The organism is Aerococcus sp. BD502 (assembly GCF_057919555.1).
Genome location: NZ_CP147972.1, coordinates 346,030 through 403,700, shown reverse-complemented (window position 1 = coordinate 403,700; position 57,671 = coordinate 346,030). Strand labels below are relative to the sequence as shown.

48 protein-coding genes (2 of these 48 only partly in view) are annotated in these 57,671 nt (G+C 48.0%); 45 read left to right on the top strand and 3 right to left on the bottom strand.

Annotated elements, in window-relative coordinates; translation table 11 throughout:
* The 9 genes from groL to nadE form a co-directional block, all read left to right on the top strand.
* On the top strand, positions 1–973 hold the 3' portion of the coding sequence (gene groL / locus WF803_RS01945) for a chaperonin GroEL (protein WP_489611451.1). The gene continues 656 nt to the left of window position 1, outside the view; 973 of the gene's 1,629 nt are visible here — the last part of the coding sequence; its start codon lies off the left edge, out of view; its stop codon occupies positions 971–973.
* A 219-nt stretch (positions 974–1,192) separates the two neighbouring features.
* Positions 1,193–2,872: a Na/Pi cotransporter family protein gene (locus tag WF803_RS01940; RefSeq protein WP_489611450.1), complete on the top strand. Its 1,680-nt coding sequence runs from the start codon at positions 1,193–1,195 to the stop codon at positions 2,870–2,872.
* 116 nt (positions 2,873–2,988) lie between these two features.
* A complete protein-coding gene (locus tag WF803_RS01935; RefSeq protein WP_489611449.1) occupies positions 2,989–3,543 on the top strand; it encodes an NADPH-dependent FMN reductase in 555 nt (184 codons plus the stop codon).
* Positions 3,544–3,582: 39 nt separating this feature from the next.
* Positions 3,583–4,992, top strand: a complete 1,410-nt coding sequence (locus tag WF803_RS01930) for an aldehyde dehydrogenase family protein (protein WP_489611448.1) — start codon at positions 3,583–3,585, stop codon at positions 4,990–4,992.
* A gap of 127 nt (positions 4,993–5,119) precedes the next feature.
* On the top strand, positions 5,120–6,238 hold the full coding sequence (locus WF803_RS01925) for a cell division site-positioning protein MapZ family protein (RefSeq protein WP_489611447.1): 1,119 nt from the start codon (positions 5,120–5,122) through the stop codon (positions 6,236–6,238).
* 107 nt (positions 6,239–6,345) lie between these two features.
* On the top strand, positions 6,346–7,740 hold the full coding sequence (locus tag WF803_RS01920) for a sugar transferase (protein ID WP_489611446.1): 1,395 nt from the start codon (positions 6,346–6,348) through the stop codon (positions 7,738–7,740).
* 147 nt (positions 7,741–7,887) lie between these two features.
* On the top strand, positions 7,888–8,661 hold the full coding sequence (locus WF803_RS01915) for a formate/nitrite transporter family protein (RefSeq protein ID WP_489611445.1): 774 nt from the start codon (positions 7,888–7,890) through the stop codon (positions 8,659–8,661).
* Positions 8,662–8,693: 32 nt separating this feature from the next.
* Positions 8,694–10,199: a nicotinate phosphoribosyltransferase gene (locus WF803_RS01910; RefSeq protein ID WP_489611444.1), complete on the top strand. Its 1,506-nt coding sequence runs from the start codon at positions 8,694–8,696 to the stop codon at positions 10,197–10,199.
* Positions 10,183–11,016: an NAD(+) synthase gene (gene nadE, locus WF803_RS01905; protein ID WP_489611443.1), complete on the top strand. Its 834-nt coding sequence runs from the start codon at positions 10,183–10,185 to the stop codon at positions 11,014–11,016. The genes WF803_RS01910 and nadE overlap by 17 nt, the downstream gene beginning before the upstream one ends.
* A gap of 25 nt (positions 11,017–11,041) precedes the next feature.
* Here nadE and WF803_RS01900 read toward each other — a convergent pair whose 3' ends face one another.
* A complete protein-coding gene (locus tag WF803_RS01900) occupies positions 11,042–11,677 on the bottom strand; it encodes a YigZ family protein (protein ID WP_489611442.1) in 636 nt (211 codons plus the stop codon).
* 91 nt (positions 11,678–11,768) lie between these two features.
* On the opposite strand from WF803_RS01900, the gene WF803_RS01895 reads away from it, so the two are divergent.
* The 22 genes from WF803_RS01895 to trxB all read left to right on the top strand — a co-directional run bounded on the left by WF803_RS01895 (position 11,769) and on the right by trxB (position 39,246).
* Positions 11,769–13,133, top strand: coding sequence for an ATP-dependent helicase ComFA (locus WF803_RS01895; protein WP_489611441.1), 1,365 nt, complete (start codon positions 11,769–11,771; stop codon positions 13,131–13,133).
* A 182-nt stretch (positions 13,134–13,315) separates the two neighbouring features.
* Positions 13,316–13,816, top strand: a complete 501-nt coding sequence (locus tag WF803_RS01890) for a ComF family protein (protein WP_489611440.1) — start codon at positions 13,316–13,318, stop codon at positions 13,814–13,816.
* A gap of 109 nt (positions 13,817–13,925) precedes the next feature.
* The gene (gene hpf / locus WF803_RS01885; RefSeq protein ID WP_489611439.1) at positions 13,926–14,498 is read left to right on the top strand and encodes a ribosome hibernation-promoting factor, HPF/YfiA family; all 573 of its coding nucleotides are present in this window, start codon (positions 13,926–13,928) and stop codon (positions 14,496–14,498) included.
* A gap of 188 nt (positions 14,499–14,686) precedes the next feature.
* Positions 14,687–17,065, top strand: coding sequence for a preprotein translocase subunit SecA (secA, locus tag WF803_RS01880; RefSeq protein WP_489611438.1), 2,379 nt, complete (start codon positions 14,687–14,689; stop codon positions 17,063–17,065).
* Between the two features lie 218 nt (positions 17,066–17,283).
* Positions 17,284–18,391, top strand: a protein-coding gene (prfB, locus tag WF803_RS01875; RefSeq protein WP_489611437.1) for a peptide chain release factor 2 whose coding sequence is annotated in 2 segments (ribosomal slippage) — positions 17,284–17,355 and positions 17,357–18,391 — 1,107 coding nt in all. Because the reading frame shifts where the segments join, the coding sequence is not laid out codon by codon here.
* Between the two features lie 13 nt (positions 18,392–18,404).
* A complete protein-coding gene (locus tag WF803_RS01870; protein ID WP_489611436.1) occupies positions 18,405–19,142 on the top strand; it encodes a response regulator transcription factor in 738 nt (245 codons plus the stop codon).
* Entirely contained in the window at positions 19,139–20,923 is a 1,785-nt protein-coding gene (locus WF803_RS01865; protein WP_489611435.1) for a sensor histidine kinase, read from the top strand. Before WF803_RS01870 ends, WF803_RS01865 begins: the two co-directional genes overlap by 4 nt.
* A gap of 212 nt (positions 20,924–21,135) precedes the next feature.
* Entirely contained in the window at positions 21,136–22,068 is a 933-nt protein-coding gene (locus WF803_RS01860; protein WP_489611434.1) for a substrate-binding domain-containing protein, read from the top strand.
* A 56-nt stretch (positions 22,069–22,124) separates the two neighbouring features.
* Entirely contained in the window at positions 22,125–23,000 is an 876-nt protein-coding gene (gene pstC, locus WF803_RS01855; RefSeq protein ID WP_489611433.1) for a phosphate ABC transporter permease subunit PstC, read from the top strand.
* Positions 22,997–23,818, top strand: a complete 822-nt coding sequence (gene pstA, locus WF803_RS01850; RefSeq protein WP_489611432.1) for a phosphate ABC transporter permease PstA — start codon at positions 22,997–22,999, stop codon at positions 23,816–23,818. Before pstC ends, pstA begins: the two co-directional genes overlap by 4 nt.
* On the top strand, positions 23,819–24,610 hold the full coding sequence (gene pstB, locus WF803_RS01845) for a phosphate ABC transporter ATP-binding protein PstB (RefSeq protein ID WP_489611431.1): 792 nt from the start codon (positions 23,819–23,821) through the stop codon (positions 24,608–24,610).
* A gap of 237 nt (positions 24,611–24,847) precedes the next feature.
* Positions 24,848–27,670 carry an excinuclease ABC subunit UvrA gene (uvrA, locus tag WF803_RS01840; protein ID WP_489611430.1) on the top strand — a complete coding sequence of 941 codons (2,823 nt, stop codon included), beginning with the start codon at positions 24,848–24,850 and terminating at the stop codon, positions 27,668–27,670.
* Between the two features lie 10 nt (positions 27,671–27,680).
* Positions 27,681–28,832, top strand: coding sequence for an exonuclease SbcCD subunit D (locus WF803_RS01835; RefSeq protein WP_489611429.1), 1,152 nt, complete (start codon positions 27,681–27,683; stop codon positions 28,830–28,832).
* Entirely contained in the window at positions 28,832–31,885 is a 3,054-nt protein-coding gene (locus tag WF803_RS01830; RefSeq protein WP_489611428.1) for an AAA family ATPase, read from the top strand. The genes WF803_RS01835 and WF803_RS01830 overlap by 1 nt, the downstream gene beginning before the upstream one ends.
* 77 nt (positions 31,886–31,962) lie before the next feature.
* Positions 31,963–33,657 carry a DUF4097 family beta strand repeat-containing protein gene (locus tag WF803_RS01825; RefSeq protein WP_489611427.1) on the top strand — a complete coding sequence of 565 codons (1,695 nt, stop codon included), beginning with the start codon at positions 31,963–31,965 and terminating at the stop codon, positions 33,655–33,657.
* 16 nt (positions 33,658–33,673) lie between these two features.
* Entirely contained in the window at positions 33,674–33,970 is a 297-nt protein-coding gene (locus WF803_RS01820; RefSeq protein WP_489611426.1) for a PspC domain-containing protein, read from the top strand.
* Complete coding sequence (locus tag WF803_RS01815; RefSeq protein WP_489611425.1) at positions 33,955–34,347, top strand: phage holin family protein; 393 nt, start codon at positions 33,955–33,957, stop codon at positions 34,345–34,347. Before WF803_RS01820 ends, WF803_RS01815 begins: the two co-directional genes overlap by 16 nt.
* 487 nt (positions 34,348–34,834) lie before the next feature.
* Positions 34,835–35,446: a hypothetical protein gene (locus WF803_RS01810; RefSeq protein ID WP_489611424.1), complete on the top strand. Its 612-nt coding sequence runs from the start codon at positions 34,835–34,837 to the stop codon at positions 35,444–35,446.
* A 20-nt stretch (positions 35,447–35,466) separates the two neighbouring features.
* On the top strand, positions 35,467–36,399 hold the full coding sequence (hprK, locus tag WF803_RS01805) for an HPr(Ser) kinase/phosphatase (RefSeq protein ID WP_489611423.1): 933 nt from the start codon (positions 35,467–35,469) through the stop codon (positions 36,397–36,399).
* Positions 36,399–37,244 carry a prolipoprotein diacylglyceryl transferase gene (gene lgt / locus WF803_RS01800; RefSeq protein WP_489611422.1) on the top strand — a complete coding sequence of 282 codons (846 nt, stop codon included), beginning with the start codon at positions 36,399–36,401 and terminating at the stop codon, positions 37,242–37,244. Before hprK ends, lgt begins: the two co-directional genes overlap by 1 nt.
* Before the next feature lie 5 nt (positions 37,245–37,249).
* Entirely contained in the window at positions 37,250–38,311 is a 1,062-nt protein-coding gene (locus tag WF803_RS01795; RefSeq protein ID WP_489611421.1) for an NAD(P)H-dependent glycerol-3-phosphate dehydrogenase, read from the top strand.
* 11 nt (positions 38,312–38,322) lie between these two features.
* Complete coding sequence (gene trxB, locus WF803_RS01790) at positions 38,323–39,246, top strand: thioredoxin-disulfide reductase (RefSeq protein WP_489611420.1); 924 nt, start codon at positions 38,323–38,325, stop codon at positions 39,244–39,246.
* Positions 39,247–39,285: 39 nt separating this feature from the next.
* Here the strand turns inward: trxB and WF803_RS01785 are convergent, their stop codons facing one another.
* Positions 39,286–40,404: a hypothetical protein gene (locus WF803_RS01785; protein WP_489611419.1), complete on the bottom strand. Its 1,119-nt coding sequence runs from the start codon at positions 40,402–40,404 to the stop codon at positions 39,286–39,288.
* A gap of 236 nt (positions 40,405–40,640) precedes the next feature.
* Between WF803_RS01785 and WF803_RS01780 the strand changes: the two genes are divergently transcribed.
* The 6 genes from WF803_RS01780 (at position 40,641) to whiA (ending at position 46,921) form a co-directional block, all read left to right on the top strand.
* A complete protein-coding gene (locus WF803_RS01780) occupies positions 40,641–41,036 on the top strand; it encodes a UPF0236 family transposase-like protein (protein WP_489611942.1) in 396 nt (131 codons plus the stop codon).
* An 11-nt stretch (positions 41,037–41,047) separates the two neighbouring features.
* A complete protein-coding gene (locus WF803_RS01775) occupies positions 41,048–41,956 on the top strand; it encodes an ISLre2 family transposase (RefSeq protein ID WP_489611418.1) in 909 nt (302 codons plus the stop codon).
* Between the two features lie 380 nt (positions 41,957–42,336).
* Positions 42,337–44,052 (top strand): phospho-sugar mutase, encoded by a 1,716-nt coding sequence (locus WF803_RS01770; RefSeq protein WP_489611417.1) that lies wholly within the window; start codon positions 42,337–42,339, stop codon positions 44,050–44,052.
* A gap of 16 nt (positions 44,053–44,068) precedes the next feature.
* Positions 44,069–44,959, top strand: a complete 891-nt coding sequence (gene rapZ, locus WF803_RS01765; protein ID WP_489611416.1) for an RNase adapter RapZ — start codon at positions 44,069–44,071, stop codon at positions 44,957–44,959.
* Positions 44,956–45,963 (top strand): gluconeogenesis factor YvcK family protein, encoded by a 1,008-nt coding sequence (locus WF803_RS01760; protein ID WP_489611415.1) that lies wholly within the window; start codon positions 44,956–44,958, stop codon positions 45,961–45,963. The genes rapZ and WF803_RS01760 overlap by 4 nt, the downstream gene beginning before the upstream one ends.
* A 10-nt stretch (positions 45,964–45,973) precedes the next feature.
* Complete coding sequence (gene whiA / locus WF803_RS01755) at positions 45,974–46,921, top strand: DNA-binding protein WhiA (protein WP_489611414.1); 948 nt, start codon at positions 45,974–45,976, stop codon at positions 46,919–46,921.
* A 42-nt stretch (positions 46,922–46,963) separates the two neighbouring features.
* Here the strand turns inward: whiA and WF803_RS01750 are convergent, their stop codons facing one another.
* Positions 46,964–47,320 carry a single-stranded DNA-binding protein gene (locus WF803_RS01750; protein WP_489611413.1) on the bottom strand — a complete coding sequence of 119 codons (357 nt, stop codon included), beginning with the start codon at positions 47,318–47,320 and terminating at the stop codon, positions 46,964–46,966.
* Between the two features lie 171 nt (positions 47,321–47,491).
* On the opposite strand from WF803_RS01750, the gene WF803_RS01745 reads away from it, so the two are divergent.
* The 8 genes from WF803_RS01745 to ligA all read left to right on the top strand — a co-directional run.
* Positions 47,492–48,217, top strand: a complete 726-nt coding sequence (locus tag WF803_RS01745; RefSeq protein WP_489611412.1) for a response regulator transcription factor — start codon at positions 47,492–47,494, stop codon at positions 48,215–48,217.
* Positions 48,218–48,220: 3 nt separating this feature from the next.
* Entirely contained in the window at positions 48,221–49,651 is a 1,431-nt protein-coding gene (locus WF803_RS01740; RefSeq protein ID WP_489611411.1) for an ATP-binding protein, read from the top strand.
* Positions 49,648–50,823 carry a class I SAM-dependent rRNA methyltransferase gene (locus WF803_RS01735; RefSeq protein WP_489611410.1) on the top strand — a complete coding sequence of 392 codons (1,176 nt, stop codon included), beginning with the start codon at positions 49,648–49,650 and terminating at the stop codon, positions 50,821–50,823. Before WF803_RS01740 ends, WF803_RS01735 begins: the two co-directional genes overlap by 4 nt.
* 23 nt (positions 50,824–50,846) lie before the next feature.
* Positions 50,847–53,654, top strand: coding sequence for an ABC transporter permease (locus WF803_RS01730; RefSeq protein WP_489611409.1), 2,808 nt, complete (start codon positions 50,847–50,849; stop codon positions 53,652–53,654).
* 66 nt (positions 53,655–53,720) lie between these two features.
* Positions 53,721–54,338: a glycoside hydrolase family 73 protein gene (locus WF803_RS01725; protein WP_489611408.1), complete on the top strand. Its 618-nt coding sequence runs from the start codon at positions 53,721–53,723 to the stop codon at positions 54,336–54,338.
* 44 nt (positions 54,339–54,382) lie between these two features.
* Positions 54,383–55,093: a GntR family transcriptional regulator gene (locus tag WF803_RS01720; RefSeq protein WP_489611407.1), complete on the top strand. Its 711-nt coding sequence runs from the start codon at positions 54,383–54,385 to the stop codon at positions 55,091–55,093.
* 124 nt (positions 55,094–55,217) lie between these two features.
* On the top strand, positions 55,218–57,656 hold the full coding sequence (locus WF803_RS01715) for a UvrD-helicase domain-containing protein (RefSeq protein ID WP_489611406.1): 2,439 nt from the start codon (positions 55,218–55,220) through the stop codon (positions 57,654–57,656).
* Positions 57,657–57,669: 13 nt separating this feature from the next.
* A protein-coding gene (gene ligA / locus WF803_RS01710) for an NAD-dependent DNA ligase LigA (RefSeq protein WP_489611405.1) crosses the window boundary here: on the top strand, positions 57,670–57,671 show a 2-nt sliver of it. It continues 2,005 nt past the right edge of the window; a 2-nt sliver of its 2,007-nt coding sequence is all that appears in the window; only part of the start codon is in view: it crosses the right edge, with 2 bases visible at positions 57,670–57,671; its stop codon lies beyond the right edge, outside the window.

Here is a 57,671-nt window from a genome sequence, read left to right as displayed (position 1 = left end):
GCTCACTGACCGCAAGATTACCAATATCCAAGATATTCTTCCATTGCTTGAACAACTTGTTCAACAAGGTAAGAGCCTCCTCATTGTAGCAGATGATGTTGAAGGGGAAGCTTTGCCAACCTTAGTCCTCAATAAATTACGTGGAACCATGAATGTTGTTGCCGTGAAGGCTCCTGGCTTTGGTGACCGTCGTAAGGAACAATTAGAAGACCTCGCCATCCTCACCGGCGGCCAAGTGATCACGGAAGATCTCGGCTTGGAATTGAAGGATGCGACCCTTAACCACCTCGGTCAAGCTGGCCGTGTTGTTGTCACTAAGGATCATACGACCGTTGTTTCTGGTGCAGGCAGCAAGGAACAATTGGAACAACGTATTGCCCTGATCAAAAAACAAATCGAAGACTCGACGTCTGATTATGACCGTGAAAAATTACAAGAACGCCTCGCTAAATTAGCGGGTGGGGTAGCCGTCGTTAAAGTCGGTGCTGCCACCGAATCCGAACAAAAAGAACGTAAGCTACGCATTGAAGACGCCCTTAACGCCACCCGTGCCGCCGTTGAAGAAGGCATTGTCGCTGGTGGGGGAACAGCTTACATGAACGTTCAAAGCGATGTGGTTAAATTACTCGACACGCTTGAAGGTGATGAAGCGACCGGTGCTCGCATTGTGGCCCGTGCGCTTGAAGAACCGGTTCGTCAAATTGTGGAAAACGCTGGCGAAGAAGGTTCTGTGATTGTTGAACGTATTCACAGCAAAGATCTCGGTGTCGGCTTAGATGCTGCGAAGAATGAATGGGTGAACATGATCGACGCGGGTATTGTTGACCCTACCAAAGTTTCGCGTTCAGCCTTGCAAAATGCTGGCTCCGTGGCAGGTCTTATCCTCAGCACAGAAGCTGTTGTCGCTGATCGTCCTGAAGAAAAAGATACACCAGAAATGCCTGCCGGTAATCCAGGAATGGGAATGTACTAAAATTAGCCCTTCCTAACGCCTAGTGCTTCGGCACTAGGCTTTTTTTGTGGGTAAAAAATGACGCGCAAAAGGAAGGGATGAGGGCGGGCAAGTAAAGGTCTTCAATTTAATTGATTCTTTCTTGATCGCTTAAAGTTTTTTAAATTTTACTTGCCAAGGAAAAATAAATAAGATACATTGAATGCAGTGCTTATTGACAGTAGATAGGAGTGTCGGTAAATGAATTTGGCGAGTTTTCTCGGTTTGCTGGGAGGTTTAGCTCTCTTCTTATATGGCATGCAGATGATGACGAATGGCTTGGAGATGGCCGCTGGTGATCGCCTGCGCGACATTCTAGAGCGCCTGACAGCAAATCGCTTTGTCGGTGTTCTCGTGGGAGCTTTAGTGACTGCCTTGGTCCAGTCTTCCAGTGCGACTACCTTAATGATTGTTGGCTTTGTTAATGCGGGTATTATGCAGCTGAAAAATGCTGTGTGGCTGATCATGGGAGCCAACATCGGGACGACCATTACTGGGCAGTTAGTCGCTTTGGATGTGACCACACTAGCCCCTATTCTGGCCTTTGTCGGGGTGGCCTTGATTTTCTTCATCAAAGATAAAAAGATCAATGCCTTTGGGACCATTTTTGCGGGTCTTGGGGTCTTATTTATTGGGATGAATATGATGTCTGATGCTATGGCGCCCTTGCGTTCCAACCCTAATTTTGTCAATATTTTAACTTATTTTGAAAATCCCTTCTTGGGGATCCTTGTGGGTGCTGGCTTTACCGCTATTATTCAGTCTTCTTCTGCCTCTGTAGGGATTCTTCAAGCCATGGCCCTGAGCGGAGTGCTGGGCTTACCGCAAGCGATCTTTATTTTATTCGGACAAAACATTGGGACCTGTATCACCTCTGTCATTGGCGCGATTGGCTCAGACACGAACGGCAAACGTGCGGCGGTCATCCACGTGATCTTCAATATTATCGGGGCGGCCTTATTTGTTTTGATTACCTTAACCACACCTTTTACTTCGGTGATGATGAAATTGACGCCCAATAATCCGGCTGCTCAAATTGCTAACGTGCACACCATTTTCAATGTGGTGACGACCCTTGTCCTCTTGCCCTTTGGCTATCATTTGGTGAGTTGGGCCAAGCATTTAGTCCCCGAAAAGCCGCAACCTGCTGTGCCTAGTGTGGTGGAATTCTTAAATTTTGACCTGTTAGACCAAGATTTCCACTTCGGGAGTAACGCCTTGGCGATGACGCAATTGTTCCGCGAAGTGCAACACATGTTGGAACTGGTGACTTTGAACCTGCATGAAACTTTTCAGATTGTGATCGCTTTTGATGAAGAAGTTTTTATGGCCATCCATGACCGGGAAAAATCAATCGACCAACTGAACCGGGCCATTATCTCTTTCACGTCACAAATGATGGCCAATGAATTACCGCAATCGGGCTTATACTCGAGTGGCCTCTTCCTAAAAATTGCCACCGACTTGGAGCGGATTGGGGACCATGCCATTAACTTGTGCGACTTGGCCGAAGAGTTGCATGACCAAAACCGCAGTTTCTCTGAATTTGCTGAGCAGGAATTGCGGGAGATGGACCGCTTGTGCCAGGAAACCTTGGGGCTCTTACACATTGATGATTTGGATCACTTCTCGCATATTATGGAAGCTGTGCACGAATTGGAGAATGAAATTGATGAGGAATACGCCGCTTTTGAACGCAAGCAAATTGACCGCCTCAGCAGTGGCAAATGTACCATTGAGAATAGCATTAAATACTCCAAGATTCTCACAGACTTCGAGCGTATCGGCGACCATTGCTTAAATATTGCGAAGAACTTTAACGTGATGAAGCACTCTGTCAATACCTTACGCACCCATGAAAAATTACAGACCGAAGCCTAAAATTTGGCCTAGCTGCGTGCTAGGCTTTTTTGTTTACCAGCGTATTGTTTGATATTACGGTTTTGAAGTATTAAAATGGAAAATGAGAGATATAAAGTAAAAAAGGAGAGATAATGATGGTCAAATATGGTGTTGTTTTAGGTTCTATTCGGAAAAATTCCTTTACCGAAGCCATTGCTAAGGGCTTAGTCAAAGGCTTGCCGGCAGATGCTGAGGTCACTTTTATTGATACCAGCCACTTGCCCGTCTACAACCAAGACTATGATGAGGAAGGCGAGCCGGAATCTTATGCGCCCTTTAGAGCCCAAGTGGCTGAGCAAGATGCCATTCTTTTTGTCACACCTGAGCACAACCGGAGCGTGCCGGCTAGCTTAAAGAATGCCATCGATATTGCTTCCCGTCCCTATGGTGAAAATAAATGGGCCGGTAAGCCCGCCTTAGTGGCTTCCCAATCCACCGCGGGGATTTCTGGTGCGATTGCTAATCATACCTTGCGCCAATCCCTGGTTTTCTTAGACATGCCGGTGATGCAACAACCGGAACTCTACATCGGCCACAGTGATGATTTAGTCACGGATGGGGAAATTAGTAATGCGGACACGGCGAAATTCTTGAAGAGTGCTGGCGAGGCTTTTGTGGCCTTTGCCGATAAATTTATCGACAAAGCTTAAAACTGAAGTAAATAAAGCATTTTAAGAGGAGGCTGGCACATGAAAACTTATCAAAACTTGCTTAGAGGAGAATGGCGTGACAGTCACAGTGGCCGCACCATGGAAGTCGTTAATCTGACCACTGAAGAAGTTCTCGCCCAAGTCCCTCAAAGTGATGAGGAAGATGTCAATGCTGCTGTGGCGAGTGCGAAGGAAGCTTTCCCAGCCTGGCAGGCCCTCAGTGTGGCAGAGCGTATCGCCTACTTGGAGAAAATTTTAGACCAAGTGGAAGCGAGTGAAGACCGACTCGTGGAGACGATTGTGACCGAAATGGGGGCAGGTGTAAAATATACGCGGGAAAACCAAGTGCAACGCTCCCTCAAAGAAGCCCGGGCTGTCTTGGCGGTCGCACGGGACTTTCCTTTTGAGGAGGAAGAGGACGGCACTTTAATCGTTAAGGAAGCTTATGGTGTCGTGGCTTGCATTACACCTTGGAATTATCCGCTCAACCAAATTCAACGGAAAATTATTCCGGCCCTCGTTGCTGGCAATACGGTGGTGGTGAAACCAGCTTCCGATACGCCCTTAACAGCTCTGGTATTAGCGGAAATTTTTGCCGCCAGTGACTTACCGGCCGGCGTATTTAACCTGATCATGGGGAGTGGGAGCGAGGCTGGGCAAAAGCTTGCCGAGCATGAGGATGTGGCGGTCATTTCCTTCACCGGTTCGACCACCGTGGGCCAAGGTTTATATGCGGCGGCTAGTCCCCAAATTAAAAAATTAATTTTAGAGCTGGGCGGGAAATCCGTGCTCTTGGCCTTGCCTGGCGCTGACCAAGAGCAAGCAATTGAAAAATCTTTCCTCACGCTCTTAAATAATCAAGGGCAAACTTGCTCGGCCTTAAGTCGGCTCTTAATTCCCGCCGCCGAAAAAGACGCCTATGAAGCAGCCTTAAAGGAATTTTACGCAGAAAATGTGGTGCTTGGCGATCCCCACGAGGAGGAAACGCTGGTTGGCCCGATGGTTTCTGCCAAGCAAAAAGAAACCGTCCTTAACTATATTGAAAAGGGCAAGGCCGAAGGGGCGAAGGTTCTCATTGGAGACGAGTCGGTGGCCGGTCCTGGCTATTTCGTGCAACCCACCATCTTTACTGAAGTAACGAACGATATGACGATTGCCCAGGAGGAAATTTTTGGCCCGGTCTTAGTTGTGATTACGTATGAAGACCTGGCAGAAGCGATCGATATCGCCAATGACTCACCTTACGGCTTATCAGGTGCCGTCGTGGGACCTGATGAAGGCGAAGCCGTTAGGGTGGCTCGAAAGCTTCGAACCGGCAATGTGATTGTTAATGACGGTCAAATTGCTCCTGAAGCTCCTTTTGGGGGTTACAAGCAATCGGGCTTAGGACGTGAAAAAGGCCGCTTTGGCTTGGAAGATTACCTCGAAGTGAAGGCCATTTTCCATTAGGTCAAGAGGAAAAAAGAGAAGGATGGGCGCTGCCCATCCTTTTTTATGGGAAGAAAACTTGCAAGGCGGGGGCGGGATCGGTAAAATATGGGGAGAACAGTAAATTGGGTAAACGCAGGAGGAAAAGATGAAAAAGAAATGGGTTATTCGCACCATCGTCATGGCCCTCACCCTGCTTGTTGTCGTGGGCGTGGGCGTTTTAGCCACGAGCCAGGAAAGTAAGCTGGGCCAAGTCTTAAAATTAGGCAATGTGGATGAAGCTAAGGCGGCGGTTGAAAAATTGTACTTTGACCAAGAACATGTTTTTTTAGCTGAGGATATTACTGCTGAAAAAATTACCGACGCAGAAAAGAAATTGAATAATATTCGGACCGATGACGAAACGATGAAGCGATTAGCTGGCCAAGTGGCTGATGTGAAGGAACGTTTTGCGGTCTTAACGGATATTAATGGCTTATTTGATGAGCAATATAGTGGTGCGCCGCTGGTGGGCCAGACCTTGCAAAAATGGAATGTGATCAAGAAAGAAACAACGAAAGAGCAAGTCGCCGATGCGGGGAAACGCTACGGCAAGTTAATGACGGAACGCCGCGATGGCTTTTACTTAACGCTCCAAGATTTACTGGAAGACGCCCAAGAGCAAGTGGCCATTATCAGTGACTTTAAGGCTGAATTGCAGGACTTAGAGGACACGATTACCACGCCCGAAGCTCTGGCCGAACAGATTGCCAATTATGAAGCCCAGGCGGAGGAATTAGAGAATCCTTTCGTGAAGAATCTTTATTTAAACATCCTCAGTGACTTCGAAGAGCAAATGACGAAGAAATTGAGCGATGAAGGCCTCGAAGCAGCCAAGGAAAGTGGCGCTGATGAGGAAGAGCTGAAACGCCTAGAAGCTGAAGCTAAGCAAGCTGAGCTTGACGCCCAACGCCGTCGTGAAGAGCGGGAAGAAGCAGCACAACAGCAACTGCCTAAACCAGCACCGGCCCCGCAACCGAGCCGGCCACGGCCTAACAGACCTCAGACACAGCCAAAACCTGAATCGAAACCGAAACCGGAACCCAAACCAGAGCCGAAGCCCAATGAAAGCAGCAAGCCGAGCGAGTCTTCCAAGCCTTCGGAAGAAAAGCCCAGCCATCCTGCGGAGCCAAAACCCGAACCCCCTAAGGACCCGGTGCAACCCAGTCAGCCTGAGCGTCCCAGTGAAGGAGAATCGCAACCGGGCCCCAAGGAACCGGAGGATTAAGGAAATTCTAAATAAAAAGCCAGGCCGAAGCCTGGTTCCTATGGTATGATAAGAGTGCACATCGAGCTTTGCTTGATGTCACTCTTTTGTAGTTTAAGGAGGCAATTATGGAACGCAACGGTGAATGGACCAATTGGTATCGCATCATAATTTGCGCCACCGAAGTTCTAATTTACTTTATTTCATATTTAATTTCATTTTTTATTCGCTATGGCCGCTATGTGCCCATTCGGAATTTTAGTGCCTTTCAATCGGCGATTCCTTGGGTGCTGATTATTTTTGTGGTCTTTAACTTGCTGTTTGGTATTTATGTGCTCTACAACAAAAGCAAGGGGGATATTTTCTTTATCACCCTGATTATCCATGGGCTTTTAGCCTTGGTGACCATGTTTTTAAGCTTTGCCGGCCGCTGGCTCGCCTTTCCGCGTTCGGTAATTTTGATCAATTGCTTTGTCAGTGTGATTTTTGTTTACCTCTTCCGCGTGCTGGTTTTTAGCATGTACCGGCGTTATGCCAGTGACAAGCGAGTCCTTATTTTAGGCAAAGAAGCGGAAGTTTTCCCGGCTATTTTGAATTTCAAATCAAGCAAAAGTACCCGGCATATCGTCACTCATGTGGTTTTATCGGATTATTTCGAAAATGTTCGCCAGCGTTTGGATGAATTTGATATTGTCTATTTTGCTTCCCAAGTGGCTGAGGAGGAAAAAATTGCCATCTATTCCCTGCTTATGGAGGAGCATAAGAAGCTTTTTGTCAATTCAAAATTTGAAAATCTGGTCATGGTGAACCCCAATATTATGAATTTTGAGGATGAATCTATTATTGAGACCTCGGACTTTAAAATTCCCGCCGACCAGGCTTTAATCAAGCGCGTTTTGGATATTTTAGTCTCAGCCTTCTTAATTATTATTTCCTCTCCCTTGATGCTTATGACGGCGATTTTGGTGAAGTTGAGTTCGCCTGGTCCCATTCTCTACCGGCAGGTCCGGCTCACCATGGATAATCAAGAGTTTAAAATATTAAAATTCAGGACCATGACTGCCACTGCCGAAGCGGACACCGGCCCCGTGATTGCCACGAAAAATGACCAGCGGATTACAGGGGTAGGGAAATACTTGCGGGCCTTGCGGTTGGATGAATTGCCCCAGCTCTTCAATATTATCAAAGGGGACATGTCGCTCGTCGGCCCCCGTCCGGAACGGCCTTTTTTCGTCAACCAATTCCAAAAGCAAAATCCTCACTACTACCTCCGCCATAATGTGCGGGCGGGCTTGACCGGCTATGCCCAAGTTTACGGGAAGTATGCGACAGATTTTAATAGTAAGTTAAACTTCGACCTTATTTACATTAAAACTTATTCGCTAATCTTAGATTTTAAAATTCTCCTGCAAACTATTAAAATTCTTTTTGATAAAGTGTCCAGCAGTGGTGTGGATGAGGCCAACACTCACCGTGTAACCCGCGAGGATATTCGTCGGATGAATATTGAATTAGTAGAATAAGTTTTAGGCAGTGGTTCGCCACTGCTTTTTTGTTTTAGCGAAAGAGAAATAACTTGTAGGGACTTCCTGTGGGCAAAGGGCTTTCTTTTCCACGTCACTTAAGCTATCCTTAGTATGATAAGAAATACGAAGAAAAGGGGATATGTGATGTACAGTCCAGAGGAAATAGCAGAAATTACGGTGGCGACCAGTGAGAAAAAACTGCAAAAATCACTGTTAGAACGCCTGATTTTAGGTTTTATTGGTGGGGCCATGGTGTCCTTGGGTTACTTAGCTTATGTGCGTGTAACAGCGGGCATGGCACCAGAAGTCGGGGGCTTGGCGACCTTTTTAGGCGCTTCCGTTTTCCCGATTGGCCTGATTGTTATTTTACTGGCCGGCGGTGAATTGATTACTGGGAATATGATGGTCGTGAGCTTCGGCTTTTTAGCCAAGAAGGCGAGCCTGGGTGATTTGCTCAAAAATTGGCTAGTTATCACCTTGGCCAATCTGGTGGGGGCTCTTTTTGTCGCTTACTTCTTTGGCCATGTGGTGGGTTTAACAGGCAGTGGCATTTACCTCGAGCAAACCGTTAATGTCGCTCAGGGAAAAATTGCCGCGTCCGCTGGGCAGGCCTTTATTTCCGGCATGGGCTGTAACTGGTTTGTTGGCTTAGCCCTCTGGCTAACCTACGGGGCCAAGGAGGCCGCTGGTAAATTCCTCGGAGCCTGGTTCCCCATTATGGCCTTCGTTGCCATCGGCTTCCAGCACAGTGTGGCGAATATGTTCATCATTCCAGCAGCCATTTTTGAAGGGCAAGTCACTTGGTTGGAATTCCTACAAAATGTCATCCCCGTTTACTTGGGGAACATTGTGGGAGCTTGTGTTTTCATTTCCCTTTTCTATTACTTAGCTTACTACCGGAAAAACACCAATAAATAGCGCGATCGCTTTGTATCCAATAGGAGGATAGCATGTTAGCACCTGATGATTCTTTAGCCTTACATACGGATTTGTATGAAATTAACATGATGAAAACTTATTTTGAGGCCGGCGATGCTGATAAGCACGTGGTTTTTGAATTATACTTCCGTAAATTACCCTTTGAGAATGGCTATGCTATTTTTGCCGGGCTGGAGCGGATTATTGACTATATCAAAGCCCTGCATTTTACCGCCAGTGACCTCAACTATTTAAAGGAAGAAGTGGGCTACCCCGAAGACTTCCTGAATTATTTAAAAAATTATCGCTTCCAAGGGAGCATTCGTTCCATGGTGGAAGGGGAAGTGTGCTTTGCTAATGAGCCTCTGCTGCAAGTTGAGGGGCGCTTGGTGGACTGCCAACTGGTGGAGACGGCCCTATTAAATATTGTCAACTACCAAACCTTGATCGCTACTAAGGCAGCGCGTATTCGTAGTGTCAGTGGGAAGGATGGTTTAGCGGAATTTGGTTCTAGGCGGGCCCATGAAATGGATGCAGCAGTTTGGGGAGCTCGCGCCGCTTATATTGGCGGCTTTAATTCCACGGCCAATGTGCGTGCCGGTAAATTACTGGGCGTGCCGATTTCGGGGACCCATGCTCATTCTTTGGTGCAAACTTACCAGGATGATTACGAAGCCTTCTGCCATTATGCAAACACCCATCATGACTGTGTTTTTCTTGTCGACACCTATGACGTTTTAAAATCAGGAGTGCCCAATGCCATTCGTGTGGCTGATGAATATGGGGATAAAATCAACTTTGTTGGTGTGCGCATCGATAGCGGGGACTTGACCTACTTGTCGAAGCGGGTGCGCAAAATGCTGGATGCAGCTGGTTATCCCGAAGCGAAGATTGTGGCCTCCAATGACTTGGATGAAAAAACTATTCTTAACTTGAAGATGCAAGGCGCTAAAATTGACTCTTGGGGTGTGGGAACGAAATTGATCACGTCCTTTGACCAGGCCGCTTTGGGTGCTGTTTATAAATTGTGTGCAATTGAAGATGAGAGTGGGCAATTGATGCCGACGATGAAGTTATCCAGTTCACCCGAGAAAATTACCACGCCAGGCAAGAAACAAGTTTGGCGCATTACGCGCTGTAAGGACGGGAAATCGGAAGGGGACTACATCACCCTCGATGATGAGCGGCCGGATAAATTAGATGAATTATTCATGTTTCATCCGACCTATACCTACATTAATAAAACGGTACGTAATTTTGAGGCTCGCCCCTTACTAAAACCTATTTTCGATTACGGCCAGTGCGTTTATGAAACGCCCACGGTAGATGAGGTGCGGGCTTATGCGCGTTTTGGCTTGGAGGTTTTGTGGAATGAGTACACAAGGATACTTAATCCGGAACACTATCCCGTGGACCTCTCCACTGACCTTTATCGTTTGAAGATGACGAGCATTGAGAAAATTCGTAAGCGTGTCGGCCAATTGCCCGTGGATCATTTTTCCTTGTTTGAAGAATTAGAGGATGACCAGCATGGTTAAGCAAAGAGATATCCAAAAGGCCTTAGATGTAAAAAAACGCATTAATCCGGCCCAGGAAATTGCAGAGCGCGTGGCTTTTATTAAGGCCTACTTGATAGCCCATCCAGGAATAAAAACTTTAGTTTTGGGCATTAGTGGTGGCCAGGATTCAACCTTAAACGGACGACTGGCTCAGCTGGCTATTGAAAGTCTGCGCCAGGAAAGCGGGGATGAGGCTTATCGCTTTATTGCCCTGCGCCTTCCCTATGGCAAGCAGGCGGACGAAGAGGATGCGGCCTTAGCGGTCGAATTTATTCAACCGGACGAGTGCTTGACGGTCAATATTAAGCCTGCTGTAGCCGAGACGGTTGCCAGTATGGAAGCAGCCGGCGTCTCGATTTCGGACTTTAATCGGGGTAATATCAAGGCGCGCGAACGTATGCTGGTCCAATATGCGGTGGCTCAAGCGCGTGCTGGCTTTGTCTTGGGCAGTGACCATGCGGCTGAAGCGGTAACCGGTTTTTATACGAAATTTGGCGACGGTGCCAGTGATTTAGTACCCTTATGGGGCTTAAATAAGCAGCAAGGCTTGGCTTTACTGCGTCATTTAGGTGCGCCCCAGGCCTTACTTTTGAAGGTGCCTACGGCGGATTTAGAAGATGATAAGCCCCTAGAAGCTGATGAGGACGCCTTGGGAATTTCCTACCAGGCGATAGACCGTTACTTAGAAGGTGGAGCTGTTCACCCTAAGGAAGCCGAAAAAATTGAACATCTTTATGATACCTCCATGCACAAGCGCCAGCGTCCCGTGACGCCTTATGATACGTGGTGGCAATAAGAAAACGCAGGTTTTACCCTGCGTTTTATGCTTTGAGGGGGATATCCACGTAGACTTGGGCTTTTTCTGTGATCTGCCCTTGGCCACTGGTTAGATTGGTCAAGCGCTCCTTAACTGCTGCTAATTGCTTGATCGGAACACCGATGTCATAGGTCACATTTTCCAGGTAAGTGGTGTCTAAGACTTCATAGGGTGATTCCTGGAGCCAGTACTCGATGGGGCCGGTGAGTTCATAGGGAATGGTCAGGGCGAGTTCTTGCTGGACTTGGCGAATAACGAGGCCGACGGTTTGAATCGTTTCACTCGTGCATTGGCTGTAGGACCGAATCAAGCCGCCTGCCCCTAGTTTGATGCCGCCAAAATAGCGGGTGACGACCACGACTATATTTTTTAAATTTTCCTGCTTCAACACTTCGAGCATGGGCACGCCTGCCGTGCCTTGGGGTTCGCCGTCATCAAAGGCGCGCTGGACTTGGTTGTGGTCGCCAATTTGGTAGGCGGCACAATTATGAGTCGCTTTGGCGTGCTCTTTTTTAATTGCTTGGATAAAATCCTGGGCCTCTTCTTCCGTATGGGCCCGGGCAACGTGGCCGATAAAATCAGACTTTTTGATTGTGAGCTGGTAGGAGCCTGCTTGCTTAATTGTTTTGTAATCTTCCATCTTGTCACCTCGTCCTTATTTTACGGGAGGCTTTTGCTTTTGCAAAGTGAAAGCCCAGCATTTTCGGGTAAAGCCAAGTAGGAGGTGCCTTATGGAGCGATGTTTTGGTCGTTTACTATTAAAACGAGAATGTGAAGTTTTAGAACAATGGTCAAGGGCAGAAATAGAGGCCTTAGGGGGCGAAGTTTATCCAGCGATTGAGCGGCTAAAAGCAAGCTACCGCTGTGGCCGTTGTGGTAACCAGAAGCCCGAGTTATTCCAGGTGAATGCTTGCCAATGCGCGGGGAAGCCTTGTGTGTATTGCTTAAACTGCTTAGGCTTTGGCAAGGTACGTTCTTGCGATGAATTGTATTATTTTCCGGCCCGTGGCGTTTTTCCAAAGTCGTCGACTTCCCTCTTGCAGTTGTCCATGACACTTTCGCCCGCCCAGGAGCGCCTTAGTGAAAATTTGGTTACTTGCCTAAAGCAGGGTCAAGACCATTTGCTGTGGGCGGTGACAGGGGCGGGCAAAACCGAAATGTTATTCAAAGCTTTAGATGTAGCTCTCTCCCAGGGGCTGATGGTAGGTTTAGCTGCACCCCGGGTGGATGTCATCAATGAGTTAAAGCCCCGCTTACAGGACGCTTTTCCCACAGTCAAAAGCCAGTGCCTCTATGCCGGCAGCCCCGATGAATACCAGTGGCTCCCCCTCACCCTGTGCTCTACCCATCAGCTGCTCCGTTTTAAAGAAGCTTTTGATTTACTGATTATTGATGAGGTGGATGCCTTTCCCTTTGCCGGTGAGGCGACCTTTCAATGGGCTGCCAAGCGGGCGGTCAAGTCTACGGGGGTGCGCTTTTACTTAACCGCGACACCGGGCAAGGAGGAGCAAAGACAAATGCGAGCGGGTGAGCTGTCAGCTTCCATCTTGCCGGCCCGCTACCATCGCCAGCCCCTGCCTGTCCCTAAGCATTGCTACGTGGGACCTTGGCGACAGGAACTAGAATGCGGCCTGGTGCCTGGGCGCTTGCGGCAGCAGATGGCCCAATGGCTGCAAAAAGGCTACCGTTTCCTCGTCTTTCTTCCCCATATTGCCTTAATGCTTCAATTAGAGAAAAACTTGCGGAAGCTTTGGCCCAAGGCGCGTTTTACTAGTGTTTCCTCTAAGGACCCTAAACGGCTGGCCAAGGTCGAAGCTATGCGGGCGGAAACCTATGATTTTCTGTTAACGACTACTATTTTGGAGCGCGGGGTGACTTTCCCTAATATTCATGTGCTTGTTTTGGGCAGTGAAGATCCGATATTTACGGCTTCAGCCTTAATGCAAATTAGTGGTCGGGTAGGGCGGAAACCTTGGGCGGCAACCGGGGAAATTTTATTCCTGCATTATGGAAAAACGCGGGCCAGCCAGCAAGCCATTCAGCAGATTAAAAGCTTAAACCAAAAAGCCCGTAAGGAAGGTCTTCTCGATGAGTGAGCTTTGCTTACTTTGTGGCGAAAGTTTTGAAGCGCCTTTTAACTTGGCAGAACTTTGGTCATGGCGACCCTTAGCGAAGGCCTTGCTGTGCCCGACCTGCCGGGCTGGTTTCCTCAGGCTCACGCCGCCTTATTGCCCAAACTGTGGACGTACCATGAGTGAGGGAGCCTAGCGGCCCCTGTTTGGATTGCCAGCGCTGGGCTGGGCAGGGCTTTCGGCCCCAGCACGAAGCTTTTTTCCATTACAATGAAGGGTTTAAGACCTGGTTACTCCTCTACAAGGCCCGCGGTGATATCCGCTTAGGGCCCGTCATGGCCCCTCGCTTACAAGCTTGGCGGGCTAAATACCCCAAGGCCTTATGGCTACCGCTCCCTTCTAGCGCGGGAAGTTTTGCTCGTCGGGGCTTTCAGCAAACCGTGCTGTTGCTTAAGCAAGCTAGCCTGCCTTACCAAGAGGCCTTCCACTTGCTTGACCGCCAAGCCAAGCAAGCCGGCCGCAAGCGTTCTGAACGCCTGCATGATCATAGGCCTTTAGCATTAAGAGCAGATTTTAAGCTGCCCAAAGAGACGGAATTACTCTTATTTGATGATGTCTATACCACCGGCACCACCATGTACCGGGCTTATCAGGCCTTAGCCGAGGCAGGCTACCAGCAGGTGCACAGTTTGAGTCTCGCCCGCTAGCAGGATGAGCGTATGACTTGCTATAGAAAGCGTTTTTCCTTATACTAAGTATAAGTAAAGCTCACCAAGCTTTACACCAGATTCCCTGGTTTAGAAAGGATGAGTATTTATGTTTACTTATAGTGTCCATGGGAAAAATTTTGAGGTAACGCCTGCCATTCGCCAATATGCGGAGGATAAAATCTCAAAGATTGAAAAATACTTCCATGATGCACCGAATACGACAGTATACGTGAATGCCAGAACTTACCCTAATGGTGAAGCGAAGGCGGAAGTGACCATCCCCATGCCCCGCTTGACCCTCCGTGCCGAAGAAACCACCCAGGATCTCTACGGCAGTATTGATTTGGTGGTGGATAAATTAGAACGGCAAGTGCATAAGCACAAAACGAAATTAAACCGTAAAGCTCGGGAAAAAGGCCTGCCCGAATTTATTAAGGAACAAATGGACCAAGCTGATACGGAAGACGATGAGGACAATGATATTGAAATTGTACGGGAGAAAACCTTTGCCGTGAAGCCCATGTCCCCTGAAGAGGCTGTTTTACAAATGGAAATGCTAAACCATGACTTCTTCCTGTTTATTAATGCTAAGACTGACTCAGCCGCCCTGGTTTACCAACGGCGTAATGGAAAATACGGGCTGATCGATATTGAACGGGAAGTTCTCGATCACGCTTAAAAAAGTGATGCTCATGATTTCACAAAAGCCTCTTTCGGGAGGCTTTTTTCTATGTTATGCTAGGAAATGGACAATGGTCAACATTTGTCAATATTAAATAAATTTAGATTTTATTATTCCAGAAAAACATGCTAGAATGAGTGAGATAGACTAGCGAAAAATCTAGTTCAGCGAAAAGGAGAAAGTGCATGGCAAACTTTTTACGACGGTTATTTGATAATGATCGTAAGGAATTAAAGAAATTTAGAAAACAAGCAAAAAAAGTCGAAAAACTTGGCGATAAGTATGCCGAGTATAGCGATGAGCAGTTGCGCGAAAAAACGGCAGCCTTTCGTGAGCGACTGGCTGCTGGGGAAACGTTAGAGGATATTTTGGTGGAAGCTTTTGCGACCGTGCGGGAAGGCGCCCGGCGCGTTTTAGGCTTATATCCTTTCCCAGTTCAGATTATGGGGGGCTTGGCCCTGCATTACGGGAACATTGCGGAGATGAAAACAGGGGAAGGGAAGACCCTAACTGAAACGATGCCTGTCTACCTCAATGCCTTATCTGGTAAAGGGGTCCACGTGGTGACGGTTAACGAGTACCTGGCCAAACGGGACTCCATCGATATGGGGGAACTCTTCCGCTTCCTTGGCTTAACAGTAGGTTTAAATACGAACGATATGGACGCTGATGCCAAGCGTCAAGCCTATAATTGTGATGTGACATATTCTACGAACAACGAGTTAGGCTTCGACTACCTGCGTGATAACATGGTGGTCTACAAGGAACAAATGGTGCAAAGGCCGCTTCACTATGCGATCGTCGACGAGGTTGACTCGATTTTAATTGATGAAGCGAGAACGCCTTTGATTATTTCAGGCCAAGCCGAAGAATCGACAGCTCTCTACCAACGGGCGGATTACTTTGTGAAAAGCTTGACCGAAGACGAAGACTATACCATTGATGTCACCTCCAAAACTATCGCCTTGACAGAAGAAGGGATGGAGAAAGCTGAAGAGGTTTTCCACCTAGATAACTTATATGACGTGGAAAATGGCCGGCTCATCCACCACATCGATATTGCCTTGCGGGCCAATTACATCATGCTTCGCGATATTGATTATGTGGTTCAAGATGGGGAAGTTAAAATCGTCGACGGTTTTACGGGTCGGATTATGGAAGGCCGCCGTTACTCTGATGGCTTGCACCAAGGGATTGAAGCTAAGGAAAATGTCGAGATTCAAAATGAGTCCAAAACTATGGCGACAATTACCTTCCAAAACTATTTCCGCATGTACGATAAATTAGCTGGTATGACGGGGACGGCTAAGACGGAAGAGGAAGAATTCCGGGAAATTTACAACATGAATGTTATTCAGATTCCAACGAACCGCCCGGTGATTCGTATTGATGCGCCGGATATTATTTACCCGAATTTGAAGTCTAAATTTGAGGCGGTCGCTGATGATATCGAAGAGCGTTACTATAACGGCCAGCCGGTTCTGGTCGGGACGGTAGCGGTGGAAACGTCAGAATTAATTTCCCGCCTCCTGCAAAAACGAAACATTCCCCACAGCATTCTTAACGCCAAAAACCATGCCAAGGAGGCTGATATTGTCGCTCAAGCTGGCCAGCAGGGTTCGGTCACGATTGCGACCAACATGGCTGGTCGGGGGACAGATATTAAGTTAGGCCCAGCGGTTAAGGAGGCTGGTGGCTTAGCTGTTATCGGGACAGAACGCCATGAATCCCGCCGTATCGACGACCAGTTGCGTGGTCGTTCCGGCCGCCAAGGGGATCCCGGCTACTCGCGTTTCTATTTATCTTTAGAGGATGATTTGATGCGTCGCTTTGGTTCTGACCGCGTGAAAGCTTTATGGGAGAGCCTTAATATGGATGATGAAGGCGAGGACATGGCTATTGAAAGCCGGATGCTCTCTAAGCAGGTCGAATCGGCGCAAAAACGCGTCGAAGGGAATAACTACGACACCCGGAAGAACGTCTTGGAGTATGACGAAGTGATGCGCGAGCAACGGGAAATTATCTACGCCCAACGCCAACAAATTATCGAAGAGACCGAAAACCTTGATGATATTGTTTGGCGGATGGTCGAACGAACCATTAAGCGCCAGGTTGAAACCTATACCCTTGGTGAAAAACCACAATGGAATTTAGAGGCTATTCTTGAATTTGCTCAAACAGCCCTCTTGCATGAAGAAGCTATTCATATGGGCGACTTAGAAGGTAAAACGCCAAAGGAAATGATTAGCTTGCTGACGGATCTTGCAGCTGAACGTTTTCAAGATAAATTGGAAATGATCAATAATCCGGACATGTTGCTAGAATTTGAGAAGGTCATTATTCTAAGGGCTGTGGATACGCGCTGGACTGACCATATTGACGCCATGGATCAATTGCGTCAAGGGGTGGGGCTAAGAGCCTATGCACAAAATAATCCGCTGGTTGAATATCAAACAGAAGGCTACGACCGTTTCAATGAGATGGTGGCCGGGATTGAATATGATACCACCATTCTCTTCATGAATTCCCAAATTAGGCAAAACCTTGAGCGCCAGCAAGTATAGTAGTGTATGATGGAACCAGGAACCTCAGGGGGCCTGGTTTTCTTTTTCTTTAAAGCGAGCAAAAGGAATTTTTTAAGCCTAGGAGAATGTGAACGCCCTTTAAAATGGCTTGCCTAGCGGCTTCACGATATCCTGGCTTTACTCTGAGCTTTTCCTTGACAGGCGTTGTCTGCCTGTTTAAATTTATTTATAATAAGAGTAGAAAGGGTGTGAGATTGATGGAACACCATGAAATCAAACAACAACTCACGGAAAACCGTCAGCAAATCGAAAGCTTTAGGGGGTCTCTTTGACCTGGAGAAATTAGAGGCTGATATTGCCAGTAACGAAGAGGCAATGCTGGCTCCTGATTTTTGGTCAGACCACGAACGCGCCGAACGTTTGGTGCGTTTAAATAAACAGCTGAAAGATAAATGTCAGACCCTTTACGACTTAACCGAAGAATTAGAGAATTTAGAAGCCTTGGCGGAATTAGTGGAGGAAGAGCCGGCAGAGAAGGACTTGGCGGAGGAATTGGACCAACGCCTTAAGAAACTTGCTGAGCGCCTGCAGCACTATGAAACGCAAATGCTTTTAAGCGATGAGTATGATGAGATGGATGCCTTCTTAGAAATTCATCCTGGCGCCGGGGGTACGGAGTCCCAAGACTGGGCCAGCATGCTCCTTCGTATGTATGAGCGCTTTTGTGCCCGACATGGTTTCAAGGTCGAGTTTATTGACTACCAAGCGGGTGAAGAAGCCGGCCTTAAAACCGTCTCCCTTAAGGTCAAAGGGCCAGATGCTTATGGTTTATTGAAATCTGAGCAGGGAATTCATCGCTTGGTCCGCCTGTCGCCTTTCGATACGAATAACCGCCGCCACACGTCCTTTGCCTCAGTGGAGGTTATGCCGGCGATTGACCAGCAGGAAAATATTGAAATTAATGAAGATGATATTCAGATGGATGTCTTTCGAGCCAGTGGGGCAGGTGGCCAGCACGTCAATAAAACGAATTCTGCCGTCCGCCTCACTCACATACCGACGGGCACGGTGGCCGCTTCCCAGAGCCAGCGCTCGCAAATTCATAACCGTGAAACGGCCATGCAAATTTTAAAAGCGAAATTAGCGCAATTGCTGCGCGAAAAAAATGCCCAGGAACTCGAAGAAATCCGCGGGGAGAAATCAGAAATCGCCTGGGGCTCACAAATTCGTTCTTATGTCTTTCACCCCTATCATTTGGTCAAGGACCACCGCACTAACTATGAAATTGCGGATGTTGACCGCGTGATGGATGGAGAAATCGATGATTTTATTGACGCATACTTAAAAGACCAACTCGATGATTAAAGGAGAGGTAGTAGTGGAGAAAGTCTTGGTTGTTGACGATGAGGCTCATATTCGCCGTTTGTTGGAAATTAATCTAAGTCAGGAAGGCTATACCGTGGTGGGGGCTGCTGATGGTGAAGAAGGCTACCAGCTCGCTCTTCAAGAAGATTTTGCCTTTATTATTTTGGATTTGATGCTCCCTAAAATTTCTGGCATGGATGTGTGCCGGAAACTGCGGCAGGCTAAAATTAAGACGCCGATTTTAATGTTAACGGCGAAAGATAATCAAATTGAAAAAATTATTGGCCTGGAATTAGGGGCCGATGACTACATGACCAAGCCTTTCAGCGTGCGCGAGTTATTGGCACGCATGCGGGCGATCAGCCGGCGCTTAGGGCAAATGGAAGAAGAGCAGCATGCGCAAGCTGAAGTCCCCACCCATAAAACCTCTGAGGTTGAAAGCCCTAAATTGCAAGTGGGCGAGATTACCCTGGATCTCGAAGCTTTTAGCGTGCGGGTACGGGGCCAGGAAGTCACGATGACGCCTAAGGAGTTTGCCCTATTGGCTTATATGATGAAACGGCCCAACCGGACGCTCTCCCGCGAGCAATTGCTCGAGCAGGTATGGGATTTTGCCTATGCGGGGGAAACGCGTTTAGTGGATGTTCATATCAGCCATTTACGGGAAAAAATTGAAGAAGATGCCAAGCACCCGGCCTATATTCAAACGGTGCGGGGCTTTGGCTATAAATTGACGGAGCCCGAACGATGAAGAAATTAATCCGCCGCCTTACCATCGTCTTTAGCCTGCTTTTTGTTTTTTTGGCTTTATTTTTAACCAACCAAAACTCTCAACGCTTGGCGGACGAGACGATTAATAATCAGCAAGAAGAATTAGCCGCTAAAGCCGAGCGCCTGTCCCATGAATTTGGGGTGGCCAGTAAGGCGGTAACCGACGGGCGCTTGACGCCCAAGCAAGAGACCGTTTTGGACTGGTCCCTCTCCCAGCAGGAGCGTGGGCTTTTACTGGGAGCCCAGGGCGAGCATCTCTGGCGCTTTGGGCAAAATAAGGAAGATTTCCAGAATAACCAAGCGACACTCTTGCAGCAGGCGGAAAAGCAGGCCCCTGTTTTTGCCGTGCAAAATGTTGACGGCGGCCATCGAGATGTCCTACAGGCCTTAGTGCCCTTAAAGGCAGCGGACGGACAGACTAGGGCTTTTATTTTACTGGAGCGCGATTCCTGGCAGCCCGTGAGTGTCTGGCAAGCTTTAAATCGCCAACTCATCTTGAGCTTCCTAGGTGTTTTAGTGCTTGTGGGCCTAGTTTACTATTGGGGCCAGCGGGGCTATCATAAGCACCTAGTGACCTTGCACCAGCACCTTGCTAACTTGCAGGCGGGTGAAGATATGAAGCCAGAATTTTCCAACACCTGGCCAGAATTGACGGAATTAGATGTTCATATCCACCAATTATCGGGACAATTACGAATTCAGAGGCAGATTGCTGATGCTGAAGGCCAGCGTTTACATGTCATGCTTAATCACTTGGTGGAAGGGGTAATGCTAGTTAATAGTGAGCGGCAAATTGAATTGAGTAATCAGGCGCTCTTAAATATTCTGGGCTTGGATATTTTGACCTATCGCGTTAATGTTGAGGCCTTAAAGCAGCCCCACCTGGCAAGCTTAATTGACCAATGCCTGCAAAATCAAGAAAGCCACCAGGAAGAGTGGCATTTGGACTTGGGTGAGCCTAAAATTATACAAGTCCAGATTGAATATTTGCCAGCCCGCCTCCTGGCCGATCGTTTGCAAGGGCAAGCTCTGGTCTTACTTTACGACGTGACGGCGATCCAACATTTGGAGAAGGTGCGTCAGGATTTCGTAGCCAATGCGTCCCATGAATTAAAAACACCCATTACCGTCATCCAAGGCTTTGCGGATACCCTCCGCGATGGAGGCTACCAGGAAGCGGAATTAACTCAGGAAATTTCGGGTATTATCAGTTCCGAATCTCATCGCTTAACTCATCTTCTGGAAGACATTCTTTCGCTGTCCCAGTTGGATAGCAAAAGCATCACATTGAAACAAGAAGAGATCCGGGTGCGGCCGGTTTGCGAATGGGTATTAAGCCAATACCAAAAAGCTGCGGAGGAGAAAGCGATCAATTTAGTTTTTGCTTTACCGGAAACCGATGATTTCGTTATTCGGGCCGTGCCAGGCCGTTTGGAGCAAATTTTGAGCAATCTAGTTTCTAACGCTTTGAAATATACCCCTAGAGGGGGAAAGGTGACGTTAGGCTATACTGTGCTTCCCGCACAGCACACCCTCCATTTGCAAGTGAAGGATACTGGGGTGGGCATTCCGAGTGAGGATTTGCCGCGTATTTTTGAGCGTTTTTATCGAGTCAGTAAGGATCGCAGTACGGATAGTGGGGGGACAGGCCTAGGTCTCGCTATTGTTAAAAATATTGTCCAGCAGATGGACGGGCGTTTGGATGTCGATAGTCGTTTTGGACACGGAAGTACTTTCCATGTTTACCTTCCCTTTAAATAAATAGGCACCTAGCCGTGTAAAGTTGGGTTAGTGATACCGCTAACCCTGATAAATCAAGCACGAGCTAGGTGCTTTTTACATTCCCTTTACATTGCTTTAACAATAAGGGGAAACTTTACAATCTTTCAGGCTTTAAATTAATAGTCTTTGCCTATGATATGGGTAGCACCAGGAAAGAGTGCCAATATGGCAAGATGGAAAGGATGAGTCTGATGCAAATCAATTGGAAAAAAATCGCACTTATTTTAGGAGCAAGCTTTAGCTTAGCCGCCTGCGGCAGTCAAGGTGGGGGCCAATCGGCCAGTTCTGGAGAGGCCGCTAAGCCTGAAGAACCTAAGCAAGAAGAAAGCCAAGCTAGCGGTGATAAAGCCGGCGCCGATGAATTAATCCAAGTTATCAGCCGGGAAGAGGGTTCCGGGACTCGGGACGCCTTCACCGAAATTACTAAAGTCAAAGACGGCGACACCGATAGCACGGTTGATACGGCTGATATCCAAAACAGTACGGATGCGGTCATGACCACTGTTGCTGGGGACCCACAAGCCGTTGGTTATATTTCTTTGGGTTCCTTAAACGATACGGTTAAGGCCGTTAAAGTTGATGGCGTTGAAGCGACAGAAGAAAACATTACCAATGACAGCTACAAATTAGCTCGTCCCTTCAATATTGTTCACAAGGGCGATTTAGAGGGAGCGGTAGCCGACTTCCGTGATTTCATCTTCTCCAAAGAAGGCCAAGACATTGTTGCCAAAGAAGGCTATGTCGCTGTTGACCAAGACGCCAAGCCATTTGAAGGGGACAAGGAAGCTTCCGGGCAAATTCAAATTGCTGGTTCGACTTCGGTTGGGCCTTTGATGGAAAAACTGAAGGAAGCATACGAAGAAGTGAACCCTGAAGTGCAAATTACCATTACCGAAAACGGCTCGGGTGCTGGGGTGCAAGCCGCCATTGATGGCACAGCCGACTTGGGCATGGCCTCCCGCGAACTCAAAGACGATGAAAAAGAATTAACTGGCGAAGCCATTGCCCGGGACGGTATTGCAGTTATTGTTAACAAGGATAATGATAAGGAAGAAATTTCCTTAGACGATCTCAAAGCCATCTTTACCGGTGAAAAAACCTCTTGGGGCGAGCTTGGTGAATAAGCTTCCTCAAAACGGAATAGAAAGTTCTCGGGTCGTTAGTAAAAGGTGAGGGAAACATGACCAATGAGTATTTAGAAAAAGGCATGAAAGGAGTTTTCTTCTTTTGTGCCGCTGTATCAGTGATTGCATTAGGGGCCATTTGCTACTTCATTTTCTCACGGAGCTGGCCTTTCCTACAAGAGTATGGGCTAGGCTCCTTCCTATTCGGTACAAAGTGGGCTGCCACTAATGGAGTTTTCGGGCTCGCACCGATGCTAGTGGGGAGCTTTTATGTCACCTTGCTTGCCCTACTTCTCGGTGCCCCTACAGGAATTTTTACTGCCGTCTTTCTCGTGTTTTACTGTCCAAAACGACTCTATACCTTTCTTAAACCTGCCATCAATTTGATGGCAGGCATTCCTTCGATTATCTACGGTTACTTTGGTTTAGTCGTTTTAGTGCCACTTATTCGCGATTTTGGTCGGCAAACCTTACGGATTCCTACGAGTGGGATGAGTGTGCTAACGGCAAGTTTAGTCTTAGGAATGATGATACTCCCGACGATTGTTACCATGTCAGAGTCAGCTTTAAGGGCAGTGCCAAAACCCTATTATGAAGGAGCTGTTGCCTTGGGAGCGACCCATGATGAAGCCGCTTATCGCATTGTGCTACCCGCTGCCCATTCGGGCGTGTTTTCTTCAATTATTCTCGGCCTAGGCCGGGCAGTTGGGGAGACGATGGCTGTGATTATGGTCGCGGGGAATGCCGCTATTTTCCCAAAAAATCTGCTTAGTGGGACCCGGACATTAACGTCTAACATTATGCTTGAGATGGCTTATGCGGCTGGCAAACACCGCGATGCCTTGATTGCAACGGGAGCAACCTTATTCGTGATCATTCTTGTTTTAAATGCGGTCTTAGTTTTTGTTAAGGGACGAGGTGAGCGGGTATGAGTCGTTCCAAAATTCTCCGTTTCTGTACTTATATCTTTGCCAGCATTAGCTTTGCCTTCTTAGCTTGGCTGGTGCTCTACATTTTATTCTATGGAACACCTTACCTTTCCTGGAAGTTGTTCGAGCTGCCTTATTCGAGTCAAAATGTGTCCATGATGCCTGCCATCATCACGACTGTCGAATTGGTGGCCTTGACCTTACTCATTGCTGTTCCTTTGGGCGTGTTCGCAGGCTTCTACCTGGTTGAATACGCGGGCAAGAATAATCGCTGGGTGAAAATTTTCCGCCTGGCGACATCAACTTTAGCTGGGGTGCCGTCGATTGTTTTTGGCTTATTTGGGATGCTGGCCTTTGTCATTACGGCCCATATGCAATATTCCTTATTGGCAGGTGTTTTGACCTTAACGATTATGATTTTGCCCTTGATTATTCGAAATACTGAAGAAGCTCTAATTGCGGTGGATCCGCGCTTGCGACAGGCAAGTTTTGGCTTAGGAGCTGGAAAATTACGAACGATTTTCCGCGTAATCCTGCCCGTGGCTATGCCCGGTATTCTTTCCGGTATTATTCTAGGGATTGGACGAATTGTCGGGGAGACTGCAGCACTAATGTATACCTTAGGGACAGCCCCCTCAATACCTAAGCACGTACTCAGTCAAGGACGGTCTTTGGCCTTGCACATGTACATTCTATCCACTGAAGGCTTACACCGTAATGAAGCGATGGCCACTGGCGTCATCTTACTGATTGTGATTTTAATCGTCAATGCAGTATCGTCATGGTTAGCCAACAAAATGCGCACAATAGGAGGAAATTAAATGTTAGCCCAAGAAGTTGTCATGGAAGCTGAAGATGTTTCACTATATTATGGAGATTTCCAAGCTCTAGAACATATTGATATGAAAATTTTCAAAAATAAAATTACCGCCCTCATTGGCCCCTCCGGTTCAGGGAAATCGACCTTCTTAAAAACATTAAACCGGATGAATGACTTGGTCGAAGACTGCCGCATCACAGGGAAAATTTACTTCCAAGATCGGGATACCTACGATAATGAGCAAACCGATATCAATAAATTACGCCGGGAAGTGGGCATGGTCTTCCAACAGCCCAATCCTTTCCCCATGAGCATTTATGACAATATTGCTTTTGGACCGCGTACCCATGGCCATCCTAGTAAGGATGAATTAACGGAATTAGTAGAAACCTCGCTTAAAAAAGTAGGTATTTGGGACGAAGTGAAGGATAAATTAAAATCCAATGCGATTGCCCTCTCTGGCGGCCAGCAGCAAAGGGTCTGTATTGCCCGCGCATTAGCGGTGAAACCTGATGTGCTCCTCATGGACGAGCCTACTTCAGCCCTAGACCCTATTTCGACGGCTAAAATTGAAACACTGGTTCGTGAATTAGCTGAAAATTATACGATTGTTATCGTGACCCATAATATGCAGCAAGCGGCTCGCTTATCCGACTACACGGCTTTTTTCTATGCGGATCCTGCAAAAAAGACGGGCAGTTCAGAAGTTATTGAATTTGATCATACGAAAACACTCTTCACCAATCCCCATCTCAATCAGACCAAAGCCTATATCGAAGGGCAATTCGGTTAAAACTTTCGGTCCCCAAACTCCCCACCGCAAAAAACGGTGGGGTTTTTTATTGGCTTTCTTTTAGCAGCTGGAGCAGACTTTGGTATAATGGAACAGAAGTTCGTTAGGAAGCGAGCCGTTGAAAAGCTAGTGGCTGGGCAAGTTCTTAGGCACTTGCTTTGTTAGCACGCTACTTTTAAGTTATGATAAACATCTTAATCGATAGAAAAAATTGAAATTAGAATGGGGAGTGGCAGTATGCTCCGAGAAATCAAAGTGCATGGGGCACGTTCTCATAATTTAAAAAATATTGATGTAACAATTCCAAGAGACGAATTTGTGGTGATTACCGGCCTGTCCGGCTCGGGGAAGAGTTCCTTGGCCTTTGACACCTTGTATGCGGAAGGCCAGCGGCGTTATATGGAAAGCTTGTCCGCTTTCGCCCGGCAGTTTTTAGGCAATACCAAAAAGGCCGATGTGGATAGTATTGAAGGCTTGAGCCCGGCCATTTCTATTGATCAAAAGACGACAAATCGAAACCCACGCTCGACCGTTGGCACGATTACGGAAATTAACGACTATCTCCGCCTGCTCTATGCCCGGGTCGGGACACCGATTTGCCCGAATGATGGCACCAAAATTCAAAGCCAGTCGATTGACCAAATGCTCGACCGCTTGGAAGCCTTGCCGGAGCGGACGAAATGCCAACTTCTTGCTCCGGTCGTTTACGGCAAAAAAGGCCAGCACAAGCGCATGCTCCAAAGCATTCAAAAGCAAGGCTTTGTACGGGTGATCATTGATGGGGAGATGTACGATATTGATGATCTGCCTGAATTAGAAAAAAATAAAAAGCATGATATTAATATTGTCGTGGACCGCTTGGTGATTAAGCCGGGCATTCGGGCACGCATGGCTGATTCCTTGGAGACGGCCCTAAAATTGACGGATGGCTATGCCCTCTGTGATGTTATTGGGGGTGAGGAAATTCTCTTCTCCGAGCATTATGCCTGCCCGCTTTGTGGTTTTACGGTTGGGGAAATTGAACCGCGTTTGTTCTCCTTTAACGCTCCCTTTGGCCGTTGCCCAGAATGTGACGGTTTGGGACGGAAGTTAGAGGTGGACGTGGATCTGGTCGTCCCTGATAAAAATAAAAGTCTCAGAGCAGGGGCCTTGGCACCTTGGGATTCCAATTGGAGCGCTTATTATCCTACTCTGTTGAAGCAGGCAGCTCAGGCCTTCGAGGTACCGATGGATCAGCCTTTCAAAGACTTAACAGCCGACCAACAGCACTTAATACTTTATGGCTCAGAGGGTCAGAAATTTCACTTCCATTATGAGAATGAATTTGGCAAGGTGCAAGATCGCATGCTGGCCTTTGAGGGCGTGATTCCTAATGTGACCCGCCGCTATCAAAAATCAACCAGCAATATGGTGCGGGAACGCATGCGGGAATATATGACCGAATTGCCTTGTGAGGCCTGCCATGGGAAACGTTTGAACCCTCAAGCCTTAGCCGTAAAAATAGCCGGCCATGACATTGCGGAAATGACGCAAAAACCTATCCAAAACACTTTGAAATTTATTGATAACTTAGACTTATCTGAGCAGGATACGGAGATTGCAAAACCCATTCTCGAAGAATTACATGCCCGGCTTGGCTTTTTGGAAGAAGTGGGCTTGGATTACCTGACCCTCGAACGCTCGGCGGGCACCCTTTCCGGCGGTGAAGCCCAGCGGATTCGCTTGGCTACGCAAATTGGTTCGAATTTATCCGGCATTATGTATGTCCTCGATGAGCCTTCGATCGGCTTGCACCAGCGGGACAATGCGCGCTTGTTAAGATCCTTAGAGCGCATGCGTGACTTAGGAAATACCTTGATTGTGGTCGAGCACGATGAGGAAACGATGTGGACAGCTGATCATTTGATTGATATGGGCCCAGGAGCGGGTGACCACGGTGGCGAAATTATTGCCAGTGGCACGCCCAATGAAGTGGCGCAAAATCCTAAATCCTTAACCGGCCAATACTTATCCGGTAAAAAATCGATCTCGATTCCCAAAAAACGACGGACGGCGGAAACCGATTGGTTGCATGTTAAGGGGGCGCGTGAAAACAATCTGAAAAATATTGCTGTTGATATTCCGCTCGGACGCTTGGTCCTGGTGACGGGCGTATCAGGATCGGGCAAGAGCTCCTTGGTGAATGAAATTGTGAAGAAAACACTGGCCCGCGATTTAAATGGGGCCCGGGAACATCCGGGAAAAGTTGCCGAAGTGACGGGTCATGAGCACTTGGATAAAATTATTGATATTGATCAAAGCCCGATTGGCCGCACGCCCCGCAGTAATCCGGCGACGTATACCAGTGTCTTCAATGATATTCGCGAACTTTTTGCCATGACGAATGAGGCCAAATTACGCGGCTATGAAAAAGGCCGCTTCAGCTTCAACGTGAAGGGCGGCCGCTGTGAGGCCTGCAAGGGGGATGGCATTATTAAGGTAGAGATGCACTTCCTGCCGGACGTGTATGTGCCTTGTGAAGTGTGCCACGGGACCCGCTATAATCAAGAAACCTTAGAAGTCACTTATAAGGGCAAAAATATTGCGGAAGTCTTGGATATGCGTATTGAAGAAGCGCTGGACTTCTTCGATGCTGTGCCTAAAATTAAGCGAAAGTTGCAAACTATCGTGGATGTGGGCCTAGGCTACGTGACGCTGGGCCAATCAGCGCCTAGCTTGTCCGGTGGCGAAGCCCAGCGAATGAAATTGGCCTCAGAACTACAACGTGTGGCCACCGGCAATACGATCTATATCCTTGATGAACCGACCACCGGCTTGCATTCGGAAGACATTAAACGCCTGTTAAAAGTATTAAATCGCCTCGTGGAGAGTGGTAATACGGTCGTGGTGATTGAACACAATCTGGATGTCATTAAAACAGCCGACTATATTATTGACCTGGGACCAGAAGGCGGGGATGGCGGTGGTGAAGTGGTTGCTACGGGCACGCCTGAAGAAGTCGCCCAAGTCAAGGGCAGCCACACCGGCCGTTACCTGCGCGCGCTATTAGCAGAGCAATAGGAGGTGGCTTGTGAAGATCATTCATACGGCAGATTGGCATATTGGAAAAATTTTAAATGAACGGTCCTTGCTAGAAGAGCAAGGGCCGATGTTGCATGCTTGGGTCGATGAAGTGAAAAAAATAGCCCCTGATGCCATTATTATGGCGGGCGACCTCTATGATCGCAGCCTGCCAAGCCAGGAGGCAGTGCATTTAGTCCATCAAATTTTAAAACGCTTGGCCTTAGAAGTTGCCTGCCCGACTTTGATGATCAGTGGCAATCATGATAGTGGCCAGCGCTTGGCTTACTTGCAGGAATTACTGGCACATTTTGACTTATATATTGAAGGCCTGCCCAGGCAGCAAGTGAAGCGAGTGACGGTTAAAGAAGCCGATATTTACCTCTTCCCCTATACGGATTATGGGCCCTTAAAGGCCCTCTACCCCGAAGAAGATATCCACTCCTTGCCGGCCGGGGTGGCCGCCCAGCTGGCGACGTGCCGGGAGCTTTGGCGGCCTGAACGTTTAAATTTGGCCGTTTTCCATGGCTATGTGACCCGGCATGATCTCTTAGCTCAGGAAGCAGGGGAGGATTTAGTTTATTCTGAGCAGGCTCGTCCCCTAACGATTGGCACCCAGCCCTATATTCCGAGTGCTTATTTTGCTGATTTTTCTTATGTGGCGCTGGGCCACTTGCACCAATGCCAGCAAGTTGGCCATGCCCCCATGTACTATAGCGGCTCGCCTTTCTCTTATTCCAAGGCCGAAGCCGGCCAAAGGAAAGTCTACTTGGAGGTCGACTTAGAGCACGACGGAGTCACCGTGAAAAAACATCCTTTTCCTGCCAAGCGCACGGTGAAAATCGCACGCGGTAGCTTTAAGGAATTGCTGGCCCAAGGGAGTGACGACTACGTGTATTTGGAATTGACGGACGAAAAGCCTGTGCACGAAGCCATGGCCCGTCTGCTTGTGGCTTATCCTAGGGCTTTGAGTTTAAGCTATGTGCAATTGGCTAGGGAGCGTGAACAGGTGGCCCTGCACTCGAAAGAATGCTTAGCCAAGCTCTCCCAGGAAAGCCTATTCCAGCGCTTCTACCAGGAAATGACGGCGCAAGAACTGACGGCCTACCAAGAAAAATTAGTGCGTCAAGCTTTCCAAGCCGCTCGAGAGGAGGCAAAATAATGCGTCCCCTTCATTTAACCTTGCAGGCTTTTGGACCTTTCAAAGAGGAATGCCACTTAGATTTCTCACCTTTTCAAGAAGCGGGGCTTTTTCTATTAACCGGACCGACGGGAGCGGGGAAAACGAGCTTATTTGATGCCATGGTTTTTGCCTTGTACGGCAAAACAAGTGGCCAAGCCCGCCAGGAAAGTGAAGTGAAGTCACAGTTTGCTTTGGCCATGACGCGCTGCTTTGTGGAATTAACCTTCCAAATCGCAGCCGAAGAATGGACCATTCGCCGTGAACCCAAGCAGTGGGCTGCCAGCCAGGATGGCAGCCGCTTGATTCAGCGGCCCGCCCAGGTGTATTTGACGAATGGCCAGGAAACCTATCAAAAAATTACGGAAGCCAATGCAAAAATTGAAGCCTTGGTCGGCTTGGATGCCCGCCAATTTTGCCAAATTGTGATGCTGCCCCAAGGCGAATTCAAACGCTTATTAGAGGCTTCCAGTAAGGAAAAAGAAGGCATTTTCCGGCAAATCTTCCACACGGAAAATTTAAAGGCCTTCCAAGAGCATCTGCAAGCCAAGCAAAGTAGCTTAAAGAAGGCTTTAGATCAGACTTTCCATCAGTTAAAACATGATGAAGAGCGCCTCGCCGCTTATTTTCCTACCGATGCGCTTGAAAAGGACTTACCCCTTTTAAAACAGGGGGAACGCCATCTCGCTATAAAAAGGGCGGCTGTGGAAAAGCTCAGCCAGCAGGAGAAAGCTTTAACGAAAGACTTGCAAGGCCATGAACAGGCCGAACGCCTCTTGTCCCAGTTGGACCAGGCCAAGCAGGAATGGCAGCAGTACCAACGGCAGGACCATGATACCAAGGATCTGCGCGCGGAGGTAGAAGCCTTTCAGGCCAGTCGGACGGTGCAAAATCAACTCGACCAAGAGGCCACACTCACCCAAAAAATCGCCAAGCAGCAGGCAGCCTTGAAACAGGGGGAATTAGAGCAGGCCCGTTGGCAAAAGGAAGAGGCCCAATTTAAGGCCGCGCTCTCCACTTGGCAGCCGCAAATTGAAGCCTTGCCCAAAAAACGCCAGGAGCAGGAAAACTTAGGGCGGGCTTTAGAACAAGTGGAAAATTACCTTGCTGATCAAAAAAGCTGCCAGACCTGGCAGGACAAAGCCCAGAAAAAAGGGGAAGAGCTTGCCGCCGCTAAAAAGCAAGCTGACCAGTTGAGTCAAAACCTCACCGCCCTAAAGGGAAAATTAGCTCAATTACCCGAAGAGCGGGAGTTACAAGCAAAAATTCAAGCGGCCAAAGAAATTTACCGGGAGCAGCAAGCGGCAGCCCAACGTTTTAATGAGCAGTATGACAACTATCAGGCCTTAAATGAAGATAAAAAGGCCGTAGAAGAGCAGTTAGCGCAGGCTTTAGCAGCTTGGGAGACTTTGGAGGAACGTTACCGTGAAGCTAGTCAGCTCTACCGGAAAAATATGGCCTATCAATTGGCGCTAGACCTCAAGGAGGCAGAGCCTTGCCCGGTCTGTGGCAGTCGAACGCATCCCGCCAAAGCCCAAGCCCAAGAGGAAGAACTGAGCCAGGAAGCCTTGGAAGCTTTAGCCCAGCAAGTTGAAGCGGCCCGGGTAAAATTATTTACGGCCCAGCAGGAAGGGGAAAGCCTGGCCGCAGACCTAGCCCGCCTAGAGGAGATTTTTGCGGTAGAAGAAGCGGCCCCTACTTGGGCAGAGGCGGCCCAATATTACCGGCAGGAAGAAGCTGCTGGGGCCGCCCAAGTTGACCATTGGCAAGAAAAAGCTGCCGCCTGCCAACAGCAAGCCAAGCTTTGGCAGGAAGAAATGGAAAAGCAAGCAAAAAGTTTACAGCAGGTCGAAATTTCCCAAGCTCGTTTAAAAGAAGCCCACCGGCATGATAAAGCCGAAGCCCAGCGCCTAGAAGAAAGCTTGGCAGAAAGAGCCCAATCCTTGGCTCATAGGGATGCCGCGGCTCTCAAAAAGCAACGCGAAGACTTAAAAGTGAGCATTCAAAAGCTAGAGCAAAAAGCTGCCGACTTACAGGCCACAAAACAAAAATTAGGCGAAGAAAAGGCGCGGCTGGAGGAGAACCATAAGCACTTGGAGCGGCAAGTGGAAGAATTAGAGGCAGAAGAAGAAGAGCTAGTTCTCCACGTTCAAGCCGAGCTCAGCCGCCTAAACTTGTCTAAAGCAGACGTACAAGCCCTGAGCGAGAAGGAAAAAACTCTTGAGGAAGCCGCGGGAAAATTGAGGCAATTAGATCAAAATCTTTACGCGGCTAAGCAAAAGCTCTCGGAATTCACCGCTGCCAAATTGGATCAAGCCCTCACGGCAGACCGTGAAACCTATGCTAAGGAGGCAGAAAACACGCGGGAAAAATTGGCAGCCGTTCGCGAGCAGCGTGAAGGGGAAAAAGCTTGCACCGTCAATCTCAAAGCCCGCCTGACGGACTATGCCTCCAGCCTAAAAGCGTATGAACAAGACGGTCAGCATTATGGCGAACTTGAATTACTCGCGCAAGTGGCCAATGGCAATCGCCGCGAACTCACCCGCCTATCCTTTGAACGTTATGTACTAGGCTATTATTTTGAAGACGTCGTTAATCGGGCGAACACCCGCCTGGCGGTGATGACGGACGGCCGCTACCAATTCCAACGTGATCTGCGCCAAGAAGGGGCTAGTGCTCAAGGCCTCGACTTATCGGTGATGGATTACTATACGGGCCATAGCCGGCATGTCCGTACGCTCTCTGGTGGCGAGAGTTTTAAGGCTTCGTTGGCCCTAGCTTTAGGGCTCAGTGATGTCATTCAAGAAGAAGCTGGTGGGGTCAATATTGAGACCCTCTTCATCGATGAAGGTTTTGGGAGCTTAGACCAGGAATCCCTAGAACAAGCCCTCAAAGTCCTCCTCGACTTGCAAGCTCGCAGTGGGCGCCTGATCGGCTTGATTTCCCACGTTGACCAATTAAAACAGGCCTTACCCCTCCATCTCACCGTCTTGCCTGGCCCTGATGGCTCACGCTTGGCGCCGCTTTCCTCCTAACAAGGAAAGATACATCCTAAGGCCTATGACAAATGCCGGTTAAAGCTTGATAATAGAGTCATAAGGAGGCGATGGTCGTGGCATTTGAGAAATCACGCATCATGGAATTGGTAGAACAAGGTTTACTCACCACTGAAGAAGCACTCGTCTTACTCGAAAATCAAAGCAAAAAAGCCGGCGCAGAGGAAGCCGCTGGCAGCCAGCTATCAGATGAAGACGCTGATGTTTTAGCTGACTTTTTCACGGAACAAGGTGATCAAAAAGCAGCCTTAGAAATCAAGCAAAAACACTATGAAGCCGAGCAAAAAGCCATTCAGGAAAAATTAGGCAAGCTGCAGCTAGAGATGGATGAGACCATTCTAACGGAAGGCAAAGATAGTGAGGTTTTTGCGAAGCTCACCGAAAAACAGGAAGCTCTTCAAGAACGCTACCGGGAATTGGCCACGGAATTAGCCTTACTCAAGCAGGCAGCGGCCCAGCCGCGCGGCGCAGTCGAAAACTCCGCTAGCAATAAAGCGATGGCGAAGGAAATCGGCCGTCTTGCCATTCAATTGGTACGAGAGAAATTAAAGCAGGAGCCCGACCCAGCGAGAGTGAAGCAGCTTGAAAGCCAAATTGCTGAGTTAAAGGATAAAATTCACAAGGAGAATGCAGTTGAAGGAGACGATGACCGAGTCATTATTGATCTGGATGATGATGAGGCAGAGGATTTAGAAAACGAGGAAGCCACGGGGAATATTTTTTCGGAAATGTTCGCTGACTTTGACGGCGAGGAATGGCGCAATGATCGCGTTGGCTGGCAAGAGGCCATCAAGATTACCGGGCAGAAAATTAAAAATATGCTCAAAGGCACCATCCAGGTGAAAACTGATAAAAATGGCCTGCACGTTAATTTAGTGGATCAAAATTTTGCCGAAACTTACCGCTATCCAGATACGGATATTTCTGTTGTGAGGTTAAAATTAAATCGCGGCGATGTGCGCGTCAGCACTTGGGATCGGCCAGATATCGAACTGAATCTAAGCGGCCAAGTCTACGGGCGCTATCAAAATCGCAATGCCAGGGAGACGCTTGAGAAGCGTAGTGTGCTTCTTGCCGATGAGGAGAGCTTGCGTTTTGAAGCCAAGAGTCATTTCATCTATTGTGATATAGAGCTAAAAGTTCCTGAAAATACTTTGGATTACTTAAGCATCGAAACGCAATTAGGTGATTTGGAAGTTCAAGGCGTCACTTTCCAAGATGCCTATGTCAAAACCATGACCGGGGATATCAACCTCGAACAGGTGAGCGGCCAGAACTTGGAAATGCAAACGAAGACTGGGGATATTCGCCTTACTCATGGCGACTTGAAAGAACTCTCGATAAACAGCATGACGGGCGATATTAAATTGCTGCAGTCCCAAGCTGAAACCTTGCATAGTCAATTGACAACAGGCGATTTTCGATGGGTAGGGACAGTGAAAAATATTACCGTCACCGGCCAGCATGGTGATATTTTTGCTACCATCCGGAATGCCGATGTGCGCGAGGCAAATTTCCAATCTCGGCTGGGAGATGTTAAAATTAATGTACCGAGCGATACTGCGGTGGCTGGCCTTGCTACTACTCATACGGGGGAAATTTTGTTCCGCCATCCGAAATTAGCAATCACCAGCTATCCGACGAGTCAAGGCAAACATGTCAAGCAATTTTCTTGCGGTTTAGAACGAGATAAGCTTGATTTAAATATTGAAACCAGCCATGGTGACATTTGGTTCAAGGCAGATGCCTAGAAATGGAGGAGATTCGATGGCTAAAAAATTAACACGTTCCACCACCGATTCACGGATGGGTGGCGTCTTGGGAGGTTTGGGTAATTACTTCAATGTTTCGTCGACCCTACTGCGAATTATCTTTCTGATAATATTCTTTTATAATCCTTTGGTTTTTGTGATCTACCTCATTTTAATGGGGATTTTGCCTACAGATCGCGATGTTAGAGAAGAGGAATTTCAGAAAAAATATCGTCCTCATCCCAAGGGGCACGGCCACATTCGAGAAGCCGAAAAGGTAGAGGATGATGATCATGATTGGATGGACTTTTAATGGTTCGTTGGTTGGTTAACACCATTTTACAAGCGATAGGTCTCTTATTAATTGCCCATGTCCTAGAGCCTAACTTCTATATCGCCAGCCCTTGGGTAGCCTTACTCGCTGCTGTCGTTATTCGCTTCGTGTTTCGCTTCATCCGGCCCATTCTGTCCCTGATTACTTTGCCCTTACAAATCATAACGCTCGGCCTCTTCCGCTTATTGCTTAACGGCCTACTGTTTTACTTTGCCAGTAGCCTACTTGGCCCTAAATTTTTCCTGGCCAGTTTTGGCACTGCCGTGATTGCTTCAATGCTCTACAGTATTTACCAGTGGTTCTCCGAGCGATTAACCGGGGACATCGGCCTATATCGCGAAGATCATTACTATTAAATTTAAAAGCCAAGCCTGCCTTGGCTTTTTTGCTATTACAGAGAAAAGCACCCAACAAACCCCACAAGTCAAAACATTGAGTCCTCAAAAACCCTATGGTAAAATATTGTCAAAGGTAGTGAAATTTGATCAGCAGTCAAAATCACTGGAAACAAATACTGTAGAGACGGCGTAGCTCGGTCTCAAACGTAGTTAGGCTCAGACCTAGAAGGAGGCGTGCGTTATGCACTAAAGCCAGAACCGCACTGAAAGTGCGAACCTGCCTTTATGACATAACGTCCTCCTTCTTGGACGGTCTTCACACCCTTATTTTGTTGAAGTGGAAGTCCAGACTGCCTGGCCGAACTAGACTTAAAAGTCGCCCGTTACTAGGACATATCACCAAAGCCGAACTAACGGAAGCGTAGGAACCGGTGGTGAGTTCAACTCCAAGCCCTCAGTAAAAAACGAAGATTTCAGATTAAACAAAGCAGAAAGGGGTGTTTCAATGGATCATTTATTTGAGCAACCGGCCTACTATACGAAAAAAGTAGCGGGCTTTACCATACCGTTCTCCTTAGTTTGGACCTTTGGACTCATTAGGAGCTTATTATTGTGGGAAGGGCGTCCTCTGACATTTATCATCGCGCTGGTGCTGCTGATTTTTGTGGGCTTTGCCGTTAATTTAGCGCTAGCCCATCGGCACTTGAAGCACCCCAAGCAGCAAATTTGGTTAAAGCCCTATATTTACTTAGAGACAACCATGAATTACTTAGCACTCGTTTTGACGAGTCTCCTGATGCAAATTGGGGATATTAGCTTATTATGGTCGCCCATTTTTTCCTTACCGATGATTTTACTTATTGGCTTATTTATTCTCATGCTGACTTGGTTTACCAAGCAGCAGATGCCAGAACGCGCGAAAATCGCACTGACGCAATTTGTGTTTACCTATTCGCTAATTCTGCTTGGCTTATTCCTCCTCTTGGGCTTGGTGCATTTTCTGCCCCCCGGCTGGCGGATAGCTGTGGTTATTTTATACTTGGTCATCGCCTTATTTGCGGTGACTCGTTTCTACAAGAAACGCCTGCCTAAGAATATGGCGGGTGATGAATTTTAGATGTTAGAAGGGAGGTTCCAATGGCTGTTTCCTTGCAAGAATTAGTAGAAGCCCTAGATTTAGAGGTGCTTTCTGGGGAGGAATACCTTGATCGGAAAGTCCATGTGGCTGATATTTCCCGGCCGGGCTTGGAATTGACGGGTTACTTCAATTACTATCCGGAAGAGCGGATTCAATTATTTGGCCGGAATGAATATTCCTACATGAGAAAAATGACGAGTGAGGAGCGCCTCCTTATTATGCGGCGTCTCGCCCGCAAGGAGACGCCTGCTTTCGTTTTTGCGCGCGGCTTAGAGCCGGAATATGAAGTCCTCGAGGCAGCCAATGAGAACCACTTACCCGTTTTAGGCCGCGATGCGCCGACTACCCGTCTCTCCAGTAGTTTAACGACTTATTTGCAGGAGCGCTTGGCTGAGAGAATTTCCCGCCATGGTGTTTTTGTCGATGTTTATGGGATGGGCGTGATGATCATGGGCCAAAGTGGCGTAGGCAAGTCCGAAGCCGCCTTGGAATTGATTAAAAATGGCCACCGTCTAGTCGCTGATGACCGCGTGGAATTCCACCAAAGAGACGATTATACCATCATGGGTGAGGCGCCTAAAATTCTTGAAAATATGATTGAAATTCGTGGCCTGGGTATTATTAACATTATGACCCTATATGGGGCTGGAGCTGTCCGCCAATCTCAGCAATTAAATATGATTATTGAGGTGAAAATTTGGCGCGAGGGTGACCAGTATGACCGTTTAGGCATTGATCCGGTGATGGTGGACATGTTTGATGTGCCCATCCCTAAAATTACGGTGCCTGTCCAAGTGGGCCGGAATATTTCAAGCATTGTTGAAGTGGCCGCTATGAATTTGCGGGCCAATGGCATGGGTTATAATTCGGCCACTGAATTTGAAGAACGTCTAACGAATCTCATTGAAGCCAATCGAAGGGAGAGTGTTTAATGTTAGGTCCGCTACTTAAAATTGACCCTGTGGCCTTCCACCTATTTGGCTGGCCCGTGCGCTGGTATGGGCTCATTATCGCGACGGGGATTGTTTTAGCCATCAGTTTAGCCCAGTGGGAATTTAAGCAAAGAGGTTTTGATGAAGACTTTCTCTCGGATGCTATTCTCTGGGTTTTACCCCTCGGTTTTTTAGGGGCTCGGCTTTACTATGTGCTTTTTAATTTACCTTATTACTTGGCCCATCCCGGAGAAATTATCATGATTTGGCATGGCGGCCTGGCCCTGTATGGCGGGGTCATTGCTGGGGCTTTGACCTTGTATTTTTATTGTCAAAAGCACTTCATGAATCCCTTTTTTATGATGGACTTACTCTCCCCCTACCTTTTAATGACGCAGGCGATTGGCCGTTGGGGGAATTTTATGAACCAGGAAGCCCACGGCGGTCCTGTGAGCCAAGCTTTCTTGACAGAGCAATTGCACTTACCGCATTTTATCGTCGAGGGCATGCATATCGATGGCCAGTACTACCAGCCCACCTTCCTCTATGAATCGCTTTGGAATATTGTGGGAGCAGCACTCATTTATCTGCTATCCAGACGAGACCATTCGAATTTGAAGCTGGGTGAAACGACACTCTTGTATTTTATTTGGTATGGGGTAGGGCGTTTCTTCATTGAAGGCTTGCGGACTGATAGTTTAATGTTTTTCTCCTGGCGCATTTCGCAAATCTTGTCCTTTATTCTTGTCATTTTAGCAGTCGGTTTATGGTGGTGGGGACGCCGGACGGACCCTCTGCGGCCCACGTACCGCGAGTACCCAGTTCCCCAACATTTGAAAGGATAGATATCATGGAGCAACAACGTATTGCGGTTCTCGGGGCAGGTTCCTGGGGCACTGGCTTGGCAAGTGTGTTAAGTGACAATGGCCATGACGTTTGCATGTGGACCATTGAAGCCGAACTGGCCGAGCAAATGAATGTCCAGCGGGAAAATAAGCGCTACTTGCCTGGCTTAAAGCTCAAAGATAATATTTCAGTGACGACCGATTTAAATGCTGCTCTCCTTCGGGCAGAGGTTATTTTGTTTGTCGTTCCAACAAAGGCCATTCGGGAAGTCGCCCTAAAAGTGAAGGACATTTTGGCTCAAGAAAAGCTAGCTCCCCCACTTATTGTCCATGCCAGCAAAGGCTTGGAGCAGGGTAGCCATGAGCGAATCAGTCAAATTTTAAAGGAAGTACTGCCAGCGGATAGCTACACGGGTCTGGCAATTTTATCAGGCCCCAGCCATGCGGAAGAAGTCGCCAAAAAAGATATTACCACCATCACCGCGGCCAGCGAGGATTTAGCGGTGGCCGAAACCATTCAAGACCTTTTCCTTAATGACTATTTCCGGGTCTACACGAATACGGATGTAGTCGGCGTCGAACTTGGTGGCGCCTTGAAAAATATTATTGCCCTAGCTGCTGGGGGAGTGGATGGCTTGGATTTTGGTGATAATACGAAAGCTGCCCTCATTACCCGTGGCCTTGCTGAAATCACCCGCTTTGGTTTGAGTCAGGGGGCCGATCCCTTGACTTTTAGTGGCCTTAGCGGCGTGGGTGATTTGATTGTGACGTGCAATAGCCAACACTCTAGAAATTGGCGGGCCGGCTATCAGCTAGCTCAAGGGAAAAAAGCGGCTGAAATTGAAGCAGAAATGGGCATGGTGGTGGAAGGTATTCCAACCACGAAGGCGGTTTTTGAATTGGCCCAGGACTTGGGTATTGATATGCCCATCACGCAAATGCTTTACCAAATTGTTTATGAGGGTGCAGAAGTGGATGCTTCCCTTAAAACTCTCATGCAAAGGCGGGGGAAAAGTGAAGTTCAGCTGCGCCAAGCCCTAGATCAATACTTGAAGAATCGTGAATAGGAGAGTGAAGGATGTCTCAAGAGAAAACTAATTTTGATGTGATTGTCATCGGCTGTGGCCCAGCCGGCATGACGGCGGCTTTGTATACATCGCGCTCTAACTTGGATACTTTGATTCTCGAACGCGGTGTGCCGGGCGGGGAATTACTCAGCACGGCAGATATTGAAAACTATCCCGGCTTTTCTAAAATTACCGGTCCTGACCTTGCTGATAACATGTATGAGAGTGCCATGCAATTTGGCGCTGAATATGCTTATGGGACCGTGAAGCAAATTACTCCTCAAGACGGCCAGCATGTCGTGGAAACCGATAATGGCACGTATACAGCCAAAGCTGTCATTCTAGCGACTGGTGCCACGCAAAAACACCTGAACGTGCCCGGAGAAGAAGAATATGCCGGCCGCGGCGTAAGTTACTGTGCCGTTTGTGATGGAGCCTTTTTCAAGGGCAAGAAATTAAAAGTCATCGGTGGGGGTGACTCTGCCGTAGAAGAGGGGACATATTTGACCCAATTCGCTGAAGAAGTTGCCATTATCCACCGGCGGGATACCTTGCGTGCCCAGGAGATCCTCCAGGAACGTGCCCGCGCCAACGACAAGGTGAGCTTCTTGTGGAATCGTAATGTGAAGGAAATTCTTGGCGATGACCAGCAGGTGACAGGGGTTTTAACCGTGGATAAGGCGGGCCAAGAGGAAACCTTCCCGGCAGACGGTGTCTTCATTTACATCGGCCTAAGTCCTAATACCCAGGGCTTAGAAGACTTAGGCATTACGGATGATGAAGGCTGGCTCATCACAAATGAACTCATGCAAACGACTGTGCCTGGTATTTTTGCCTGTGGTGACGTGCGGCAAAAACGCCTGCGCCAAATTTCTACGGCGGTCGGCGACGGAAGCTTGGCGGGGCAAATGGCCTACCAGTACCTCAATCAATAAAAAAGATCCGGAGCTTATCTATCGGCTCCGGACTTTTACTTAGTTTGAGATGGGGCTTGCTTCCGTGGGAGAATAAGATGTCCCGTTGGCTGAGGTAAAGGCTTGTCCAGCCGCACTCACATAAAGCTTGTCGACTTGGTAATAATGGGCAATAGTTTTGAGTAGAGCTTCTAGGCCCCCTGCATTTTTGAGCTCTTTAACCGCTTCGGAAAAATCGACAGCGACTTCCCGGCTTTGGCCGTCTTGATCGCGGTGGCTGTAGAGGCTTAGAATGTCTAAGCTAGCGGGCAAGGTCCCGGCCTCTTGGTAGGGTTTGAGCAGGCGTTTTTTCAAGGGATCATTCGTGGTGATAGAGATTTGGTCGGTAGCCGGCGTGCCTACTTCTTCTACGGGATAGAAGGTGAGTGTTTCTGTGAAATGATTGTTTTCTGCGGACAATTCAGTGGTAATTTCTAGGGGGTCGCCCTCGCCTTGAGCAAGTTTTTCAACTTTTTTAACTAAGCCAGCCTGAGGAGCGTAATACTCTAAAGTACTTTGGCCCTCAAGATGCTCTTCAACGACTAAAACGTTCGTGAATACTCCAGCGGGCGTATCGATACTGGCATCAAGACTTTTAATTTCGCGCTCTCCCGCCGGTACGGCCCATTTATGCCCCACTTGAAGCGGAGCTTGAAGTAAAATTTTTTGCTTTTCCTCATCCTTAAGGCGGTCTAAGTAATCTTCATGGACATAAAATTCAGGCATTTGAGCGCGTAGGCTAACCTCTTTTGGACTTATCGCATACAGTTTCAAGAGTGAGGTTCCGCCGTTATTCTCGCGAGTTTGCCGTAAATTGTCGCTAGTAAAATCAATCGTTTCCGTAAAAGAACTAAATTCCATGCCGTCACTGGTGTAAACGCGCTGGCCTTGGGCTTGGGGAGGGAAATAATCAACTAAAGTCTTTTCCGCGGACTTGGTGGAACTGGTTTCCTTTTCTTCTTTAGTTTGCGCTGGTGTTTCTTCCTTTACTTGACTGGTTTTTTCGGCTTTGGGAGCTGCCTCTTGGCTACTAGCCGCTTTTTGTGGTGAAGCTGGCTTTTGAGTGGTAGGATCTTCGGGTGCTCCCTGGCAACCACCGAGTAATGCTAACGTTACGGCTAATACAGCTATTTTTTTCATGATAACCCTCCTTAACTTTGGATTTTTATTATAACGAAAATCGAACCATAGCGAAAGCTATACCGACTTAGTGTAAAATTATGTTCGGTAAGACTTGAAAAATAAAAAAGGACATCTATCTTTAAGTTGAACAATAAAAAGAAAGAAGATGTCCTCATGAATGATATTATCACAGATATTCTAAAAACGGAAAATTGCTCATCTTTAGGTGGCTTTGAAGATCTTGTTTATCCGATATAAAGAATTTTTGCTGTGAATGTCTTGCAGCGGTTTTCACTCAACTTAATCATCAGTTCATTCAAAAGTACCAAGCCGAAGGCTGGAAAATTGCTCGCTATGAACCACGAACACTATTTTTTATTTTTGGTGCCGTCACTTTTAGACGTTGTCGGATGAAAAAAGAATGTCACTCTAGCTTTCTTCCCCTAGATTTGTGTTTAGGCCTAGAAGCAAGAAGTCATCTTTCTTCTCAAGTCAAAGAAAAAATTGCCCAGCTTTGTACGAAGCAAACTTTTCGTGCGACTGCAGAAGCCTTCAATGCATTAATGCCTTTTAGTATTTCGCATCAGACCGCACATCATATTGTTCAAGAAATTGGGCAAAAAATTTTAGACTTTGAGAATAAAAAGTAGAAGAGGAGAAGTTGGGTTACTCCCAAAAGCGGTCCATTCCTTTTCTATACATTGAAAGGGATGGGGTTTTAATCACTAAAAAGAAGAAAAAAGGGAACAGGACAAAACATCTTCAACTGCATCGTGTGACCCTCTATGAGGGTGTCGATCGATCCACTTCGCGGCATCAACTCATTCAAGCTCATTATTTTTCTTCTCTTCAATCAAGTTCAGCCCTTCGGGAAAAAGTTAGCCGATTTCTTAATGACCACTATGATTTAAGTCAAACGGTTGTGATCTCTAACTCAGACGGTGGCAGTGGCTATGCTGAGGAAGATTTTAACGAGATGATTGGGGTATGCCTTCGGCATGAACATTTCTGCGATAAATTTCATGTCATTCAAAAAATCAGAGCACGTCTATTTTTTGATCATAAAATGCGTCAACTCGTCATTAAAAAAGTAAGGGCTTATGATTTCGAAGGAGTTCAAGTTACTTTGGAGACCTGTGAAAGTCGCTGGCACCATCATCAGGAGTTTTTGGCTGAAATTGAAGCTCTAAGGGCTTATCTTCAAAGGAATTGGTTACTCATTAAACCAGCAGAGCAGCGAGGCTTACCAAACCATTTTTCCGGTGGCGTTTGTGAAGCAGGCCATCGGCTTTATACTTATCGCATGAAAAAGCAAGGACGAAATTGGACCCGTCAAGGCGCAGCAGCAATGGCTGCCATTATCACCGCTCAATCTAATCATTGTTTTGAAGAAGCTGTTCGATCAGATATTGAAGCTAATACAAGCCCATTTATACCCGAATATCCAGGGCTTGTTAGGGCAATACTATGTCACAGGCCGCAACAAAGTTCTTGTGGTGCCCATCAGGGCACGATTCCAAGTGAAGTGTCAAGCAGTATGGTCGGGAAATTATACCATACATTTTGTTAGCTGCTTCGCCAAAAGACACGGAGTGCGTGCTAAAGACCTGCGTTAGCAGTGTTAGCAGGCCGTCCGTATATCTGGCTCTCGGAGTGCCGATAGGGTGAGCGTAGCGAGGCCTATCCAACGACATAGAGCCAGAATAGGACGGTCAGGCGTAAGCTTCTATGAAGCGTAAGCCGGTGCCACTGCTTTTCAACGCAGCGTCCTTTAGCACAAAAACGAAGTGACTTTTGAATAATTAGATACGAGATAGAGTTCTTTATGATTGACCGAGCATTGCTTGACACTAACCTATACCGATGGAAAAAGACAGGCGGGGTAAATTTTGGTACAATAAAAATACGAGTCACCTGCGGGTGGGCTTGGCTTGAACAGGAGGAGATTAGATGGATAAGGAGCAGTTAGCAGCAGCAAAAGCACATTTGAAGCACTGGCAAGCAGCGGATATAGAGCCGGCCTTGGCCGAAGAATTAGCCCTCATAAGCAAAAGTCCAGAGTCTTATTATGAGGCTTTTTTCCAGCCCATTAAATTTGGGACTGCCGGCATGCGGGGAGAATTGGGCGTTGGGCCTAATCGTCTGAACACTTATACGGTCCGCCAGGTCACGTTGGCCTTAGCGCAATTGCTGGAAGCAGAAGGCGAAGCAGCGAAGGCTGCGGGGGTGGTCTTGGCCTATGACAATCGCCATGGAAGCACTCGTTTTGCCCGCGAGGCTGCCACCTTGTTGAGTAGCCAAGGCATTAAAACCTACCTGTTCACCGAACCGCGGCCCACACCTGAATTATCCTTTGCGGTGCGGGAATTAGGGACCTTTGCGGGTATTATGCTCACCGCCAGCCACAATCCTAAAAATTACAATGGCTATAAATTATACGGGGCGGATGGGGCGCAAATGGTGCCGAAGCATGTGGATCGCTTGCTGGCTTACCGTAAGCATCTGGATCCCTTAGCTATTGCCTTGCCAGCTTGGTCCGAAGTTCAGGTGGAAGAATTACCTCCTGCTTGGGACAAGCATTACTTAAAAGCCATTGCCCCCACGAACATTCAACCTGAACTTTTGCGGGAGGCCTCGTCCTTAAAAATTGTCTATACAGCCTTAGAAGGGACAGGCCAGGCGCTAATGACCCAAGCTTTTGCGCAGGCAGGTTATTCCCATTTGACGACAGTTTTAGAGCAAGCCCAGCCGAATGCGGATTTCGCCCATACGGCCAGCCCGAACCCTGAGGAAGCCCAGGCTTTTTCCCTAGCAAAAGTCTACGGGGAACGTGAGCAGGCGGATTTGCTTTTGGCGAGTGACCCAGATGCGGATCGCCTAGGGGCCATGGTGCCTGATGATACGGGGACTTACCAAGTGCTAACGGGCAATCAAATCGCCAGCTTACTCTTGGCTTATTGCGTAGAGGCCGCTCCCGTAAAAACTGGGCAAGTGGGCGTGCTGATGAAATCCATTGTGTCCGGTGAGCTGCCGGCTGTGATCGCTAAGAAGAAGGGCCTGAAGGTGCTTGAAACCTTGACCGGCTTTAAATGGCTGGCTGAGCAAATTGCCCTGCTGGAAGGCCAGGATCACGATCAGCTAACCCTAGCTTTTGAGGAAAGTTATGGCTTTTTACGTTTGCCCGTTGTGCGGGACAAGGATGCGATCCAAGCCGCCTTACTCCTGAGTGAAGTCGCGGCTTACCATAAAAAACACGGCCGCTCCCTCTGGCAGGCACTCACTGACCTTTTCGAAACGTATGGCTATCATTTGGAGAAAACTTTGGCCATTAAAAAACCTGGTGAGCATGGGCATGCTGAGATTAAAACGCTGCTCGCTAACTTGCGCGCCCAACCGAAAAAAACGATCGCGGGGACTTCCGTTTTAGCTTGTGAAGATTACGAGCGTGGTAAGGTGCAATGGGTCGAAGGTGGGGAGCAGACTTTATCCTTACCGCAGTCGAATGTGTTGAAATATCGTTTGGCGGATGAGACCTGGTTGGCTTTACGGCCGAGCGGTACGGAACCGAAACTAAAAATTTACCTCGGCGTTAAAAGCAAGAGTCGAGCAGAAGCCAAGGCTCGCCTCGCTCATTATGAGGCTGAGGTCAATTCGTGGTTAACCTAGGAAAGGAGGGCGAGTGATGTCAGCGCCCTTAGAATTAGTGATTATTACCGGCATGAGTGGGGCGGGGAAAACGGTGGCCTTGCAGAGTTTTGAAGATATGGGCTACTATTGCGTGGATAATTTACCACCGTCCCTGATTCCTACCTTTTGGGATTTACTGCAAAAGCAAGACGCCATTCAAAAAGTTTGCCTGGTGATTGACTTGCGGTCCCGGCAATTTTTTAAGGAATTGCAAGACACTTTTACGACTTTACAGAGTAAGCAGCATATTAAATTAACGCTCATCTATCTCGATGCCAGTGATCAAGCGGTGGTGAGCCGATATAAGGAAACCCGGCGCAACCATCCCTTGCAGCAGGCCGGGGGGACTATTTTGTCGGGAATTGAGAAGGAACGCACCCAGCTTGAGCCGGTAAGGGCCCAAGCCAACCTCATTATTGATACCACTTCCCTCAGGCCAAGGGAATTGCGCGATATGCTGATACGCGAATACCAGTCGGCTGAGCACCATATTTTTATGGTGGAGATGATTTCCTTTGGCTTTAAATATGGCTTGCCCATTGACGCCGATATTGTGATGGATGTGCGCTTCTTGCCCAATCCCCATTACGTCGATGACTTGCGCCCATTAACGGGTTTGGATGTGTCGGTCTATAATTATGTGATGGCCCAGCACGACACGGAAGTTTTCTACCAGAAACTGATTGACCTCTTGGACTTTACCCTGCCTCGCTATGAACGGGAAGGCAAGGCGAGTTTGAGTATTGCGATTGGTTGCACCGGCGGCCAGCATCGTTCCGTAGCCCTGACCGAACGCGTGGGCCAGCATATTGAGGAGGCGGGCTACCAAACGCATACGTCGCACCGAGATATTAATAAGCGGCGAAAGGCGGTGACGCGCTCATGACCCTGGGTAAAATTAGCCCCAAGGAGCACCCGCGTTTGACGGTGCTAGGTGGGGGGACAGGTCTGCCGGTTTTGCTTGCAGGCTTAAAGCGGGCGGCTTTTTCCGTCAGTGCGATTGTGACGGTTGCCGATGATGGGGGCAGTAGCGGCAGTATTCGCTCTTCCATCAAAACGATTCCCCCTGGGGATATCAGAAATTGCCTAGTCGCGCTCTCGGCCCTGCCTCCCATTTACAAGGATATTTTCCAATATCGCTTTGCCTTAACGGACCAGGAATTTTCCGGGCACACTGTGGGCAATCTCCTGATTGCAGCTGTTTCCGAGATGCAGGGCGATGTTTACCAGGCTTTGACTATGCTAGGCGAATTGATGAAGGTTCAAGGCACGGTCTTGCCAGCTTCTGAGCAAGCCTTATGCTTGCGAGCTCGTTTTCAAGATGGCGTTGAGGTGGAAGGGGAGACGGCCATTGTTGCCCGCCGCCAGCCGATTGAGCGCGTGAGTGTTTTTGCTCGTGATGCAGCGGGAAGGACGATGGAGCCGCAGGCTGGGCGAGGCGTGGTGGAAGCTATTATGAACAGTGATATGATTATTTTAGGACCTGGTTCCCTCTACACCTCGATCTTGCCTAACATTTGCATTCCTGAAATTCGCCAAGCTCTATTAAAGACAAAAGCGCCCCTCGTGTACCTAGTTAATATCATGACGCAATTAGGAGAGACCGAGCAATTTAGTGACGCTGACCATGTGCGTGTGATTCACCAGCATTTAGGGAAAAAAGCCTTAAACGCGGTCTTACTGAATAATAAAGTCGTGCCTAAAGCTTACATTCACCGTCCGGATAGTCCGGATTACCTGGTGCAGGTGAGCCATGACGCTAAGGGGCTCGCAGAAGAATGTGACCAGATTTTTCAAACCGATTTACTGGACTTAAAGCCCCAAGGTGTCTATCATGACCAGCAGAAGTTGGTGCGGGCGCTATTAAATTATTACGAAGAATTATGTTAGGGGTGAGGCAATGAGTTCCTTTGCGGCGACTGTTAAAAATGAATTAACCCGAAAAAAAGGGACAAAGGCTGAAGCCAAAGCAGAGTTAGAAGCCTTAGTCCGCATGAATGGCAGTCTAAGCTTGGTGAACCAGGGCTTTGTTTTGCAGATTCAAACGGAGAATGCAGCCATAGCGCGGCGGATTTTTTCCCTGCTTAAAAGCTTGTATCACGTGCAGGCAGAGATTGTTGTCCAGCGGAAAATGAAATTGAAGAAAAATAATGTCTATATTGTCCGTGTTCGCCACCATGTGGATTACATCTTAGATGACTTAGCAATTCTTAAAGACGGGCAAATCGGTGCCCAAGTCAGGGCGGAAACCTGGGCCAGCAAGGCGACCATCAGTGCCTATTTGCGGGGAGCCTTCCTCGCGGCCGGCTCGGTCAATAACCCTGAAACCAGTAGCTATCATCTAGAGATCTACTCCTGGCAAGCCCTCCACCAAGAGGAAATTATGGACATGTGTAATGAATACGGCCTAAATGCGCGGGGGATCAACCGGCGAGGAGGTTATATTACCTACCTCAAAGAAGCGAATAAAATTTCTGACTTCCTCGTTTTGATTGGGGCCATGAAGGCCATTATGCGTTTTGAAGATATTCGGGTCGTGCGCGACATGCGGAATGCTGTTAATCGCCTGGTGAATTGTGAAAATGCTAATCTCAATAAAACTGTCGATGCGGCTGGCCGCCAACTGGCGATGATTCGCTATATCCATGACCGTGTCGGTCTAGAAGCCTTACCTGAACGTTTACAGGATGTCGCTTGGACACGTTTAAAATACCCTGATGTAAGCATGAAGGAATTGGGCCAGCATGTGCCGAATGGTCCTATCTCCAAATCGGGGGTCAACCACCGCCTGCGGAAGATAAAAAAATTTGCGGAAGACCTCGAAAAAGATCCCTTCAAAGGGCGTTAAAAAAGTGAAGCGACGTCAAAAATGACCCGCTTCACTTTATTTTTAAGCTAAGACAGTCACCGGGATTTCCTCATTAGCGGCCGATCCTTGCTTTTTACGCAGGAAGGTGACGTCATGGACAACAATTTCAATCACATGATGAGTCACTTGCTGCTTATCCTCATAAGTCCGGCTCTGCAGGCGGCCCACAAGCCCTACTTCATCGCCTTTTTGCAAGTAAGTGTGCATTAGTTCTGCCGTCTGCTGCCAGGCCACAATAGGAATAAAATCTGCTTCACGCTCCTTTCCCTTATAGCGGTTGGGGATGGCGATGGCATTATTTAAGACCTTCGTCTCCCCATTGATTGCCGTTAATTCCACCTCGCGGGCCAAGCGCCCAATGCATTGAACTTGATTCATATCATCTACCTCCTTAACTTGTCATACACCAGCCCAGGTGATTTTCACTTCCAGCAGGAAAAATATTTTTTTAAAATTGGATTCAGCACCCGTAAGGAGGGAAAAAGCTTTCTCATACCCTTTAAGGCTACGCATGTTATAATAATAAGAAAGATAAGGGGAGGGCTTAGCATGCATTTATTGATGATTGAAGACGACGCCAGTATTACCGAAATGATGACGATGTTTTTTGAGCAGAAACAGGACTGGACAACAGAGGCTATTGCCGATGGGGAGGAAGGCTGGCAATACTTTCTCGCCCATGAAAATAATATTGAGATGATTATTTTAGACTTAAATTTACCGTCTAAGGATGGGCAAAGCATTTGCCGGGATATTCGCAAGCGCAATAAGCACGTGCCGATTATTATGTTAACGGCCCGGGATAGTGAGAGTGATCAGGTATTAGGCCTGAACTTGGGCGCAGATGATTATGTGACCAAGCCTTTCAGCCCGCTGGCCTTAGTGGCCCGCATTGAGGCCCTTTACCGGCGCTACCGCCTAGAAAAAGAAGCTGCTTTGGAAGAGGCACCTGTTGAGGAGAGCAGTGAAGAGGCCATGATTGAAACCGAGGAAGTGGCCATTAATACACGGACTAGAGAAGTACGCTATTACGGGCAAGCGGTCGATAGCTTAACACCAAAAGAATTTGATATTCTGGCCTTACTCGCCAAGCATCCCAAGCAAGTTTTTACGCGGGAGAATTTAATTGACAGCCTATGGTCAGAGCCTTTTTATGGGGATGAACGCACGATTGATGCTCATATTAAAAAATTACGCCACAAATTGGAGTCTTACGGGCCGCAGGTCATTCAAACGGTTTGGGGTGTGGGCTACAAGTACGATGAGGAGGCCTAGATTTTGCGTTATTTCTACCAATTGCTGATCGCATTTATTGTTACGATTCTTTTTACTGTTTCAGCTTTGGGTTATTCCTTACTGGTTTATTCCGACCGACAGGTAGCCCAGCAGGTAGAAGCCCGCTTGGACCAGACAGCGAGTTATTTGAATCAGCAGGGCGTGGATCCCGACTTACTGGCCCGCGTGAGTCCCTTATTGGCGAGTACCGGAACAAAGGTATATTTATATGATGAGCAGGGGAAATTACGCTATCCCAACCGCCCAGAATTGGATGTTTTACAACAATTTATTCCTGCCGAAGAAATCACTTGGGTGGAAAATGGCCATGAGTTAGGGCTTAGACCGTATGGGATGAATTTTACGAGTACCGCAAAGGCGGATAGCCTAGCCAAATTAATCCCCATAAAAAATAAGGGCCAAGCAGCCGGCTTTCTGGTCATCGGTTCGCAAACGAACCTGACGAGCAGTATGCTGGCCGCTTCCAAGCACGATCTTCTCCTTTCCCTAGGCTTGGTGGTTTTGATTACCATTGGCCTAGCGACAGGTTTTTCTTATTTCTTGAATTACCGCTTGAATCGCTTGCGGCAGGCCACTCAAAAAATTGCCCAAGGGGATTACGGCGTAGAAATTCATATGCGCGGCCAGGATGAGTTGAATGAATTGGCGCATGATTTTAACAACATGTCCCAAGCCCTCGTGGTTGCTGATAAGGAAGTTCAGCGCCAAGAAAAGTTGCGCCAGCAATTTCTGTTAGATATTGCCCATGAGATGCGTACGCCATTAACGACAATGAATGGTCTCTTAGAGGGCTTGCGCTACCATGTGATTCCTGATGAACGGCGGGGTCGATGTTTGGATATTTTGCATAGCGAAACGCAGCGGCTGACCCGCATGGTTGAGCAGAGTATGGATATTGAAAAAATCCGTGCTAATGAAATTTACTTGCATAAAATAGAACTCAAACTCGCTCCCTTCTTAGAGGGAATTGCCGAGCAATTACAAGGTCGGGCCGCTGAGAAGGACAATAAGCTGGAGGTGAGCTGCCCGGAGCATTTAACCTTATGGGCTGACCGCGACCGCCTGCGGCAAATCATTGTCAATATCACTAACAATGCAATTCAGTTTACCGAGCACGGGCAAATTCACTTGCGTGCCCAAGCCGTCGACGAAGCTGTGCAAGTTGAAATTTCTGATACGGGCATTGGCATGTCGGAGGAGCAATTGGAAAATATTTGGGAACGTTTCTACAAAGTCGATGAATCCAGACGTTCGACCCATTATGGGGAGTCCGGCTTGGGGCTCGCCATTGTCAAGCAATTGGTTCAAGCCCATGCTGCCCAAATTGAAGTTCACAGTGAATTGGGAGCGGGGAGTTCTTTTGTTTTGACTTTCCCCAAAAAGCCCCAAGACAGTAAGGAGGAAGAAGCATGAAACATTGCCAAGTAACGGCCCCAGCTGCCCAAAAGCTTAAGGCCGGGCGGCGGCTTTTAGAAGCCCAGGACTTTAAAATGCCTCTTCCCTCGGATGGCCAGTGTGTGGCACTTTATAGGAAGCAGGATTTTTTGGGCCAAGCCCTCCTCGCCCGGCATAAGCAAGGTTTAGGCTGGCTGTATACAGAGCAAACTGTGCCTTTGGATCAGGCCTATTTCAATAAAAGCCTCCACCAAGCTGTTAGCTTTCGGCAAAAGCTTTTTGCGGATCCCTTGACGAATGCCTTTAGGCTCTATAATGGGGATGGCGATGGCTTAGGGGGCTTTACGATTGATCGCTATGGCTCCTATGCGGTGATCCAATGGTATTCCCAAGTGCTCTATAATTATCGCGCGCAAATTATCAGCGCCTTAAAAACCGCTTGGCCAGCTTGCCAAGGGGTGATTGGTAAGAATCGCTTTCAAACAGGAAGCCGTTCCCTGCCTGTCAGTGAATTACTCGCTGGTGAGGAGCCGCCGGAGGCTTTTACGATTTTAGAAAATGGCGTCACTTATGTTGTGCGCTTGAATGAGCATTGGATGACGGGGATTTTCCTCGACCAACGCTCGGTGCGCCAATATGTGCAGACAGAATTAGCACCAGGCCGGCGAGTATGCAATACTTTTAGTTATACCGGCGCTTTTTCGGTAGCTGCTGCTATGGGTGGGGCGTTAGCCACGGTGAGTGTGGATGTGGCCAATCGGACGCAGGCCCTAACAGAAGAGCAATTCCAAGCAAATGGCCTAAGTTTAGAGCCGCATGTCATTCGGGTGATGGATACTTTTTCCTATTTTCGCTGGGCCAAACGCCATGATAAACATTTTGATCTGGTGATTATGGATCCCCCAAGTTTTGCCCGCCATAAGAAAGGGATTTTCAAGGCGACTCAAGATTATCGGGCCCTAGCCCAGGAGGCGTGTGCTATCCTAGCTAAGCAGGGCTATTTATTAGCGAGTACGAACGCTGCCCAATATGACCGGGCGCGCTTCAAGGCGGATATCGAGGGTGCCATGCAGGCCAGCGGACGTTCCTACCGTTTAGCTCAGGAATTTTCCTTGCCGGCCGATTTCCCAACGCCAGCCGCTTCGCCAGAGAGTGACTATTTAAAAGTATTTATCTATCAAGTGGCTTGAACCAATGAAAGGAGTATGACTGCGTGAAAGCAAGATGGAAGGATTCCTGGCGGGAGATGCTTCGTACCTTTTCCCGTTTCCTAGCTCTTTTTGGTATTATTTTTCTAGGGACGGGTTTTTTTGTGGGAATTCGGGGCGCCAGTCCAGATATGAAGGACACGGCTGCTGCCTATTTTAAGGCCCATCATTTGGAAGATATCGGCATCCAGTCGAGTTGGGGCTTAGACGATGAGGACCTAAAGGCTGCCCAAAAGGTAGCGGATATTGATATTGATCCCTATCGTACGGTGGATTTAGAGGGCGAATCGCATGATATGCTGGTGCGTTTTTACCCTAATTTCAACCAAAGTGCCAAGAGCAATCATTTTGATGTGGTTCAAGGGCGGTTACCCAAAGCCAAGGATGAGGTGGCCGTGGATGCCGGCTTACTGGACAGGCATCTGCCGGCCGATATTCTAAAGCAAACCCTGCGTTTTAAGCAAGATAATACGGATGAAGAAGCCCCCCACCTGACCCAAACAGAATTTAAGGTCGTTGGTGTCGTCAATTCGCCCATGATGATCGACCGCACCCAGCGGGGGGCCACGAATGTTGGTAAAGGGAGTTTGGATGGCTTTCTCGTGGTGGACCCTGACGTTTTGGCCGGCGAACGTTATACAGGTTTTGCCGTCCACGTGCCAAAAGCTGATGACTATAAAGCATATAGTAAGCCTTACGAGCAGGCTGTTGATGAGAAAGTGAAGGCATTAAAAACCGCCCTCGCTGACCGTCCCCAAGCCGTTTATACTGATATTAAAAACGAAATGACGGATAAAATTGAAGAAGGGGACAAAAAGCTCCAAGACGCCAAAAATAAACTCAAAAAAGAAGAGAAAAAATTAAAAGACGCCAGAGAGGCCTGGCAAGAGGGCCAAGACCAATTAACCGTCCAAAAGGAACAAGTTGCGAGTCAATTGCCGCCAGGCGTCACCCTCGAGGAGGCTGGGCTTAGCGCTCAATTTGCCCCCATGGAAGCCGAGCTTAAGGCCAAGGATAAAAAATTGACTAAGGGTGAAAAGGAATTTAAAGCCGAAAAGAAAAAGGCTGACCAGAAAATTAAGGACCAGGAAGAGCAATTAGCCGAGGCCAAGGAAGAGCGAGATGACTTGAAGGCACCGACTTATAAGATTGAAGATCGTGAGCATTTCCCTAGCTACGGAGAATTTGAGGATAATGCTGATCGAATTCAAGGCATCGGGAACGTCTTCCCCTTAGTTTTCTTCCTGGTCGCCGCTTTGGTAAGTTTTACGACGATGACGCGAATGGTGGAAGAGCACCGCGAGCAGATCGGTACCTACAAGGCCTTAGGCTACGGGGCCAAGCAAATTGCGCAAAAATTCTTGCTCTATGCCCTGATGGCTTGCTTACTGGGGAGTTTTACTGGTATTTTATTTGGGAATTACTTCTTCCCTTGGATCATTATTACTGCCTATAAAATGCTCTACACCATTGGCGAGACCCAGTATGGCTTCCATGGTTTTGACATTGCCTTAGCCACGGGCATTGCCCTACTCACTACGGTAGGCCCAGCCCTATTGATGACTTGGCAGAGCTTAAGGGAAGCGGCCGCTAAATTAATGCGGCCCAAACCTCCTAAGAAAGGCCAGCACATTGCCCTTGAACATTGGCGTTGGTTCTGGCAGAAACTAAGCTTTAAGCAAAAAATCACCATGCGCAATTTGTTTCGCTATAAAGGCCGGAACAGCATGACGGTCATTGGGATTATGGGTTGTACGGCCCTGATGCTGACTGGCTTTGGCATTAATGACTCTATTTCTGGCTTGGCTGACGTGCAATTCCAGGACTTAGACCACCGCGATGCCATCGTGCAATACCAACCGCAAATTAAGGAAAAAGCTCGAGAAGATCTGACGAAGAAATTGGCCGACCAGCCTGAAATTGAGGAAGCCGTCAGTACTTATTCCAAGCAATATGAAACCACGGCCGCCAATGTCAACCGCCAGCAAGTCAGTCTAACCGTCGCTTGCAGTCCAGGCATTAATCACTTGCTGGCCATGAAGGATTTAGAGAGCGGCCAACCGAAGGACTTGGGGGAGGAAGATGTTTTCATCAATCAAAAATTAGCGACCCTCTTAAATATCCAAGCGGGTGATGACTTAGAATTAGAAGATGAAGACGGTGAAACCTTAAAAGTTAAGGTGACCGGAGTCTTTGAAAATTACTTGCTCCATTATGTGGTCATGAAGGAAAAGCATTATGAAGAGCTCACCGGTGAAAAGGTCGAACCGAATACTAGTCAAATTCGCTTGACAGCAGCCGGCCAAAAGAAGCGTGACAGCTTGCTTGAAGACCTGCTTGGCCTTGATGAAGTGGCGGGCGTGATGGATTTGAAGTCCCTCAACCGGCAATTCGATGATACGATTGAGACCTTAAATATTGTCGTTTGGGCCCTAATTATTGCCGCAGCTGCCTTGGCCTTCATTGTTTTGTACTGCTTAACCGATATCAATGTGTCCGAACGGATTCGCGAGCTCTCAACCATCAAAGTACTGGGCGCCTTCCCGCTTGAAGTGACTCTCTACATTTTCCGGGAGACGATCTTGCTGACTTTGATCGGTATCGGTTTTGGCTTTGCCTTTGGCTTAGGCTTGACCGCTTATATTCTAAAAACAGTTGAAATTGATATGATGGTTTTCCCACTGGCCATTCACGGCATTAGCTATGCCTATGCGGCGGGGCTAACCCTTCTGTTTACCTTACTGGTATTAACCATCATGCACTTTAAGCTCAAGCAAGTCGACATGGTCGAAGCCCTCAAAGGTGTTGAATAAAATCATTCGGAAGGCGGAGGTCAAAAGCCTCCGCTTTTGGCATGATAGAAGAAAGGAGGGAGAATGATGGCCAGAAAGAAAAGACGGCGCCGGCCAGGACGCTGCCGGCGTCTACGTTTATTCGCATTAATCATTTTAGTGGCCATTGTCTTCGGGCATGTGCTCCAAGATATTGGTGAGCATTGGTTTAAAGCCGACCAGAAGCTTTCGGTTGGCTTAGATCAGAAGGCTGCTTTCATTAAAAAAATCGCCCCCTATGCCCAGGAGAGTGCCCAAAAAAGCCATGTTTTCCCTAGCGTGGTCATTGCACAAGCCTGTCTAGAATCAAGCTTTGGTCAGAGCCAATTAGCTCAGGACTATGGCAATCTTTTTGGTATTAAAGCCGCAAAAACAGGCTCAAGCCAAGCCTTGCCGACCCAGGAATTCCTTAACGGGGAGTGGGAAACAAAAACAGAGCATTTTGCGACGTATCCGTCCTGGCGGGCGGCTGTTTTTGCCCATGGCGACCTGATGCAAAATGGGACGGCTTGGAACAAAGACCTTTACCAGCCGGTGGTCCAGGCCCAAAGTCCCACGGAAGCTACGCAGGCCCTCCAGAATGCGGGCTATGCGACAGATCCTCATTATGCGGAAAAATTAAATGAGCTGATCGTGACTTACCAGCTGACCCAATACGATCAATGAAAACCCTTTTAAAAATTTAGGAACTTCTTTGCATTTTCCCTTTCATGTGGTATGATAAGAATGAATTCGGCTACATTGCGGCCATGGAAGGGGTCAGTCATATGACAAAGGCACAAAGTTATAAGGATAAGGCCTATCATTATCTCAAAGAGCGGATCGATAATAACATCTTACTTCCAAACACTCACTTGAAGGAAATTGATATTGCCGAGCGTTTAGGGATGAGTCGCACACCAGTCCGCAAAGCAATGGCTCAACTGGAAGAAGAAGGCTACGTCCGCATTGAACCTTACAAAGGCGCGAAGGTGACCAAAAGCGCCCTGAATTCCACAGCAATTGTGGAGCGCCTGCAATTTATTGAATTAATGGCGATTCATCTTTTTCAGCATATGCAGGGGAAGGACATTCTCGTTGATGAGAAGCAGATGAATTACTATACTAGTCGGATTGCCAAGCATTTGGAGAATAAGGATTTTGAAGCTTACTTCCAAACAGAATTCAACTTCTTCCATTTTATTGTGTCCTACCACAGTAACAGTTACTTCCGCCAAGTCACCTTAAATACCATTCAAACCTTGCATGATTTGTACTATAATTTTGCTAAGCGGCATACCGAGGATTTGAATTCGGAGGTCCGGGCGATTCGGGAGTTTTACCCTAAATTTAGCCAGGCCGTGATTGCGGGAGATTATCCTAATGCCAGAAAGCAAGTGCGGATTTGGATGAATCATTTGATCCTCGAACAAATTAATTAACTTAGGAAAGTCGGCCCCTCGCTGGCTTTTTTATTTTGCTTAAATTCCTCCGGCTCTCGCCTGAATTCTTTAAATTGGGGCGGGTCCATGCTAAACTTAATAGGCAATGAGAAGGGAGAGACATATGGATCGCAAAGCCTTACTTGATGGATTAAACGAGAAGCAAAGAGAAGCGGTGCAATGCACAGAGGGACCGCTTTTAATTATGGCTGGAGCTGGCAGTGGGAAAACGCGGGTCTTAACCCACCGCATGGCCTACCTCCTCTATGAAAAGGATGTGGCCCCCTATCACCTCTTGGCCATTACGTTCACCAATAAAGCCGCGCGGGAAATGCAGGAACGGGTGGTTGATTTGGTGGGCCCAGAAGCTCGGCAAATGTGGGTTTCCACCTTCCACTCGATGGCGGCCCGGATTTTACGTCGCGAGGCGGAGGCTTTAGGTCTCAGTTCGCAATTTACAATTGCCGGCACGAGCGAGCAAAAAACCTTAATGAAGCAAGTTTTAAAGGACCTGAATTTGGACCGGGATAAATTTAAGCCCAATTTTATGCTTAGTCAAATTTCGGCCGCTAAAAATCTCTTGCAAAGCCCCGATGACTATCAAAAAACACATCAGGGCTATATTGAAGACGTGGTCGGCCAGGTTTATGCCAAGTACCAAGCGGAATTACTCCAGGCCCAGGCCTTGGATTTTGATGATTTGATTATGTATACGGTGCGTTTATTTAAGGAGCACCCTGATATTCTTAAGGCCTACCAGCGGCGTTTCCACTATATTCACGTGGACGAGTACCAGGATACCAATGAGGCCCAGTATGCTTTGGTGAAGCTTTTGTCGGCTTACTTTGGGAATGTTTGCGTGGTGGGTGATGCCGACCAAAGTATCTATGGCTGGCGGGGCGCTAATATGGAAAATATTTTAAATTTTGAGGAAGATTACCCTAAAGCCAAAGTCATTCTCCTCGAGCAAAATTACCGCTCAACCCAAACCATTTTAAAAGCCGCGAATGGCGTGATTGAAAATAATGTGAACCGGAAGGCGAAGAAACTCTGGACGGAAAATCCCGCGGGTGAAAAAATTACCTACTACCGGGCGCAAAATGAACGCGACGAGGGCCGTTACGTGCTCAGTAAAATAAAAGAACACCACGAAGAGGGGCGTTCTTACCGAGAGATGGCTATTTTATATCGGACCAATGCCCAATCGCGGACGCTCGAGGAAGCTTTGGTAGAAGCGACGATCCCTTACCGGATTGTTGGCGGCTTGAAGTTCTACGACCGGAAGGAAATTAAGGATGTCCTCGCCTACTTAACCCTGCTGGTGAATCCCGAGGATAATTTATCCTTTGTGCGGGTGATTAATACGCCCAAGCGGGGGGTGGGCCCTGGGACTTTAGAAAAATTAGAGAAATTTGCGAATGAGCGTGGCTTAGCCCTTTTAGAGGCCGCGGCCCTAGTGGAAGAGTCAAATATACGCGGCAAGGGGAAGAAAAGCTTATTGAAATTTGCCCAAATGCTCCAAAAACTCCAAAAGGAACGGCAAAAGCTTTCCATTACTGAACTGACCAAGGCCATTTTAGAGCAGTCAGGCTACCGGGCCGCTTTAAAGGCGGAACATAATCTGGAAGCTGAGGCGCGCTTAGAAAATATTGATGAATTGCTCTCCGTGACAGCGGAATTTGACCAGCGTTATGAAGCAGGGGAGAGTGTGGAGCAATTAGAGGCCAAGCTTGATGAAGCCTTCTTAGCCGAACGTGACTTCACGGTGGAGCCCGTGCCCTTGCCTGAAGCGCAAGCCACCACCGATTCTGTTCCCCCTACGGCCCAGGAGCAGCAGCATCTTTTGGCGCTGACGCCCCAGTTTGAAACGGCGGAGGGAGCAAGCTTGGCTGACCCCTTGCTTAATTTCCTGACCGAATTGTCCCTCGTTTCCGAACGCAATGACGAGCAGGTGAATGGCGAGGGTGAAGTGACCTTGATGACTTTGCACAGCGCGAAAGGCTTGGAATTTCCGATTGTCTTTTTGGTCGGCATGGAGCAGGGGATTTTCCCCCTCTCCCGGGCCTTGGATGAACCGGACGAGCATGAGGAAGAGCGGCGCTTGGCTTATGTGGGTATCACGCGGGCGGAGGAAAAATTATATTTAACCAATGCCTATTCCCGCCTACTATATGGCCGGCCGCAAAGCAATATGCCCTCTGAATTTATTGAGGAAATTGACGATGACCTGATCAAAACAGAAGGCCGTGCTGGGGGCTTGCGCGCTCCTTATGGGGAGACGACCTATGACCGGGAAGGCTATACTACGAAAGGCTTCTACCAGAGGAAACATGCGGAAGCCAAGCGTTCGGTCTTTAGTGCTCCCTATGAAGGACCTGCCAAAACCCAGTCTAGCCCTAGCGCCAATTGGCAAGTGGGTGATAAGGCCCGCCATCCCGCCTGGGGCACGGGCATGGTTGTCCAAGTGAAGGGTGAGGGCCAAGAGCAAGAAGTGGACATTGCCTTCCCCAAGCAAGGGCTCAAGCGCCTGCTCACAGCTTTTGCACCGATTGAAAAAATATAAGGAGGCGGACCTAGT

Bases quoted from the DNA above. Each gene is read 5' to 3' on its own strand.
- nadE (WP_489611443.1), top strand. From the start codon at position 10,183: ATGACCAGCATGGTTAAGCAAAGAGATATCCAAAAGGCCTTAGATGTA.
- whiA (WP_489611414.1), top strand. From the start codon at position 45,974: ATGAGTTCCTTTGCGGCGACTGTTAAAAATGAATTAACCCGAAAAAAA.
- hpf (WP_489611439.1), top strand. From the start codon at position 13,926: ATGTTTACTTATAGTGTCCATGGGAAAAATTTTGAGGTAACGCCTGCC.
- WF803_RS01770 (WP_489611417.1), top strand. From the start codon at position 42,337: ATGGATAAGGAGCAGTTAGCAGCAGCAAAAGCACATTTGAAGCACTGG.
- WF803_RS01735 (WP_489611410.1), top strand. From the start codon at position 49,648: ATGAAACATTGCCAAGTAACGGCCCCAGCTGCCCAAAAGCTTAAGGCC.
- WF803_RS01925 (WP_489611447.1), top strand. From the start codon at position 5,120: ATGAAAAAGAAATGGGTTATTCGCACCATCGTCATGGCCCTCACCCTG.
- WF803_RS01920 (WP_489611446.1), top strand. From the start codon at position 6,346: ATGGAACGCAACGGTGAATGGACCAATTGGTATCGCATCATAATTTGC.
- WF803_RS01930 (WP_489611448.1), top strand. From the start codon at position 3,583: ATGAAAACTTATCAAAACTTGCTTAGAGGAGAATGGCGTGACAGTCAC.
- WF803_RS01900 (WP_489611442.1), bottom strand. From the start codon at position 11,677: ATGGAAGATTACAAAACAATTAAGCAAGCAGGCTCCTACCAGCTCACA.
- WF803_RS01940 (WP_489611450.1), top strand. From the start codon at position 1,193: ATGAATTTGGCGAGTTTTCTCGGTTTGCTGGGAGGTTTAGCTCTCTTC.
- WF803_RS01910 (WP_489611444.1), top strand. From the start codon at position 8,694: ATGTTAGCACCTGATGATTCTTTAGCCTTACATACGGATTTGTATGAA.
- pstA (WP_489611432.1), top strand. From the start codon at position 22,997: ATGAGTCGTTCCAAAATTCTCCGTTTCTGTACTTATATCTTTGCCAGC.
- hprK (WP_489611423.1), top strand. From the start codon at position 35,467: ATGGCTGTTTCCTTGCAAGAATTAGTAGAAGCCCTAGATTTAGAGGTG.
- trxB (WP_489611420.1), top strand. From the start codon at position 38,323: ATGTCTCAAGAGAAAACTAATTTTGATGTGATTGTCATCGGCTGTGGC.
- secA (WP_489611438.1), top strand. From the start codon at position 14,687: ATGGCAAACTTTTTACGACGGTTATTTGATAATGATCGTAAGGAATTA.
- WF803_RS01865 (WP_489611435.1), top strand. From the start codon at position 19,139: ATGAAGAAATTAATCCGCCGCCTTACCATCGTCTTTAGCCTGCTTTTT.
- WF803_RS01760 (WP_489611415.1), top strand. From the start codon at position 44,956: ATGACCCTGGGTAAAATTAGCCCCAAGGAGCACCCGCGTTTGACGGTG.
- WF803_RS01715 (WP_489611406.1), top strand. From the start codon at position 55,218: ATGGATCGCAAAGCCTTACTTGATGGATTAAACGAGAAGCAAAGAGAA.
- WF803_RS01935 (WP_489611449.1), top strand. From the start codon at position 2,989: ATGGTCAAATATGGTGTTGTTTTAGGTTCTATTCGGAAAAATTCCTTT.
- WF803_RS01810 (WP_489611424.1), top strand. From the start codon at position 34,835: ATGGATCATTTATTTGAGCAACCGGCCTACTATACGAAAAAAGTAGCG.
- WF803_RS01915 (WP_489611445.1), top strand. From the start codon at position 7,888: ATGTACAGTCCAGAGGAAATAGCAGAAATTACGGTGGCGACCAGTGAG.
- WF803_RS01795 (WP_489611421.1), top strand. From the start codon at position 37,250: ATGGAGCAACAACGTATTGCGGTTCTCGGGGCAGGTTCCTGGGGCACT.
- WF803_RS01720 (WP_489611407.1), top strand. From the start codon at position 54,383: ATGTGGTATGATAAGAATGAATTCGGCTACATTGCGGCCATGGAAGGG.
- WF803_RS01895 (WP_489611441.1), top strand. From the start codon at position 11,769: ATGGAGCGATGTTTTGGTCGTTTACTATTAAAACGAGAATGTGAAGTT.
- WF803_RS01750 (WP_489611413.1), bottom strand. From the start codon at position 47,320: ATGAATCAAGTTCAATGCATTGGGCGCTTGGCCCGCGAGGTGGAATTA.
- lgt (WP_489611422.1), top strand. From the start codon at position 36,399: ATGTTAGGTCCGCTACTTAAAATTGACCCTGTGGCCTTCCACCTATTT.
- WF803_RS01830 (WP_489611428.1), top strand. From the start codon at position 28,832: ATGCGTCCCCTTCATTTAACCTTGCAGGCTTTTGGACCTTTCAAAGAG.
- WF803_RS01820 (WP_489611426.1), top strand. From the start codon at position 33,674: ATGGCTAAAAAATTAACACGTTCCACCACCGATTCACGGATGGGTGGC.
- pstC (WP_489611433.1), top strand. From the start codon at position 22,125: ATGACCAATGAGTATTTAGAAAAAGGCATGAAAGGAGTTTTCTTCTTT.
- uvrA (WP_489611430.1), top strand. From the start codon at position 24,848: ATGCTCCGAGAAATCAAAGTGCATGGGGCACGTTCTCATAATTTAAAA.
- WF803_RS01860 (WP_489611434.1), top strand. From the start codon at position 21,136: ATGCAAATCAATTGGAAAAAAATCGCACTTATTTTAGGAGCAAGCTTT.
- WF803_RS01725 (WP_489611408.1), top strand. From the start codon at position 53,721: ATGGCCAGAAAGAAAAGACGGCGCCGGCCAGGACGCTGCCGGCGTCTA.
- WF803_RS01745 (WP_489611412.1), top strand. From the start codon at position 47,492: ATGCATTTATTGATGATTGAAGACGACGCCAGTATTACCGAAATGATG.
- rapZ (WP_489611416.1), top strand. From the start codon at position 44,069: ATGTCAGCGCCCTTAGAATTAGTGATTATTACCGGCATGAGTGGGGCG.
- WF803_RS01785 (WP_489611419.1), bottom strand. From the start codon at position 40,404: ATGAAAAAAATAGCTGTATTAGCCGTAACGTTAGCATTACTCGGTGGT.
- pstB (WP_489611431.1), top strand. From the start codon at position 23,819: ATGTTAGCCCAAGAAGTTGTCATGGAAGCTGAAGATGTTTCACTATAT.